Annotated in this window: 53 protein-coding genes and 1 tRNA gene (1 of these 54 cut by a window edge); 24 read left to right on the top strand and 30 right to left on the bottom strand. The window is 62.1% G+C overall.

What is annotated here, in order from left to right; all coding sequences use genetic code 11:
* On the bottom strand, positions 1-2,117 hold the 5' portion of the coding sequence (locus CVS27_RS00265; protein ID WP_103463746.1) for a Na+/H+ antiporter subunit A. 859 nt of this gene lie to the left of the window's left edge; the window shows 2,117 of its 2,976 coding nt (coding positions 1-2,117); its start codon is at positions 2,115-2,117; its stop codon lies beyond the left edge, outside the window.
* A 208-nt stretch (positions 2,118-2,325) separates the two neighbouring features.
* On the opposite strand from CVS27_RS00265, the gene CVS27_RS00260 reads away from it, so the two are divergent.
* Positions 2,326-3,651 carry an MFS transporter gene (locus tag CVS27_RS00260; protein ID WP_243399996.1) on the top strand — a complete coding sequence of 442 codons (1,326 nt, stop codon included), beginning with the start codon at positions 2,326-2,328 and terminating at the stop codon, positions 3,649-3,651.
* A 91-nt stretch (positions 3,652-3,742) separates the two neighbouring features.
* Here CVS27_RS00260 and dcd read toward each other — a convergent pair whose 3' ends face one another.
* Positions 3,743-4,318, bottom strand: coding sequence for a dCTP deaminase (dcd, locus tag CVS27_RS00255; protein WP_103463744.1), 576 nt, complete (start codon positions 4,316-4,318; stop codon positions 3,743-3,745).
* Between the two features lie 145 nt (positions 4,319-4,463).
* Between dcd and CVS27_RS00250 the strand changes: the two genes are divergently transcribed.
* From CVS27_RS00250 to CVS27_RS00235, 5 genes are all read left to right on the top strand, one after another.
* The gene (locus tag CVS27_RS00250) at positions 4,464-4,949 is read left to right on the top strand and encodes a cation:proton antiporter regulatory subunit (protein WP_103463743.1); all 486 of its coding nucleotides are present in this window, start codon (positions 4,464-4,466) and stop codon (positions 4,947-4,949) included.
* Between the two features lie 6 nt (positions 4,950-4,955).
* The gene (locus tag CVS27_RS00245; protein ID WP_103463742.1) at positions 4,956-6,134 is read left to right on the top strand and encodes a cation:proton antiporter; all 1,179 of its coding nucleotides are present in this window, start codon (positions 4,956-4,958) and stop codon (positions 6,132-6,134) included.
* Positions 6,135-6,252: 118 nt separating this feature from the next.
* Positions 6,253-6,414: a hypothetical protein gene (locus CVS27_RS20995; protein WP_207767415.1), complete on the top strand. Its 162-nt coding sequence runs from the start codon at positions 6,253-6,255 to the stop codon at positions 6,412-6,414.
* A gap of 44 nt (positions 6,415-6,458) precedes the next feature.
* Positions 6,459-6,529 (top strand) — tRNA-Gly (locus CVS27_RS00240).
* A 137-nt stretch (positions 6,530-6,666) separates the two neighbouring features.
* The gene (locus tag CVS27_RS00235) at positions 6,667-7,851 is read left to right on the top strand and encodes a N(5)-(carboxyethyl)ornithine synthase (RefSeq protein WP_103463741.1); all 1,185 of its coding nucleotides are present in this window, start codon (positions 6,667-6,669) and stop codon (positions 7,849-7,851) included.
* Positions 7,852-7,874: 23 nt separating this feature from the next.
* Here CVS27_RS00235 and CVS27_RS00230 read toward each other — a convergent pair whose 3' ends face one another.
* Positions 7,875-8,969 carry a fatty acid desaturase family protein gene (locus CVS27_RS00230; protein WP_103463740.1) on the bottom strand — a complete coding sequence of 365 codons (1,095 nt, stop codon included), beginning with the start codon at positions 8,967-8,969 and terminating at the stop codon, positions 7,875-7,877.
* A 163-nt stretch (positions 8,970-9,132) separates the two neighbouring features.
* Between CVS27_RS00230 and CVS27_RS00225 the strand changes: the two genes are divergently transcribed.
* Positions 9,133-9,561: a very short patch repair endonuclease gene (locus tag CVS27_RS00225; RefSeq protein WP_103463739.1), complete on the top strand. Its 429-nt coding sequence runs from the start codon at positions 9,133-9,135 to the stop codon at positions 9,559-9,561.
* A gap of 45 nt (positions 9,562-9,606) precedes the next feature.
* Here CVS27_RS00225 and CVS27_RS00220 read toward each other — a convergent pair whose 3' ends face one another.
* The gene (locus CVS27_RS00220; protein WP_103463738.1) at positions 9,607-10,938 is read right to left on the bottom strand and encodes an MFS transporter; all 1,332 of its coding nucleotides are present in this window, start codon (positions 10,936-10,938) and stop codon (positions 9,607-9,609) included.
* A gap of 148 nt (positions 10,939-11,086) precedes the next feature.
* Between CVS27_RS00220 and CVS27_RS00215 the strand changes: the two genes are divergently transcribed.
* The 5 genes from CVS27_RS00215 to CVS27_RS00195 all read left to right on the top strand — a co-directional run bounded on the left by CVS27_RS00215 (position 11,087) and on the right by CVS27_RS00195 (position 16,267).
* Positions 11,087-11,962 carry a LysR family transcriptional regulator gene (locus CVS27_RS00215; RefSeq protein ID WP_103463737.1) on the top strand — a complete coding sequence of 292 codons (876 nt, stop codon included), beginning with the start codon at positions 11,087-11,089 and terminating at the stop codon, positions 11,960-11,962.
* Between the two features lie 81 nt (positions 11,963-12,043).
* Positions 12,044-12,460 carry an aspartate 1-decarboxylase gene (gene panD / locus CVS27_RS00210; protein ID WP_103463736.1) on the top strand — a complete coding sequence of 139 codons (417 nt, stop codon included), beginning with the start codon at positions 12,044-12,046 and terminating at the stop codon, positions 12,458-12,460.
* A gap of 165 nt (positions 12,461-12,625) precedes the next feature.
* On the top strand, positions 12,626-13,552 hold the full coding sequence (locus tag CVS27_RS00205; RefSeq protein ID WP_103463735.1) for an AEC family transporter: 927 nt from the start codon (positions 12,626-12,628) through the stop codon (positions 13,550-13,552).
* 81 nt (positions 13,553-13,633) lie between these two features.
* Complete coding sequence (locus CVS27_RS00200; RefSeq protein ID WP_103463734.1) at positions 13,634-15,226, top strand: helicase HerA-like domain-containing protein; 1,593 nt, start codon at positions 13,634-13,636, stop codon at positions 15,224-15,226.
* Positions 15,227-15,280: 54 nt separating this feature from the next.
* Entirely contained in the window at positions 15,281-16,267 is a 987-nt protein-coding gene (locus CVS27_RS00195) for a M48 family metallopeptidase (RefSeq protein WP_103463733.1), read from the top strand.
* Here CVS27_RS00195 and CVS27_RS00190 read toward each other — a convergent pair.
* The 10 genes from CVS27_RS00190 to CVS27_RS00145 all read right to left on the bottom strand — a co-directional run bounded on the left by CVS27_RS00190 (position 16,264) and on the right by CVS27_RS00145 (position 26,076).
* Positions 16,264-16,755: an SRPBCC family protein gene (locus CVS27_RS00190; protein WP_103463732.1), complete on the bottom strand. Its 492-nt coding sequence runs from the start codon at positions 16,753-16,755 to the stop codon at positions 16,264-16,266. The two genes, CVS27_RS00195 and CVS27_RS00190, sit on opposite strands and share 4 nt — an antisense overlap.
* Positions 16,752-17,114 carry an ArsR/SmtB family transcription factor gene (locus tag CVS27_RS00185; RefSeq protein ID WP_103463731.1) on the bottom strand — a complete coding sequence of 121 codons (363 nt, stop codon included), beginning with the start codon at positions 17,112-17,114 and terminating at the stop codon, positions 16,752-16,754. The genes CVS27_RS00190 and CVS27_RS00185 overlap by 4 nt, the downstream gene beginning before the upstream one ends.
* A gap of 103 nt (positions 17,115-17,217) precedes the next feature.
* The gene (locus CVS27_RS00180) at positions 17,218-19,143 is read right to left on the bottom strand and encodes an NHL domain-containing thioredoxin family protein (RefSeq protein ID WP_103463730.1); all 1,926 of its coding nucleotides are present in this window, start codon (positions 19,141-19,143) and stop codon (positions 17,218-17,220) included.
* Complete coding sequence (locus CVS27_RS00175; RefSeq protein WP_103463729.1) at positions 19,143-21,401, bottom strand: bifunctional copper resistance protein CopD/cytochrome c oxidase assembly protein; 2,259 nt, start codon at positions 21,399-21,401, stop codon at positions 19,143-19,145. Before CVS27_RS00175 ends, CVS27_RS00180 begins: the two co-directional genes overlap by 1 nt.
* 232 nt (positions 21,402-21,633) lie before the next feature.
* Positions 21,634-21,915: an HU family DNA-binding protein gene (locus CVS27_RS00170; RefSeq protein WP_062007871.1), complete on the bottom strand. Its 282-nt coding sequence runs from the start codon at positions 21,913-21,915 to the stop codon at positions 21,634-21,636.
* A 283-nt stretch (positions 21,916-22,198) separates the two neighbouring features.
* Positions 22,199-22,504 (bottom strand): 30S ribosomal protein S14, encoded by a 306-nt coding sequence (gene rpsN, locus CVS27_RS00165; protein WP_062007872.1) that lies wholly within the window; start codon positions 22,502-22,504, stop codon positions 22,199-22,201.
* 4 nt (positions 22,505-22,508) lie between these two features.
* Positions 22,509-22,676: a 50S ribosomal protein L33 gene (gene rpmG / locus CVS27_RS00160; RefSeq protein WP_044574616.1), complete on the bottom strand. Its 168-nt coding sequence runs from the start codon at positions 22,674-22,676 to the stop codon at positions 22,509-22,511.
* Complete coding sequence (rpmB, locus tag CVS27_RS00155) at positions 22,676-22,912, bottom strand: 50S ribosomal protein L28 (protein ID WP_044574618.1); 237 nt, start codon at positions 22,910-22,912, stop codon at positions 22,676-22,678. The genes rpmG and rpmB overlap by 1 nt, the downstream gene beginning before the upstream one ends.
* Positions 22,913-23,263: 351 nt before the next feature.
* Entirely contained in the window at positions 23,264-24,043 is a 780-nt protein-coding gene (locus tag CVS27_RS00150; RefSeq protein ID WP_103463728.1) for an SGNH/GDSL hydrolase family protein, read from the bottom strand.
* 134 nt (positions 24,044-24,177) lie between these two features.
* Entirely contained in the window at positions 24,178-26,076 is a 1,899-nt protein-coding gene (locus CVS27_RS00145) for an ABC transporter ATP-binding protein (RefSeq protein ID WP_103463727.1), read from the bottom strand.
* 102 nt (positions 26,077-26,178) lie between these two features.
* Between CVS27_RS00145 and CVS27_RS00140 the strand changes: the two genes are divergently transcribed.
* Positions 26,179-26,652, top strand: coding sequence for a MarR family winged helix-turn-helix transcriptional regulator (locus tag CVS27_RS00140; protein WP_103464093.1), 474 nt, complete (start codon positions 26,179-26,181; stop codon positions 26,650-26,652).
* 194 nt (positions 26,653-26,846) lie between these two features.
* On the opposite strand, the gene CVS27_RS00135 is transcribed toward CVS27_RS00140, so the two are convergent.
* The 7 genes from CVS27_RS00135 to CVS27_RS00105 all read right to left on the bottom strand — a co-directional run bounded on the left by CVS27_RS00135 (position 26,847) and on the right by CVS27_RS00105 (position 33,036).
* On the bottom strand, positions 26,847-27,260 hold the full coding sequence (locus CVS27_RS00135; RefSeq protein ID WP_103463726.1) for a VOC family protein: 414 nt from the start codon (positions 27,258-27,260) through the stop codon (positions 26,847-26,849).
* A 101-nt stretch (positions 27,261-27,361) separates the two neighbouring features.
* Positions 27,362-28,339: a siderophore-interacting protein gene (locus CVS27_RS00130; protein WP_103463725.1), complete on the bottom strand. Its 978-nt coding sequence runs from the start codon at positions 28,337-28,339 to the stop codon at positions 27,362-27,364.
* Entirely contained in the window at positions 28,336-29,211 is an 876-nt protein-coding gene (locus CVS27_RS00125; RefSeq protein WP_103463724.1) for an ABC transporter ATP-binding protein, read from the bottom strand. Before CVS27_RS00125 ends, CVS27_RS00130 begins: the two co-directional genes overlap by 4 nt.
* A 1-nt stretch (position 29,212) precedes the next feature.
* On the bottom strand, positions 29,213-30,253 hold the full coding sequence (locus tag CVS27_RS00120; protein ID WP_103463723.1) for a FecCD family ABC transporter permease: 1,041 nt from the start codon (positions 30,251-30,253) through the stop codon (positions 29,213-29,215).
* Positions 30,250-31,347 carry a FecCD family ABC transporter permease gene (locus tag CVS27_RS00115; protein ID WP_103463722.1) on the bottom strand — a complete coding sequence of 366 codons (1,098 nt, stop codon included), beginning with the start codon at positions 31,345-31,347 and terminating at the stop codon, positions 30,250-30,252. The genes CVS27_RS00120 and CVS27_RS00115 overlap by 4 nt, the downstream gene beginning before the upstream one ends.
* 11 nt (positions 31,348-31,358) lie before the next feature.
* A complete protein-coding gene (locus tag CVS27_RS00110; protein ID WP_103463721.1) occupies positions 31,359-32,414 on the bottom strand; it encodes an ABC transporter substrate-binding protein in 1,056 nt (351 codons plus the stop codon).
* A 130-nt stretch (positions 32,415-32,544) separates the two neighbouring features.
* Positions 32,545-33,036, bottom strand: a complete 492-nt coding sequence (locus CVS27_RS00105; protein WP_103463720.1) for a MarR family winged helix-turn-helix transcriptional regulator — start codon at positions 33,034-33,036, stop codon at positions 32,545-32,547.
* 139 nt (positions 33,037-33,175) lie between these two features.
* Here CVS27_RS00105 and CVS27_RS00100 point away from each other — a divergent pair, with 139 nt between their 5' ends.
* Complete coding sequence (locus CVS27_RS00100; protein ID WP_103463719.1) at positions 33,176-33,811, top strand: NADPH-dependent F420 reductase; 636 nt, start codon at positions 33,176-33,178, stop codon at positions 33,809-33,811.
* Between the two features lie 36 nt (positions 33,812-33,847).
* On the opposite strand, the gene CVS27_RS00095 is transcribed toward CVS27_RS00100, so the two are convergent.
* Positions 33,848-34,861 (bottom strand): glutathione S-transferase family protein, encoded by a 1,014-nt coding sequence (locus CVS27_RS00095; RefSeq protein WP_103463718.1) that lies wholly within the window; start codon positions 34,859-34,861, stop codon positions 33,848-33,850.
* Between the two features lie 206 nt (positions 34,862-35,067).
* Here CVS27_RS00095 and CVS27_RS00090 point away from each other — a divergent pair, with 206 nt between their 5' ends.
* Genes CVS27_RS00090 through CVS27_RS00070 form a run of 5 tightly spaced genes read left to right on the top strand, consistent with a single transcriptional unit; the run spans position 35,068 to position 40,050 of the window.
* Complete coding sequence (locus CVS27_RS00090) at positions 35,068-36,201, top strand: ABC transporter ATP-binding protein (RefSeq protein ID WP_103464092.1); 1,134 nt, start codon at positions 35,068-35,070, stop codon at positions 36,199-36,201.
* Positions 36,201-36,887, top strand: a complete 687-nt coding sequence (locus tag CVS27_RS00085) for an ABC transporter permease (protein WP_103463717.1) — start codon at positions 36,201-36,203, stop codon at positions 36,885-36,887. Before CVS27_RS00090 ends, CVS27_RS00085 begins: the two co-directional genes overlap by 1 nt.
* Positions 36,884-37,681, top strand: coding sequence for an ABC transporter permease (locus tag CVS27_RS00080; protein WP_103463716.1), 798 nt, complete (start codon positions 36,884-36,886; stop codon positions 37,679-37,681). Before CVS27_RS00085 ends, CVS27_RS00080 begins: the two co-directional genes overlap by 4 nt.
* On the top strand, positions 37,678-38,622 hold the full coding sequence (locus CVS27_RS00075) for an ABC transporter substrate-binding protein (protein ID WP_103463715.1): 945 nt from the start codon (positions 37,678-37,680) through the stop codon (positions 38,620-38,622). The genes CVS27_RS00080 and CVS27_RS00075 overlap by 4 nt, the downstream gene beginning before the upstream one ends.
* A 9-nt stretch (positions 38,623-38,631) precedes the next feature.
* Positions 38,632-40,050, top strand: a complete 1,419-nt coding sequence (locus CVS27_RS00070) for a dihydrolipoyl dehydrogenase family protein (protein WP_103463714.1) — start codon at positions 38,632-38,634, stop codon at positions 40,048-40,050.
* 49 nt (positions 40,051-40,099) lie between these two features.
* Here CVS27_RS00070 and CVS27_RS00065 read toward each other — a convergent pair whose 3' ends face one another.
* Positions 40,100-41,233, bottom strand: a complete 1,134-nt coding sequence (locus CVS27_RS00065) for a serine hydrolase domain-containing protein (protein WP_103463713.1) — start codon at positions 41,231-41,233, stop codon at positions 40,100-40,102.
* Positions 41,234-41,296: 63 nt separating this feature from the next.
* The gene (locus tag CVS27_RS00060) at positions 41,297-42,628 is read right to left on the bottom strand and encodes a glycoside hydrolase family 125 protein (RefSeq protein ID WP_103463712.1); all 1,332 of its coding nucleotides are present in this window, start codon (positions 42,626-42,628) and stop codon (positions 41,297-41,299) included.
* Positions 42,629-42,739: 111 nt separating this feature from the next.
* Between CVS27_RS00060 and CVS27_RS00055 the strand changes: the two genes are divergently transcribed.
* From CVS27_RS00055 to CVS27_RS00045, 3 genes are all read left to right on the top strand, one after another.
* On the top strand, positions 42,740-45,898 hold the full coding sequence (locus CVS27_RS00055; RefSeq protein WP_103463711.1) for an alpha-mannosidase: 3,159 nt from the start codon (positions 42,740-42,742) through the stop codon (positions 45,896-45,898).
* Complete coding sequence (locus CVS27_RS00050) at positions 45,895-47,157, top strand: glycoside hydrolase 5 family protein (protein WP_103463710.1); 1,263 nt, start codon at positions 45,895-45,897, stop codon at positions 47,155-47,157. Before CVS27_RS00055 ends, CVS27_RS00050 begins: the two co-directional genes overlap by 4 nt.
* Positions 47,158-47,321: 164 nt before the next feature.
* Entirely contained in the window at positions 47,322-49,274 is a 1,953-nt protein-coding gene (locus tag CVS27_RS00045) for an acyl-CoA dehydrogenase family protein (protein ID WP_103463709.1), read from the top strand.
* A gap of 101 nt (positions 49,275-49,375) precedes the next feature.
* Here the strand turns inward: CVS27_RS00045 and CVS27_RS00040 are convergent, their stop codons facing one another.
* Both CVS27_RS00040 and CVS27_RS00035 read right to left on the bottom strand, forming a co-directional pair.
* Entirely contained in the window at positions 49,376-49,801 is a 426-nt protein-coding gene (locus tag CVS27_RS00040) for a universal stress protein (RefSeq protein WP_103463708.1), read from the bottom strand.
* A gap of 157 nt (positions 49,802-49,958) precedes the next feature.
* Entirely contained in the window at positions 49,959-52,838 is a 2,880-nt protein-coding gene (locus tag CVS27_RS00035; protein WP_103463707.1) for an FAD-binding and (Fe-S)-binding domain-containing protein, read from the bottom strand.
* A 177-nt stretch (positions 52,839-53,015) separates the two neighbouring features.
* Between CVS27_RS00035 and rraA the strand changes: the two genes are divergently transcribed.
* The gene (rraA, locus tag CVS27_RS00030; RefSeq protein ID WP_103463706.1) at positions 53,016-53,489 is read left to right on the top strand and encodes a ribonuclease E activity regulator RraA; all 474 of its coding nucleotides are present in this window, start codon (positions 53,016-53,018) and stop codon (positions 53,487-53,489) included.
* Positions 53,490-53,521: 32 nt separating this feature from the next.
* On the opposite strand, the gene CVS27_RS00025 is transcribed toward rraA, so the two are convergent.
* From CVS27_RS00025 to CVS27_RS00015, 3 genes are all read right to left on the bottom strand, one after another.
* Entirely contained in the window at positions 53,522-53,977 is a 456-nt protein-coding gene (locus CVS27_RS00025) for a hypothetical protein (protein ID WP_133162839.1), read from the bottom strand.
* Between the two features lie 91 nt (positions 53,978-54,068).
* Complete coding sequence (locus CVS27_RS00020; protein ID WP_103463704.1) at positions 54,069-54,560, bottom strand: acyl-CoA thioesterase; 492 nt, start codon at positions 54,558-54,560, stop codon at positions 54,069-54,071.
* Positions 54,561-55,148 carry a GNAT family N-acetyltransferase gene (locus CVS27_RS00015; RefSeq protein ID WP_103463703.1) on the bottom strand — a complete coding sequence of 196 codons (588 nt, stop codon included), beginning with the start codon at positions 55,146-55,148 and terminating at the stop codon, positions 54,561-54,563.
* Between the two features lie 205 nt (positions 55,149-55,353).
* On the opposite strand from CVS27_RS00015, the gene CVS27_RS00010 reads away from it, so the two are divergent.
* Positions 55,354-55,812 carry a hypothetical protein gene (locus tag CVS27_RS00010; RefSeq protein ID WP_133159014.1) on the top strand — a complete coding sequence of 153 codons (459 nt, stop codon included), beginning with the start codon at positions 55,354-55,356 and terminating at the stop codon, positions 55,810-55,812.
* Between the two features lie 47 nt (positions 55,813-55,859).
* Here the strand turns inward: CVS27_RS00010 and CVS27_RS00005 are convergent, their stop codons facing one another.
* Positions 55,860-56,360: a DUF456 domain-containing protein gene (locus CVS27_RS00005; protein ID WP_103463701.1), complete on the bottom strand. Its 501-nt coding sequence runs from the start codon at positions 56,358-56,360 to the stop codon at positions 55,860-55,862.
* Between the last annotated feature and the right edge of the window lie 173 nt (positions 56,361-56,533).

The raw sequence follows: 56,533 nt of genomic DNA, 5'->3' as shown, positions 1-56,533 counted from the left end.
CCAAAGGCGATGCCAATAATCAGCCGGGCAGCCTTGTGGCTGCCTGCCGTGCGTTCCAAAAGGCTTGCCGGCAGGGAGCGCATGGCGAGGACAAAGGCCACAAGAATAATGGTTTCAACCAACATCTGGGTCAGGGCAAGGTCCGGGGCGCCCTGCAGGGCAAAGATCAACGCAATGCCATAACCGGTCACCGAGACCATCAGGACAGCCATGAACCGTTTGCTGGCCCTGGCCGCGGCAATGGCGCCAATGACGATCACCGCACCAGCAATGAGCTGGAAGGGTGAACCTGGATCCACAAAGTAAAGGTCGTGGCTCCAGTGCTGATCGGTCAGGAAAAGGACCGCCAATACCGAGGCTATGGACGTGGACAAAATGACCGCCAGGTAGAAGAACAAGGAACCACGCTGGGTGCGTCCCGTAACCCAAATGGCCACCCTGTCCAGAACAACAATGGATTGGCGGTAGCCGCGCTCAAAATCGACAGTGGCAGGGATCCTGCCTTGGAATGCTTCAACCTTGTTGCGCAGCAGGAACAGGGCCGTGCCGGCGGTCACCACTAGGGCACTGAGCCCCAGGGCAGGGGTAAATCCATGCCACAGCAACAGGTGCATGCCGTGGGGGTCATAGGCCGGGAATTGGTCGCTGTAGGGCTTGACCCAGCTCTCCACGAGTTGCGGGAAGAAACCGTAGGCCACCGTGAGCAGGCTCAGCAGCGCGGGCGCCGCCAGGAAGAGCCAACTAACGGGTTTGAACACTGTGGCCATGCCCTTGGCCTTGGGCGCAAAACCACCCCACATGAACCTGGCACTGTAGGCGAACGTCAGCACGGAGCCAAGCACTATGCCCACCAAGACTGTCCAGCCAATGACCGGGCCCGCCGGGCCGTGGTTTGCTGAAGCGATGAAGGCTTGGAAGATGCCCTCCTTGGCGATGAAACCTGCCAAGGGCGGCAGCCCCGCCATGGAGGCTACGCCAATGAGCGCCACAACGCCCAGCATGGGGGCCGATTTAAAGACCCCCGATAATTCGCGGATGTCGCGGGTGCCGCTTTGGTGGTCAATAATGCCCACCACCAAAAAGAGTGCCGCCTTGAACAAACCGTGCGCCAAAACCATGGCCATGCCTGCCATGGCGGCCTCCTGGCCGCCCAAGCCAACCACCAGGGTCAGGAAGCCCAGCTGGCTGACAGTGCCGTAGGCCAAAATGAGTTTCAGATCGTACTGGCGCAACGCACGCCAGCCACCCAGAAGCATGGTGCCCAGGCCCAGCACCACAATCATGGCCTGCCAATATTCGGTCTGTGCAAAACCTGGCGCGAGGCGGGCAATGAGGTAAATTCCGGCCTTAACCATCGCGGCGGCGTGCAGGTAGGCGCTGACGGGGGTGGGTGCAGCCATGGCGCCCGGGAGCCAGAAGTGGAACGGCAGGAGCGCCGATTTTGTTACGGCACCCACCAAAATCAAGGCGATACCAATATCCAGGAGCACCTGTGCGGTGCCGTCCATTGACAGCAACTCCGGGGCCTTAGCCAGGACGGCCGAAATGCTGTAGGTGCCAGCACTTTCGCCCACCATGATCAGGCCCACCAGCATGGCGAGCCCACCAAAGGTTGTCACGATCAGGGCCTGCAGGGCGGCGCGCCGGGCCGCAATGCGGGTGCGTGCATAGCCAATAAGGAGGTAGGAAAGAACTGTTGTCAGTTCCCAGAAAACAAACAAAAGAATGAGGTTGTCGGCCGTGACCAGCCCAAACATGACCCCCGCGAAGGCCAGCAGCTGGGCACCAAAGCCGCCCAGGCCGGCGTCGTCCGTCTTGAAGTATCTGGCGCAATAGGCCAGAACCAAAGCTCCCACACCTAAAACCAGCAGCGACATCAGCCACGACAGCTGGTCCATGCGGAAGGTGAGGTTCAGGTCCAGGACAGGAATCCAGGGAATGTCCACGGTGGGGCTGGGCGCCGTGTCCGAGTAGACGTTTTGGTACTGCACCAGGAGCCACACAAAGCTGGCGGCGGGAACGGCGGCGAGGACATAGAAGGCTGCTCTGCCCCAGCGGGCGAACAAAATGGGCGCGATAATGGCCACAATGAAATGCGCACAGAGGACAAACAACACTAAGGGCTCCGCATGTTTCGGGCTGGAAATGAGCGAATCACGGGGGTAACAGTCGGTTCCCGACCCCTCAACCCTATCAAGACCAGCGCACCGTCCACGCCCACAAAGCCGCGGGACGACTCACTGGCGGATCACCGACGGAGGGCACACGCTTAATGTTCTTGATGCATATGCTCCCCGGACCACTGCGGCAGATAGCATGTGGCGTATGACGAACCCTCCCCCAGCTGCCGTGTTGCCGCCCGCAGCGAACGCCAAGACCCCTGGCACCACATGGCAGGTCGTGGCATGGTCCCTGTGGGACTGGGGCGGGGCAGCCTTTAACGCTGTCATGACCACCTTCATTTTCACCGCCCTCTACCTGACGGGCGACGATTTTGGCGGAGCCGACAAGGCCACGGCAACACTCGCCTTTGCCTTGTCCATCTCCGGTTTTGCCATTGCGCTGCTGGCCCCGGTGGCCGGGCAACGCTCCGACCACAGTGGGCGGCGCAAGCTTTGGCTGGGCATCAACACACTCATTGTGGTGGTGCTGACGGGGGCATGCTTCTTTGTCCAACCCCACGAGTCCTACTTGCTGTTTGGCTGCCTGCTCATTGCCGCCGGTCACGTGTTCTTTGAACTTGCCGGCGTGAACTACAACGCCATGCTGCTGCAGATCTCCACCAAGAAGACGATTGGCCGGATCAGCGGTTATGGCTGGGCGGCTGGCTACCTGGGCGGCATCGTGGCCTTGCTGGTTGTCTACTACGGCTTGATCAAGCCCGAGGTTGGGCTGTTTGGCATCACCAGCGCCGACGGCATGACGTACCGCGCGGTGGCCGTTTTCTCGGCACTGTGGATGCTGATTTTCTCCATCCCGGTGTTCCTCGCCATCCCCGAATCCAAGCCCGACCCCAATATGCCGCACGTGGGATTCTTCCAGTCCTACAGGGAGCTTTTCCGCACTGTCGTACGGTTGGGCCGAACAGCACCGCACACCCTGTACTTCCTGATTTCAAGCGCCATCTTCCGCGACGGACTGGCAGCCATCTTCACCTTTGGCGCCGTCCTTGCCGTGGGTTCCTTTGGTTTCAAGACCGGTGACGTCCTCATCTTTGCCATTGCCGGAAACGTGGTTGCCGCCGCGGGCGCCCTGTCCGCCGGCTTCCTGGACGACAAATTTGGTCCCAAGGCGGTCATTGTCACGTCCCTGATCGGCATGCTGATCTCCGGCACGGCCCTGCTGTTCCTTGACGGCAAGAACGCATTTTGGGTCTTCGGCCTGATTCTGTGCTTGTTTGTGGGCCCGGCCCAGTCGTCGGCGCGAACGTTCATGGGACGGCTGGCCCCCGAGGGGCAGGAAGGTGAAATGTTTGGCCTCTACGCCACCACGGGGCGAGCCGTTTCCTTCCTGGCGCCGCAACTTTTTGGGCTCTCCATTGTGATCTTTGGGGCCCAGCGTTGGGGCATTATTGGCATCCTGGTGGTGCTGCTGCTGGGCCTGCTGTTGCTGCTGCCCGTCAAGGCCCCGCCGCACGGCGCAGCTGCTTAGCAGCACACAGTTAAAGTTCGACGGCGGGTACGTCACCTTCAGCCTGAAGGTGACGTACCCGCCGTCGAAATTAAGTGATGAGTTCCGTACGCTAGATCTTGGTGCGGTGGAAGTTCTGGAACGACCGTGACGCGGTGGGGCCGCGCTGTCCCTGGTAGCGGTTCATGTGCGGGCCCGTGCCGTAGGGGTTCTCGGCCGGGGAGCTCAGCTGGAAGAAGCACAGCTGGCCAATCTTCATGCCGGGCCACAGCTTAATGGGCAGGGTCGCCACATTGGAGAGTTCCAAGGTGATGTGACCGGAGAAGCCCGGATCAATAAAGCCGGCGGTGGAGTGCGTGAGCAGGCCCAGACGGCCCAGCGAGGACTTGCCTTCAAGCCGTGCTGCGACGTCGTCGGGTAAAGTCACGGTTTCGTAGGTGGAGCTCAGGACGAACTCTCCGGGATGCAGGATGAAGGGTTCGTCCGGAGCAACCTCCACCAAGCGGGTCAGATCCGGCTGCTCCTCGGCCGGGTCAATGTGGGCATAACGGTGGTTGTCAAAGAGCCTAAAGAACCGGTCCATGCGCACATCAACACTTGATGGCTGCACCATGGCAGGGTCATAGGGGTCCAAGACAATGCGTTTGGCAGCAATTTCGGCACGTATATCGCGGTCAGAGATCAGCACCCTCTAAAAATAGCGCATTTTGCCGTAATCCCTCCGCCGCAAAGTCGTCATTGAGTGTGCACCCACTGCGTACCGGGACTAATTCCGCACCTCTGCTTGTTTTAACGTGGGGTATTCACACAACGGCACAGCTAAGGTAAGAGTCATGAATATTGAAGAGACACCTCTTCCAGGAATTGGTGTTCGCAGGGAGCTGCGTCTTTCAAGCGGGCGGCGCGTGGGTGTTGTGACCCACCGCGACGGCCAAACCGAGCTGATTCTCTCCCGCGTGGATGATCCCGATGCGTGTGCAGCATCCATTCCGCTCAGCGCCGAGGAAGCCGCCGGCTTGGGTTCCCTGCTGGGTTCTGCCCAGCTCATTGCCCAGCTCACCGCCGAACACGAGAATATTTCGGGCGTGACAACCCACCAGATCCTCATTCGCAAGGGCTCGGCCTTTGCTGGCCGGCCGCTGGGCGACACCCACATGCGCACCCGGACAGGAACGTCCATTGTGGCCTTGCTGCGTGACGGCAAGGTGATTGGTTCGCCGCGACCGGATGAGGTCCTGCATGTGGATGACATGGTCGTCATTGTAGGCACCGACCAGGGACTGGCGGACGCTGCACAGATCCTGCAGTCCCGCTTGTAGTCCTCCATGGACGGGACGGCTCTTTCACTTATTCAGCTCGGCGTAGTTTTTTTCGGGCTCGGTTTCCTAGGTCGTCTCGCCGGTCGCATTGGCATGTCACCGGTCCCGCTTTACCTGTTGGGCGGCCTGGCCTTTGGTGAAGGCGGTTTCATCACGTTTGCCGGCATCGAGGACTTCGCCCACATAGCCAGTGAAATTGGCGTGATCCTGCTGCTGCTTATGCTTGGACTGGAATATACGGCCAAGGAACTCGTCACGGGTCTAAAGCAGTCATGGATGGCCGGACTGGTGGACCTGGTCCTGAACATGCTGCCCGGCATTGCTGTGGCCCTGATTCTTGGCTGGGGTCCGGTGGGGGCACTGGTCATGGCTGGCGTCACCTACAGCTCATCCTCCGGCATCATTGCCAAAGTCTTGGGCGATCTGGGCCGCCTGGGCAACCGCGAGACCCCGGTGGTGCTTTCCATCTTGGTCTTTGAAGATTTGGCCATGGCCGCCTACCTGCCCATTTTGACGACCGTCCTGGCCGGGGTGTCCTTCATGGGCGGGCTGACAGCCTTGGGGATTTCCTTGGCAGTCATCACTGTCGTTTTAGTGGGGGCTCTGCGCTACGGCCATCTGGTCTCCAACCTTTTGGACAGCCCCGACAGGGAATCCTTTCTGCTCAAGCTGCTTGGTGCTGCTCTGCTGGTGGCTGGCTTGGCGTCTGCCCTGCATGTTTCGGCCGCGGTGGGCGCATTCCTCTTGGGAATCGCCATTTCAGGCGGTACGGCAGAGAACGCCACACGCGTCCTTGAGCCCTTGCGCGACCTCTTCGCCGCCATGTTCTTTGTGCTCTTTGGCCTCAACACCGATCCCCGCACCATCCCGCCCGTGCTGGGCGTTGCCTTGCTGCTGGCCCTCGTCACAACCATCACCAAGGTAGCCACTGGCTGGTGGGCTGCCGGGCGTCAGGGAATTGGCGTACCCGGCCGTGCCCGTGCCGGGGCAGCCTTGATTGCGCGTGGCGAGTTTTCCATCGTGATTGCCGGACTGGCCGTCGCCTCAGGTGTAGTGCCGGTGGAGTTGGCAGCACTCTCCACCACCTATGTGCTCATCATGGCTGTGAGTGGCCCGGTCGCCGCCAGATATGTGGAACCCGTGGTGGCGCTGTTTCAGGGCAAAAAACCGGAGCCGGTTTTCTAGGCTCGCACTTGCTTTGCGTCACGGAAGTAGCACCTGAGGCAATGTCTTGCGGCACGGCCGTATGATGAGAGCAACCGCCGGCCAGTGGCCGCACAGGTACTACTTCAAGGAGAACGCCATGGCTTTTGGCCGACGTAACCGCCCCTCCCTTTTGGGCACAGCTGCACGCACGGCTGTTATTGCCGGAACAGCTACGGCTGCCAGTAACGCAGTCAACGCAAAGGCTGCCGGGCCGGTTGGTGCGTGTCAATGGTCCAAAGCACCCTTGCACACGGGCTAGAATCAATACCGGAACAAAGCAGCTGCGGCTGATGGTGTTCCAATGCGGGCGTAGCTCAATGGTAGAGCGCTAGCTTCCCAAGCTCGATACGCGGGTTCGATTCCCGTCGCCCGCTCAGATTTTCTTGATGCTGCCCTCAACTCTTGAGTTGAGGGCAGCATTTTTTGTTGCGGACCAGCTGTGCTCCAAGTCATTGCGTGTAGGGTCGACAGAATAGGGCCCAGCAGGGTTCCTGCATAGAGGAGCGCAACGATGTCCGAAGATTTGCAGCCAAGCACGCCCATTTCGACCGGGCTGCGCCTGGGCGTTTTGGGAGTTTCCCTCAAGCCCGATGAACGCCGCGCCCCCATCCATCCGGAACATTTCTCCCGCATCGAGGAGAGCATCCGCGCACGCATGGTTGTCGAAGTGGGTTATGGTGTGCCTTTTGGTGTCTCCGACGCCGTACTGGCCACCCTGGTGGGCACGGTGGCGCCGCGCGCGGAAGTCATCCAGGGTTCCGATGTGGTCCTGCTGCCCAAGCCCCAAGCCCAGGACCTGGCCGAGCTCAAGGACGGTCAAACCCTGTGGGGCTGGCCGCACTGCGTGCAGGACCGGGCCATCACGCAGCTGGCCATTGACAAGAAGTTGACATTGATTGCCTTCGAGGCCATGAACCATTGGGCTTCCGACGGCGGTTTCGGGCTGCACGTTTTCCACAAGAACAACGAGCTGGCTGGCTACGCATCAGTGCTGCACTCGCTGTCGTTGACGGGCTCCACCGGTGATTACGGACGCCGACTCAAGGCCATCGTCATTGGTTTCGGAGCCACAGCCCGCGGCGCCGTGACAGCCTTGAAGGCCCTGGGCATCCACGACGTGCAGGTCCTGACCAGCCGCAGCGTGGCAGCCGTGGCAGCGCCCATCCATTCAGCGGAAATGGTGCAATTTGATTTTGCACCGGAGGCACCACACAAGGGATTTGTGATGCTCGAGGACGGCGACGCACCGCTGAGCGAGTTCCTGGCCGAGGCGGATGTTGTGGTCAATTGCACCTTGCAGGACCCCAACGACCCCATGACTTACTTGACCGAAGCCGATCTGGACGCGTTCCGGCCGGGCAGTTTGATTGTTGATGTCTCCTGCGATGAGGGCATGGGCTTTAGTTGGGCCCGCAGCACAAGCTTCACGGATCCGATGTTTACCGTGGGCAACAACATCAACTACTACGCTGTGGACCACACCCCCAGCTACTTGTGGAACTCGGCCACCTGGGAGATCAGTGAAGCGCTGATGCCCTTCATTGAGCCCGTTCTGGCTGGCCCCGGCGAATGGCCGAACCATGACACCATTTCACGTGCCGTTGAAATTGCCGACGGCGTGATCATCAACCCGGCGATCCTGGAGTTCCAGCGGCGGCAAAAAGAGTACCCGCACCTGCCGCTGGCTGAAGCGTAAGTTCCGGTTTCTTTACGGGGGCGTCACCTGTAGCGCCGCACGAGCGGGCATTCAAAAGGGTCCACCGCTGACAGGCCCACCCGGTTCAGGTAGGCCACCACCATGGCGTAGGACTGCAGCAATCCGGTCTCGGTAAAGGGGATGTTGTTCTCCTGGCACACCTGCAACACCAGGGCATTGGCTCGGCGCAGTTCCGGCCGGGCCATGTCGGGGAACAGGTGGTGCTCCACCTGCCGGTTCAGCCCGCCCATGAGCGTGTCCATGAAGAAGCCGCCCCGAATGTTGCGGCTGGTTACCACTTGGCGGGTCAAAAAATCCGTCCGGCTGCCAGCAGCCAAGACAGGCATGCCCTTGTGGTTGGGTGCGAACGACGCTCCCATGTACAAGCCAAACACACCCATTTGTACGCCTACAAAGGCCAGCGCCATGCCCCACGGGAGCATCACGAACAACGCCGCCAGGTAGAGCCCAAAATGCAGCACCAGCAGCCCAATCTCCACATACCTGAAGCGGACCCCGCGCCTGCCAAACAAGGTCTTGGCCGAGTCAAGAATCAGGCTGAAACCCAAAAACAGGATCAGCGGAAACAGCAGGTAGCCCTGGTGGCGGGTGACTACGGCAGCAAAGCCGCTTTTAGTGGCGGCACCCTCCTCGTAGAACGCCACCACACCCGTCTCAATGTCGGGGTCCTTGCCCACCACGTTGGGGAACTGATGGTGGGCCGTGTGTTTTTTGACCCACATGGCGTAGCTCATGCCCACCAGCAGCGGCCCCAGGATCCGGGCCGTCCAGTCATTGGCCCAACCCGAGGCAAACACCTGGTGGTGGGCGGCCTCATGGGCCAGAAAGGCGAACTGGGTGAACAAGATTCCCAAGACGGCAGCAATCAAGAGTTGAAACCATGTGTCACCCAGCAGCACAAAGCCAGTGCCGGCCGCGGCAAGAACCAGCAATAGGGCTGCAAACACCACGGCATAGAATGTTCGACGCCGGCGCATGAGTCCCGCGGCACGCACCCTTCTCAGCAGCACGGCATATGACGCGACGACGGCGTTGGTGTGCGCTGCCCGCCGGGGCAGCGCCCCGGTTGGAGCTGTGGGACTGTTGGGGGTTTGCATGGTGTCACCGGCAGGTCAGGGTCGACCGCGTCAAAGCCGGCAAAGGAAACCGAAAAAGGATTTTCGTACACCTATTTTAGTCCCGTTTGCGTCGAAAAGCTCCGTCACGGCCCTTCGAACATTGTTCCGCGCCATGCACAGGATCCGCGCGTAGCATTGATCCATGGTTGATTCTTTGACCACCGAACAGCGCCACCGGATCATGTCGCACATCCGCAGCAAGGACACCAAACCCGAAATGCTGGTCCGCCGGCTCCTGTACGCCGAGGGTTACCGCTACCGGCTCCACGCGCCGGACCTGCCAGGCACGCCGGATCTGGTCTTTCGCGGTCGGCATCGGGTCGTCTTTGTGAACGGCTGCTTTTGGCACTCACACAGCTGCTCCAACGGAACGCACAACCCTGCAACGAACGCCGACTTTTGGGCTGCCAAACGGACAAGAACAGTGGAGCGGGACAGCCAGGCGCTGGCCGGGCTGGCCCCCAGCGGATGGGCGGCCATGACGGTGTGGGAATGCGAGCTGCGCGACTTGACGGCCGTGGCGGATTCACTCCACCGCTTTTTGGGCCCCCCGGCCGGCGCCACCAAGTAGCAGCCAGGCGGGCCGGCTCACGCCCGCCTGCCCCGGAGCAACGGTTCAGCCTGCCTTGGGCACGATGAACACCAGCTGCCGTGGACTGCGCAGATTCACTTTGAGGGCCAGCTGCCCGCGCTTGGCCAGAACCAGCGCAATCACCGCGGCAGCCAGCACAGTCACGCCGCCGGCAAGCAGCATGGCCCACTGCACGCCCCAATGCTCGGCCAGCCATCCCATCAGCGGCCCGCCCAGGGCTTGTCCGCCAATGAGCACCATGATGTACAGGCTCATGACGCGTCCGCGAATAAGCACGTTGGTGGACATTTGAACCAACTGGTTGGCACTTGTCAAAAACAGCAGTGAAGCGAATCCTGCCACCACCATGACCGCACCAAACGTGGCCATGCTGGGCGCAAAGGCGGCCAGCATCAACACCACACCATAGGCGCCGGCGGCGGACATGACCCCGCGCAGACGCAAGGTGGCAAAGCGGGTGGAGGCGAGCGCTCCGCCCAGCGCACCCAGCGCAACCAAGGTGTTGAGCAGGCCGTAGCCCCCGGCCCCGGCGTCGAACACTGTATTGGCATAGGCGGCCATCAACACGGCCAAGCTCAAGCCAAACACGGCAAACACGGCTGCCATGGCGGCTGGGAAGACAATGGTGGGTTTGCGCAGGGCGTAGCGGACACCTTCCATGAGCTGGCCCTTGCCGCGTTTGACCGGCGGCATTTTCACCAGTTCGTGCGTGCGGATCATGGTCAGCGAGATCACCGTGACGGCGCACGCCAACGCATTGACGGCAAAGGCCCACCCGCCGCCCACGGCCATGATGAGGACACCACTGACGGCCGGGCCAATCATGCCGCCCATCTGGAAAATGGAAGAGTTCAAGCTGATGGCGTTGCGGAGTTGGCGCGGGCCCACTAGTTCGTTGACAAACACCTGGCGGGCGGGCTGGTCGGCCACCACCACCAAGCCCAAAACAAAGGCAATGACGTAAATGTGCCACACCTCAAGGCGGCCCGTCAGTGCCAGGACAGCCATGAGGGTGGCCAGTATGCCCGCGGCGCTTTGGCTGATGATCAGGATCAGGCGTTTGGAATACCTGTCGGCCAGGATCCCGCCCAGCGGCATGAGCAGGAGTGAGGGGATGAATTGCATAAAGACTGTGATGCCAACGGCTGTCACCGAGCCAGAGAGCTCCAGCACCATCCAGTCCTGGGCCACGCGCTGCATCCATACGGCAATGACTGCCAAAAGGTTGGCGGATGCAAAAATACGGTAATTGCGAATTTTCAGCGATGAAAATGTTTGACTCCACGGCGGGCGGGTAGTCACGAGGTTGATGGGGGCGGTCAGGGCAGCATTCTGATGTGCTGATGGGGGCGTCAAGGCTTGGGTCCTGGGACTTGGGGTTTACGGGGATTTACCTTTTAACCCTAGGCCGCTCCCACATATGCTGAAAGTATATGATGACTATAAATACCATTGAGTTTTGTAATAGTTCTGATTTTTGTAATAGTTCCTTGGGAGTTCCACCATGGCCGATGCCCCCACCTTTGACCCCATTCAACTCAAGAGTTTTCTGGCCGTTGCGGAAACACGGAATTTCACTAGGGCCGCGGAACGCCTGGGGATCAGCCAACCCACCGTGAGCCAGCACGTGCGCAAGCTGGAACTGGCCGCGGGCAGGGTTCTTGTGTCACGGGATACCCGCGAAGTGCGCCTGACGGACAATGGTGACGCCATGACTGGCTTTGCCCGCACCATCTTGGCTGCCCATGATGTTGCCGCCGGCTATTTCTCCGGCGCCGCCATGCGCGGGAAGTTGCGCTTTGGCATGGCCGACGACCTGGCCATCACGGGCCTGCCCCGCATTTTGCGTGAGTTCCGCCAGCTGTACCCGCACATCAATTTGGAGCTCACGGTGAGCCAGAGCGACCAGCTGCACCGCAGGCTGAAAGCCGGTGCCCTTGATTTAGTGTTTGTGAAGTGGGTGTCCGGGGCGCAGGAGGGTGATGTGGTCAAACAAGACACCTTTGCCTGGGTGGGCTTGGAGCAAACCGTGCTGGAACCGGGGGCACCGGTACCCGTGATTGTTTACCCGGCACCAAGCCTGAGCCGGAAGCTCGCCCTGGACGCCCTGGAAAATGTGGGCCGCACCTGGCAGGTCAGCTGCACCACCAAGCAAATCAGCGGAGTCCTCGCAGCGCTGCGCGCGGGCATCGGCGTTGCTGTCATGCCGACGTCGTTGGTCCCGGAAGATCTCAAGGTCATCACCAAACGCTTTGACCTGCCTCCTGTGGGGGACGTGGATTTCACGCTGATCCGCAATCCGCTGGCCAATACAGAGGTGGTGGACGCCCTCACCCAGGCCATCATGGGCCGCAAGCTCACACCCGTGGGGCGGCGCTAGCTTGTTCTGCTGACGGGACCAGGTCATCGGTAAGCAAACTCACAGCGAACAAGAGCCCAACAGCGGTAGACTTGTGCCGTTATGATGCGAACCATGTTTAAGTCCAAGATTCATCGCGCCACAGTCACCCACGCCGATCTGCACTACGTCGGCTCCGTGACGGTTGATGCTGATCTTCTCGACGCTGCTGACATTCTGCCCGGCGAGATGGTCTCCATTGTGGATATCACCAACGGCTCCCGGCTGGAAACGTACACCATTGCCGGTGTTCGCGGCTCCGGCGTCATTGGCATCAACGGTGCGGCGGCCCACCTGGTGGGCGTTGGCGACCTTGTCATTTTGATGACCTATGCGCAGATGTCCACGGCAGAGGCCCGGGACTTTTTGCCGTCAGTGGTGCACGTCGATGCGCAGAACAAGATCGTCCATCTGGGCAGTGACCCCGCCGAGGCCGTCACCGAGGGCCTGCTGCGCCCCGCCATGGCCCAAGCCAGATAGCACTTTCCTCGCTTTTGTGCGCTTTAACGGCTTGTGGGCGGTTCTGAAACCGCCCACAAGCCGTTAAAGCGCAATTGTGACGATATGACATGGTTTCCGTCAATTCGTGTTCCCTGCATAGGCTGATGAGGTGCCAACACTAACCAGTCTCAGCCCAGGGCCGCCGTGCTAGCCGTCATCGAGGGCTTTTCAGTGGTCTGGCTGGTGATCCTGGTGGGCTGGTTTGTGGGCCGGCGAAAGATTCTGGGCGAGAACGCGCAGCTGGTCCTGAGCAGGCTGTCATTCTTTGTGGCGAGCCCTGCCTTGCTGGTTGAAACCCTGGGCCGGGCCGAGCTGGCAACGGTATTTTCCGAACCTCTCTTGGTGGCGGCGCTCAGCGCGGTGATTACCGGTGGCGCGTTCATGATCATCGTCAAGTTTTTGTTGAAACGCTCGCTGGCCGAATCGCTGCTGGCGGCCATGTCCTCCTCCACTGCCAATGCGGCCAACCTTGGCATCCCCATTGCGGCCTACGTCCTGGGTGACGCGGCCTTGATAGCGCCCGTGTTGGTGTTTCAACTGGCCTTCTACACTCCCTTTTATTTGTTGCTGCTGGACAGCCTCACCAGTGGGCACCGTGCCACGCCGGGACGCGTGGTACTGCAGATTTTCCGCAATCCCATGATCGTGGGAACTGTTGTGGGACTTGTTCTAGCGGCTACAGGCTGGCGGCTTCCCAATCTTGTGGCCGAACCCATCCACCTCATTGGGGGCGCAGCCATTCCGGCCATCTTGATTGCCTTCGGCATGTCCCTGGGCGCCAGCAAACCCCTGGCGGCCAGCGATGGACGGAGGACAGACATCTTGCTGGCCACAGGCTTCAAGCTTGTCATCCACCCGTGCGTCGCCTTCCTCCTGGCGTATTTTGCCTTAGGCATGAGTGGTCCGGCACTGTTCGCAGTAGTGGTGGCCGCGGCGCTTCCCGCGGCACAGAACGTCTACGTCACTGCCCAGCGCTATCAGGTGGGCGTCACTGTCGCCAAGGACACGGTGCTGGTCACAACAGTTCTGGCCATTCCGGCCATGTTCGCCGTGGCGTTCCTGCTGGGCTGAGCCAGGCGGCTCGGTGAACGCCACCGGCAACATTTAGCGCATTTACGGCCCACGGAATGAGAGCCACGGTACGCTTTCGCTATGGCTACCAAGACACCCGCAGAGTTGATTGCCCAGCTTCAGACTGGCTACACGTTTACCGGCTCATCCATTGCACTCGGTGCCGCCATGGTGGGCGGCGAGATCCACCCCGAGGCGCAGATCAGTTTGCCGCTGGCCATGATGAACAGGCACGGCCTGGTGGCCGGAGCCACGGGTACCGGCAAGACAGTCACCTTGCACATGATCGCCGAACAACTCTCCACGGCGGGCGTGCCGGTGTTTATGGCTGACATCAAGGGCGATCTGACAGGGCTGGCCACCGCCGCCGTTGGCAGCGAAAAGCTCACCACCCGCACGCAGGCCCTGGGCCAGCAATGGGAGTCCAAGGCGTTCCCCGTGGAATTCTTGGCGTTGGGAGGCAACGGCAACGGTGTTCCGGTGCGCGCCACCATCACCTCCTTTGGCCCCATCCTGCTGTCCCGTGTGCTGGATTTGAACGAAACGCAGGAATCCAGCCTGCAATTGGTGTTCCACTACGCCGACACCAAGGGCCTTGAGCTGTATGACTTGAAGGACCTGCGCGCCGTCATCCAATTCCTGAGCTCCGATGAGGGCAAGGCCGATCTTGAAGAGTTGGGCGGCTTGTCCAAGGCCACAGCTGGCGTCATTTTGCGCAACTTGATCACCTTGGATGCCCAAGGCATGGGCGAATTTTTCGGCATGCCGGAGTTCGACACCGCCGAGCTTTTGCGCACCGCCCCCGACGGCCGCGGCGTCATCACCTGCCTGGAACTGCCCAGCATCCAGGACAAGCCGCTGTTGTTCTCCACCTTCCTCATGTGGATGCTGGCGGATCTGTTCCGCGACCTGCCGGAAGTGGGCGATCTGGACAAACCCAAGCTGGTGTTCTTCTTCGATGAAGCCCATCTGCTGTTCAACGGCGCCAGCAAGGCGTTCCTGAACGCCATCACCCAGACGGTGCGCCTGATTCGCTCCAAGGGCGTGGGCATCTTCTTTGTCACCCAGACGCCCAAGGATGTTCCGGCCGATGTCCTGGCGCAGTTGGCCAACCGAGTCCAGCACGCCCTGCGCGCCTTCACCCCGGAGGATGCCAAGGCACTCAAGGCAACAGTCTCCACCTTCCCCATCAACAGTTACGACCTCGAGGAAGTGCTCACCAACGCAGGCATTGGCGAGGCAGTGGTGACGGTCATGAATGAAAATGGTGCGCCCACGCCTGTGGCGCTGACCCGCCTGCGCGCGCCCGGTTCAGTCATGGGCCCCAGCTCCCCGGACACCGTCACGGCTGTCATTGCTGCCTCGGCACTGCTGCCCACCTATGGGACAGCCGTTGATCCGGTCTCCGCCTTCGAAAAGTTGCAGGCCCCCGCCACCGCTGCGGCCCCGCCCGCCACAGGCCCGGCAGTGGGGACGCCCCTTCCGCCGCCTCCCCCAGTCCAGCTTCCGGCTCCCACCAACGACGGCGGCGACATCGCCTCAGGCGTGATCGGCGCCTTGGGCGGGGCCCTCGGCGGCGGGCTCAAGAGCATGGTCCGATCCATGGGCTCATCCCTGGGCCGGAACCTCATGCGCGACATTTTCGGCACGGCACCGCGCAAACGCCGCCGCTGATACCCAAGTCACCCGATTCCGGTCCGCGTACCCGTTGCCGGTACAGTTGACCGCGTGAAGGACGGGACAAAGCTCATCAAGATAGCGGCGGCATGGCTGCTGATGCTGATGCTTGCCATCGCCGCATCGATCGTGACCATTTCCATCGTCAACAGCCGCGAATTCGGTCCGGAAAAGACGGTTGCCCATTACTTGGACGCCCTCAAGGACGGCGACGGCGCCAAAGCGTTGGGTCTTCTGCAGGCCAAGGTTCCCAGCGCGGACGCTGCGGCGCTCGACGGCGAAGCGCTGGCGAAATCCCAGGCCGGCCTGAAAAGCGTGAGCATTGGAGAGGCAGTTCCCGGCCCTGACAATCAAAAAATTGTCACCGTGAACTACACCCTGGGCAATTCCCCGTTCAGGACTGATTTCACACTGACTCAGGGGCCCAAACATTGGCTGTTCTTTGACAGCTGGACCATGCTTCCGGGGACACTGCCCACCATTGACGTCTCGGTGGTCAATGCCAACCAAGCGAGCATCAACGGCGCTGCGGCCAACATGCCTGACGGTAAGAACTCTTTTGCCGTGTTTTATCCCGGCAGCTACGAACTGGAGTACAGGTCCGCGCTCTTTGCCGCCGCGCCAGTGACGCGGAAGGTGAGCGGCCCGGGGCAGGAGATTCCCGCCGTCGGACTTTCCACCGGCCCCACCACTGATCTGTTGGCCCAAGTGGATGGCACCATCCGAAAGTACTTGGACGCCTGCGCCAAACAAGCAGTTCTCATGCCCACGGGGTGCCCCATGACAGCAGCCACCAACAACCGGGTGGTCTCGGCCGTGGAATGGTCCATCCTGGAATACCCAGCCATTACCATTTCACCTTACGGCGGCCAATGGATCATGGCCCCCCTCAACGTGAAGGCCCAAGTGGAATACACCGAACAGGACTTGTTTAGCGGCCTGGTGGCCCCCGCTAAGGTTGCCGATGACTTTGCCTTCGCGGCCAAGCTCTCCATATCCGGGACCACAGTGACGGTCACCCCGCAGCTAAGCGATTAGGAAATGGTGGGGCGGACCCCCAGCAGTTCCTCCAGGCGCTCATAGCCTTCACGGACTCCGCGTTCCATCCCGGAAGCCACCATGCCGTCCCGATCCTCCTGCGATTGGAAGACGGAGTGCGTGCGGATCAGGGTGCGGTCACCCAAATCTTCCAGATTGACCCGCTCCAGGCTGACGTGGCCGGGGTAGCCGTCAAACTCGAAGGTCTGCACAATTTGTTCGTTGGGCAGCACCTGATGGAACACGCCCCGGAAGCCGTACACGTTTCCCTCCTCGTCCGTGTGGGTGAAGGCCCAGCGTCCGCCAACCCTCATTTCGTGTTCGGTGACATCCATTGCCATCCCTCGCGGCCCCATCCACTGCACCAGCAGCGCCGGTTCCGTGTAGGCGCGGTACACCTGGGCAACTGTGGCATCGATCTCCCGCTCCATCATCACAAACGGGACATCCGGAGCGGCCGTGACAACCAGGTCATGGTGTGTGGTCATGATGGTTCTTCTTTCTGCACGTTGTTGGACATGTTATCCAGCAGGGAGTCGAGGCGGCGAAACTGTGCCTCGGCCACCAGCCGGTATGAGTCAATCCATGCAGTCAGTTCTTCCAACGCCCCCGGTGCCAGATGGCAGGGGCGCCGTTGCCCGTCCCGGCTTCGGGTGATGAGGCCTGCGTGTTCCAAAACCTGAATGTGCCTGGACACGGCCTGCTTCGTCATCTCGAACGGTTCCGCCAACTCATTGACGGTGGCCGAGCCCCGGGACAGCCGGGCAATAATTCTGCGCCGCACCGGATCGGCCAAAGCAAGAAACGCCTTATCCAGGGCGTCGTCCCGCTCGTCAAACTCCCGCATAATCAACCTTTATGTTTATCAACCATTTAGTTGACTATATAAACGTAGAACTGAAACCCCTACGTTGTCAAGGCTTTTTTAGTGGCGCTGGGAACTGCTGGGGTTAGAGCCCGCGCAGATCCAAGGCCAACTCGGATGAGCCGTCGGCGCTCATCACCACGGGGATGCCCCAGTCCTGCTGGTACAGGTGGCAGGCGGCATGGTCGGGGATCTCACCGTTGGCATCCTCGGGGCCGTCGCACGCTGCGGCGCGGGCCGTAAGGTGCAAAATTCCCTCGGGCACATCGGCTGACAACACCAACGTCCGCGCCAGGCCCACGGAGGTTCCCTCGCCGCTGATCAAGAGCTCCGGCGGCGTGGAGGAGACCTTCAGCTGGGTGGGGTCGCCCCACCGGTCATCAAGCTTCTGTCCTGTTGGTGCGGAGAAGCGGATGGTCAGCGCCAGCTCGCCGGGCGCAAGGGGTGTCTTGGGGCGGTGCGTTTGGACTGCCCCTTCATCCACCTGGAGCGCATTCTTGGGCAGCGGCAAGCGGATGAGCTGGTGCTTGTTGGCCTCGACCACAATGAGCAGCGGCACCTCACCGCTCTCATCGAGCAGCACATCGCTGGGCTCGGCCAGGCCGCGGGCCAGCGTGCTGACCTGCTTCGTGGCGGGGTCGTAGCGGCGCACAGCGCCGTTGTAGGTGTCGGCAATGGCCACCGAACCGTCGGGCAGCACAGCCACGCCAAGGGGATGCTGGAGGCGGGCCTGGCCGGCGTCGCCGTCACGGAAGCCAAAGTCGAAGAGCCCCTCACCAATGGCCGTTTCCACTGTCACGGAGCCGTCAGCGGCGAATTTCAGCACCCGCAGGGAAGAAGTTTCGGAGTCAGCTACCCAAATGTTGCCCTGCGCGTCCTCGGTGATGCCTGAAGACTGGGCAAACCAGGCCTGCTCCCCCGGACCATCCAACAAGCCTTCCAGACCGTTGCCGGCAACAATGCTGACGGCGCCTGTAGACGGGTCAAAGCCGAAAATCTGGTGCGTGCCGGCCATGGCAATGACAACTGTCTTCAAAGCCGATGAATAGGCCACATCCCACGGTGAGGACAATGCCACCTCAAGCGGCGTGGTGCCAAGATCCGCCGCGGAAGTGCTGGCGCCGTCGTCATTCACGCGGGCCGGGCCAGCCTCCAGGAGCCGCTGCACACCGTTGCCGGCAACGGTGCGGACCTCGCCGGTGGCTAGGGTGATTGCGCGCAGGCGGTGGTTTACCGAGTCAGCCACGACGACGTCGTACCCCACTGCCGCTGCCAGCTCGCCCGGCAGGAGCGTCAGGCCCTGAGGTTCATTAAACTGTGCGTCAACGGCCGATCCGTCAAGGAAACCCTTGGTGCCGGAGCCGATGGTGCGCAGCACAGTGGTCAGGTCAGCGGCCATTTCCACCAGCCGGTGGTGGCCGGTGTCGGAGACCAGGAAGGTGCCCCCGCCCAGGGGCAGCACCTTTCCGGGGAAGCGCAGGTCACGGGAAACAGGTTCGGGGGCAACATAGGGTCCGTCGCCGCGGTGCAGCGTGCCCTTGGCCTCGTGCTCGGCAATGAGTTCCGGGATCAGTGATTCCAAGCCTGCCGCGTGGCCCTCGCCGGACAGGTGGGCCACGATGTAGCCCTCGGGGTCCACCACAACCAGTGTGGGCCAGGCACGGGCCGAGTATGCCTGCCAGGTCACCAGCTCGGGATCATCCAGCACGGGGTGGTGGATGTCGTAGCGCTCCACGGCCGCGGCCAGCGCCACGGGGTCCGCTTCATGCTCAAACTTGGGCGAATGCACGCCTACGGTGACCAGCACGTCCTTGTACTGCTCCTCCAGGGGGCGCAGCTCGTCCAGCACGTGCAGGCAGTTGATGCAGCAGAACGTCCAGAAATCCAGGATGACGATTTTGCCGCGCAGCTTTTCCAGGTTCAGCTCTGCGCCGCCGGTATTCAACCAGCCGCGGCCTTCGAGTTCAGATGCCCGTACCCGGACTGTGCTGGTTTTCGTTGCGGAATCCACTAGGGCGTTTCTCCTTGCGTACCGGCCGGGGTCTCCGGCTCACTCGTTGACACTGGGGTGCTGCTGGGGGTGCTGCTGTTGGAACTGTTCTTGGGCACACGCTGTGTCCGGCCAGGTCCCTGGGTGGATGCGCCCATGGCGTCATCGCGTGCCGCCAATTGTGCAAACATGTCATTGTAAGCGCCCAGCTCGGCGTCCTTATTCCTGTCGGCCGCCCTGTCCTTGCGCTTTGTTTCCCGCGCGTCAGAGCGGGACCACATATACGCCACTCCCATGGCGATGGCCAGCGTGGGCACTTCCCCCACACCCCAGGCAATGCCGCCAGCTGTTTGCTGGTCCGTTAGGGCGTCGTCACCCCAGGGCCGGCCCATGTTGCCAAAGTACTCCCCAGAAAGCAGTGAGGTGGCCATCATCAAGGACACACCGAAGAAAGCATGGAAAGCCATGGTGGCCAACAGCAGTAAGAGTCTAAAGGGGTACGGGGCGCGGGTGGGCAGCGGGTCCGCACCAATCATGCTCTGCACGAAGATGTAGCCCGTGAGCGTGAAGTGCACAATCATGAGCTCATGGCCCACGTGGTAGCGCATAGCCAAGTTGAACGCTGGCGAGTAGTAAAACAACACCAAACTGCCGGAGAAGTTAGCCGCAGCAAACAAAGGGTGCGTGACCACCTTGGAGAACGTGGAATGCACCAGCACCAAAATCCATTCACGGATGCCGCGCGAACCGTCCCGGCGCGGCGTCAGAGCCTGCAGTGCCAGAGATACGGGTGAACCCAGGGCCAGGAAGAGCGGGGCAATGACCATCAAGGCCATGTGCTCCACCATGTGGGCGCTGAAGAGCACTGCACCGTACACGGCCGGGCCGCCGGAGGTGATGTAGACAAGCGCCAGCAATCCCACAAACCAGGAGATGCTGCGCAGCACTGACCATTTGTCGCCGCGACGGCGCAACTTCACAATCCCCGACAGGTAGGCGGCGCCCGCCAGAACGGCGAACCCAACCCACAGCCAGTCCAGCCGCCACTCGGTGAACCAGCGGGAAAACTCAAGTTCCGGCGGCAGCGGGTAGCCGGTGAGAATCTGGGCCGGGGTGAGTGCCTCCTGGGCCAATTCCCGTGACTGCGGCGGGGCCGAACGGCTCAAACCAACGGCGATGCCGCTGACGGCACCCATGATCAAAAGTTCGCCAAAGATCAACTGCCAGAGCAGGCGGCGGGTGCTTGCCGCCGTCGTACTCTTCTCCCCGCCCTGCAGCCGCGGGATGATCCATGAACGGTGCATGTACCCAATCACGCCCAGCACAATGGTGCCGGCGGATTTGGCGAGGACCAGTTGCCCGTAGGAGGAGTAAAAGAGGTCGTGCCAGCTGGTGATGCGGATGGAGGCGTTGATGACGCCGGAGCCGGCCACGGCCACGAAGGCGAAAATGGCCAGGGCGGAGAAACGCTGCAGGGTTTGGGCGGTGATTTTTCCCAGCACGCCCGAAACCACCACCAGGACAATGATGCCGCCCACCCAGAGTGAGGCGCCGGTGATGTGCAGGAACAGCGAGTTCACTGCGCCCTTGTGATCGGCGCTGGAGGCGGAGTGGCCAATCAAAGCCTGCGGGACAAAGGCGAGCAGCGACAGAACCAGCGGCACGGCCAGGGCGCTGATGGTGCGCAGGCCAATGACCAGTGTGGTGACAACGGCGGCAAGGATGGTGATCATGAGCCAGGCCTGGCCCACGGGAAGTTCTGTCATGAAGAACACCAGCATCTTGCTGTATTCCTCGGTGCCGGCCAGGGGCAGACCGGAAATGCTTGAGTACGTCAGGACCAGGACGGCTATCGCGGACACGGTCCACACCCCGCCAGCCACCATGGCCAGTTTCATGGCGCGGGTGAATGCCGGGTGCTCGGGAGCATGCGCACGCTTGGCTGCGTCTTCTTTTTGCTGGCCCGAGCGTGGCTTGTGCGGTGTCCGGTCCTTAGGCAGGATCACCACGGCGAACACCAGGGCACCAATGACCGTGGACAACGCCAAGTTGTGGATGGTGGTAATCAGCGGCAGGCCCCAGCGGGTAAACGCGCCGGGATCGGCCAGCTGCTGCACTGCGGTGGCGCCTGTCCATAGCAATGAACCCACGACGCCGGCCACTGCGGCGGCCAGCCCCAACCACCACCAGCGGCTGCGTACGCCGTTGGCAAAAGTACCCTCGTTGAGCGGGGGTAGGGGGCGGGCTGCGGTGACTGGGGAAGAATCTACAGGTGGCACGCTTCCATTGTCCGCCACCGAGTGAACTTAGGGCGAATCAGGGAGCTCACAGGAAAGGACTGGCCGCCGGACCGCGTTCGTTTGAGGGCTGCGTTCGTTTGAGGGCTGCGGGCCGTGGTGGGCATTCGCCGCAGGTGCACCACGGGCGAATGTCCACAACGGCCACCTGAGCTTTAAATGCGTGAAGGCGGCCAACAAATGTTGGCCGCCTTCACGTGGTGTGTCGAAGAAACTAGTTCTTGACAGCTGCCTTCAGCTTGGAACCGGCGGACAGCTTGACGCTGTGGCCTGCTGCGATCTGAATGGTCTCACCGGTCTGCGGGTTGCGGCCGGTGCGAGCTGCACGGTCGGTGCGCTCGATGGAGAGCCAGCCCGGGATGGTGATCTTTTCGCCAGCAGCAACTGAGCTCTCGAATACCGAGAAGAGTGCGTCCAGAACGCCGTTTACTGCAGTCTGGCTGGTCTCAGCCTTTGCGGCAACTTCAGCTACCAGTTCGCTACGATTCTTAGCCATGTTTGTCCTCCTGGACGATCAAGTAAATCCAATTCCACGCGGTTGCGTGTCAACCACTGCTAGCGAACTTACCAGTTATTCCGCGAGATTCCGGTAAATTTCGCCAATCTTCAGCGATTTGTCAGTCAAATTCCCCGGAATCTAGGGTTTTTTCGCTCTCAGCCAACAACTTTTGCTTGGCGAAGGGCGTAACGGAGCCTCGGGGGAGGCCCGGAACGCCTTGAAAAAGGGCAGCAAAAAGGGCGGCGACCGTAAGGTCACCGCCCTTTTTTACAACTGGATGTTACCAGCTGGACTTCTTGATACCAGGCAGTTCGCCAGCGTGCGCCATCTTGCGGAAGCGTACACGGGAGATGCCGAACTTCTGGAGCGTTCCACGCGGACGGCCATCGATGGCGTCGCGGTTACGAACGCGTACCGGTGAGGCGTTGCGGGGGAGCTTCTGCAGACCCAAACGGGCTGCTTCTTTCTCTTCCGGAGTGGAGGCCGGGTTAACGAGGGCCTTCTTCAGGGCGAGACGCTTTTCGGCGTAACGCTCCACGATGACCTTGCGCTGCTCGTTCTTCGCGATCATGGACTTCTTAGCCATAGTCTTAGCGCTCCTCTCGGAATTCGACGTGCTGACGGATCTTGGGATCGTACTTCTTCAGAACCAAACGGTCCGGAGTGTTACGACGGTTCTTGCGGGTTACGTACGTGAAACCGGTACCCGCGGTGCTCTTCAGCTTGATGATCGGACGTACGTCCTTGTCTTTTGCCACTAGAGCTTCACCCCACGAGCGAGAATGTCGGCGACGACGGAGTCAATACCGCGAACGTCGATGGTCTTGATGCCCTTGACGGAAAGCTGCAACGTAACGTTGCGGCGCAAGGACGGTACCCAGTAGCGCTTCTTCTGGATATTCGGATCGAACCGACGCTTGTTGCGGCGGTGCGAGTGCGAAATGCTATGTCCGAAGCCCGGCTCGGCTCCAGTCACCTGGCAATGAGCTGCCATGATCACTCCTAAAAAATGAATGGGAACGGTTCACTGGTGTAAACCGTGCGAGTAGGCAGCGTCCGCCCTCGGACAGCATGATTCCCAACCGTCATTTACATGATGATGAGGAGGTGACCGTCCGGCGAATACCCGAATGCACGCAACTTGAGCCCCTAACTACCGGCCAACGGGAGGGTAATCACCGCAAACCGGAGCAATTGCACACGCTCCGCGCTACCTAGCGCCTACCCAGTCTAGTTCCTTAGAGGCGATTAAGGCTAATTGGCATACCATACCCGCCCCGGAACTTGGAAGCCAGCACGGAAATGATTTCCGCGCCGTGCCTAAATTATGGCGTGGTTGCTGAATTTAGTCTTGTGCCAGCGGCGAATGCAGGGTTGGCCAACGAGCGTTGAGATTGTCACCCGAGGACACTCCGCGCAGGCGGCGGCTGACCCATGGGCCCACGTATTCCTTGGTCCAGGCGGCATTGTCCCTGATCATCTCGGCTGTGGTCTTCATCGGAATGGGCGCCATTTCAGGCAGGGGAATATTGGCTGTTTCACCCAATTGCGCCAGCACCCGGTTGGCCATGTTTATATGCCCCGGCGTGGACATGTGCATCCTGTCGATTCCCCACAGGCGCCAGTCGTTGTACTCCCGGAAACGCCAGTAATCAACCAGTTCCGCCCCGTTGTTCTCAGCCACTTCGCGCACCAACTCGTTGTAAATGGCTGTGCGTCCGCGAATGCTGGCAAATACTTTGGAGGAACTGGCGTCGTAACCGGTAAAGATCAGGACCCTTGCCCCGGTAGCGGCCAGCTTGGCAATACCCTCCGAGTAGTTGGCGATCATGGCATCAATGTCCACTTTGGGGCGCAGGATGTCATTGACTCCTGAATAGATGGTGACGAGTGTGGGGTTCAACGCCACGGCGGCATCAATTTGCTCGGCGAGGATCTGGCGCATCTTCTTGCCGCGAATGGCGAGGTTGGCATAGCCGTAGTGTTCCGCCGGATGGGCCAGCGCCAACTGTTCGGCGACCCGGTCGGCCCAGCCGCGAACTTGGTTGGGCAGCGCCGGATCGGTGTCGCCGAGGCCTTCTGTGAATGAGTCGCCCACTGCCACATACCGTGCCGTGAATTCCACGCTTGCTCCTTGTTGCCGAGTCCCACGCCGGCGTGCAGCGAAGCCTGTGGGCAACGGACAGGGCGCAGGGTTGATTACGCTAATCCTATGTCCGGCTGCCCATGATGAATGCTGCGGGGCTACTGAAGCGGCGCTTAGGCAACCGTTTCCAGCGCCTCGCTGTCCCGGTCCGCATCGCCGGCCGCAAGGAGCGCAGTGTAGGCTCCGCCTGCGTTGCGGAGGCTCGACGGCGTACCCACCTCCACGAGTGAGCCGCCCGAGAGCACCGCCAGCTGATCGGCATCCTCCACCGTGGAGAGCCTGTGGGCAATGGTCAGCGTGGTCCGGCCCACGGCCAGATGGTCCAGTGCCACTTGCACGGCAGCCTCGGTGGTGTTGTCCAAGGCGGAGGTGGCTTCATCAAGGATCAAGACACGCGGGTTGCGCAAAATGGTTCGTGCGATGGCTAGGCGCTGCTGCTCGCCGCCGGAGAAGCGGTAGCCGCGGGCACCCACCAGGGTGTCCATGCCCTCGGGGAGACCAGCCACCAAATCGGCAATCTGCGCCGAGGCCAGCGCCTGCCACAGGGTGGCGTCACTGGCCGCGGGTGCGGCGAGCTGCAAATTCTCGCGGATGGAGGCGTGGACCAGGTACGTTTCCTGAGACACCACGCCCACGATGTGGGCCAGCGTATCCGGGGCAATCTGGCGCACATCAACCCCATCGATCGTGACCCGGCCCGTTGTGACATCATGCAGCCGCGGCACCAGCGCACCCAGCGTTGACTTGCCCGAACCCGTGGGCCCCACCACGGCCGTTGCGGTGCCAGCTGGCAGCAAAAGATCGATTCCGCGCAGAACATCCGGGCCGCCGTCGTACGCGAAATGCACGTTTTCAAAGCGGACCTCGCCACGGACCAGGGCAAGATCCAGGGTCACTGGTGTTGCGGGGGCGGCAATTTCCGGTTCCAAGTCAAGGTATTCAAAGATGCGGCTGAACAGGGCCATGGCGCTCACCCATTGCACGCCCAGGTTGAGCAGGCCCATGATGGGGCGGAAGATGGTGGCTTGCAGTGCCGTGAACGCCACAATGGTGCCGATGCTCATGGTGTTCCCCGGCAGGCCGCCGGCAAAGTAAATCAACGCCGGAATGGCGGAGAAGATGATGCCCATGGTGGCCATCCGCCAGCGCCCGGCCAGCTGCGAGCGCAGCTCCAGGTCAATGAGCCGCTCAGAGCTGCCGGCGTAGCGGGCCGCATCGCGATCCGAGGTGCCGAGCGTTTTTGCCAGGCGCACGCCGGAGATACTCAGCCCTTCCTCCACATAGGTGTTCATGGTGGCGAGCTCAGCCTGCAAGGTGGAGGTGATGTCGCGCCGCATCAGGGCCACCCGGCGGGAGAACCACACAGCGGGCGGGATGACGATCAGGGACAGCAGCGAGAGCTGCGGGGACAAAACAATCATGGCGGCCGCGGTGGCAACAGCCGTTGTCACGTTGGAGGCAATGCCGGTTGCCGTGGAGGTGATGACCGACTGCATGCCCGAGATGTCGTTGTTGAGCCGGGACTGCACTTCACCGCTGCGGGTCCGGGTGAAGAACGCCAGCGACTGTTTTTGCAGATGCGCAAACAGCCGGGTGCGCAGGGTGTGCATGATCTTTTGCCCCATGGATGTTGTCATCCAGGTTTGCACTACGCCAATGAAGGCTGTGGCCGCGGCAATGGCAATCATGGCGCCAGCCAGCCACGCCAGCAGCGGCACATCCTTGGCGGGCAGGGCCGTGTCGATGATGCCGCGGACCAGGAACGGCTGGGCCAGGCCGATGATGCTGGATGCGCTGATCAGAAGTACGACGACGACGATTCTCGCCTTGTGCGGGGCAAACAGGGCGGCCACGCGCTTCAGGCTCACGGGGTGGCGCTTGATTTGCTGTTTGTCGGCAGGATTGATGCGGGCCGGGCCGCGGCCTCTAAAGTCTGCGGAGCCGTTGAAATCTGCGGGGCCGGATCCGTCACGGCTGATGCTGGTTTTTTGCTTGAGGATGTTCTCCGTCATGCGCGCCACCTCCAATGGTGTGCGGGGTGCGGGACTCGCACCAACTAATACCGAGGTTACCTCACTATGTGGTTAGTCGTCAAGTTTAGTATGCTGGTGGGCATGGCATCCCTTGACAACGCATCAGACCTTGGCGAACTCTTCCACGGCGCGTTTCGCGGGCTGCGGCGCACCTGGGCCGAACAATTGGCGCCCTGGGAGCTGACCCCGCACCAGTGGCGGGCCCTGATGACATTGCTGCGCCGCCGCCCGGACATGCCTGCCCCTGCGGCCGTTTCCGGCGAGGCTGGCTGCGCTTCCGGAGACATCCGACTCAAGGATCTGGCCGAGCGCCTGCACATCGCCCCGCGATCGGCCACCGAGGTGGTGGATCAGCTCGAAGCCAAGGGCCTGGTCCGCCGCGATCCGGACCCCACGGACAGGCGTGCCACGCTCATCGTGGCAACCGATGCGGGGAAAGAGCTTTTTGCCAGCATTCAGGCCGAACGCCGCGACAAGTCAATGGAGTATTTTGCCAAGCTCAGCGCAGCTGACCGCGCCGAGCTGGCCCGGATCCTGACCCAGCTCCGCGACTAATCCCCAGCAACGCTCGCTCAGATCTGGGGCACTTTTAGCTAACGCTCGCTCAGTTACTGACTGAGCGAGCGTTGGCGTTAGGAGCCCCATACGTGAGCGAGCGTTGGCGTTAGGAGCCCCATACGTGAGCGAGCGTCGGGATCAGGGCGTCACGCGGCCGCGTTGGTTGACGGTGCTGGATGACCGTAGGCGGACTAGCCCTGCGGGGCGCCTTCGATGTTGACCAGCCACGGCACATCGAACTTGTCGGTCAACATGCCAAAGGTGTCGCCCCAGGGCGCCTGGGTGAGCGGCTCGGCAATCGTGGCGCCGTCGGCAAGCTTGTCCCACCAGCCGCGCAGCACAGCTTCCTCGTCGCCGGAGAGGGAAACACTGGAATTGGGGCTGAACTCAAGGTATGAGGGAACGTCGGCGCCCATGAGGATCACGTCATTGTCCCCCGTCAGCATGCCGTGCATGATCTTGTCCTTCTCCGCCGGGTCCTCGGTGGCCTGGTAGTCACCAAAGGTGCTCAATGCCAGCGTCCCGCCAAAGACCGTCTGGTAAAATTCCATGGCATCCTTGGCGGTGTTCTGGAAGTTCAAGTACGGGTTAAGTCGTGTGGTCATGATGCTGCTCCTTGATGAAACCGTGGAGAGGGGACCCGGTCGGGATGAGTGAAATTATGCCCCGATTCGCGGCCCCTGTCAGTAGTTGACCGCAACGAATTCTAAGAAAGCGCCTGGCCCTGGCGCCAGTAGCCCATGAAGGCCACCGCGTTCCTGTCCATGCCAACATCACGCACCAGATAGCGGCGCAGCCCCCGGATGGTGGCGGCCTCCCCGGCAATCCACGCATACAAGCCGTGCCCGGTAGTGGAGGCAGGGGTTTCCCAGAGGATGGTGGCGTCGACGTCCACATCCTCGGGTTCCTCGCCGAGCTCGCACGCCGCTGGCGCAACAAGGGCCCGGACCTGTTGGGACATGGCCTCGCCGTGTGGGTTCCCGCCCCGGGCCAGCCATCTCACTTCCACACCGGAGGGGGTGGAAATGTCCAGGAAGTCACCGGCGGTGGGCACCTCAAGAACCGCATGGCCGCTCACATGGGAGGGCAGGGCTTCCAGAATGGCGGCGATGGCCGGCACAGCCGTCTCGTCACCCACGAGCAGCAGGCGTTCGGCCGCACCGGGCGCAAACTCAATGCCCAGGCAGTCGCCCCACCGCGCGCACGGGCCCACCAGCAGCAACGGGTCTCCCGGCTGCGCCGCCGCGGCCCATTCGGCCGCCGGGCCGGATCCGCCGTGCAGGTGCAGCACAAAGTCAATGTCCAGCTCGGCCGGAACGGCTGGCTGCACACCCGACGCAGGAACCGCCGGACGCAGGGCGCGCACGGTATACGTGCGCATCACACCGCGGCGCGACTCGTCCACGGCGAGCCAACGTTGGTACCAGTCATCCTGCAACGAGCCGCGGATGTTGCTCAATTCCGGCAGCGCATGGCCGGGCGAGGGAATCATGACCTTCACACGCAGGTCCAAGGTGGCGCCGTCGGCGTTGGAGCCAAAGAGGGCAAGGTCCTCCCCCACAAAGGTGATGCGGCGGAAATGTTCACTCAACCGCTGCACGGCACTGACCTGCAGCTCGAAGGACCGCATGGGCTTGATGGGATCCACCTCGATAGTTTCCTTGTCCAAGATTGCCGAACTCATGCGCGCACGCCTTCCGTCTCACTGATGGTTGATAACTTGCTGGCTGCGGCGTCAGCTAGTAGCGCCGCCCGCCTGCCGATGGGGACCACCATGGGGGTGCCCACCACGGGGTCCGGGACCACCACGGATTCCAGCCCAAAAACGTGGTGCACCAGCCCGGCCGTCAACACCTGGGCCGGTGTCCCTTGCGCCACAATGGCGCCATCTTTCATGGCGATCAGGTGATCTGCGTAGCGGGCAGCCAGGTTTAGGTCATGCAGCACAATCGCCACCGTGATGCCGCGGCGGGCATTGAGCTCGGAGACCACATCCAACACCTCCACCTGATGGGCCAAATCCAGGTACGTGGTGGGCTCATCGAGCAGTAACACGTCGGTCTCCTGCGCCAGAGCCATGGCGATCCAGACACGCTGGCGCTGCCCGCCGGAAAGTTCGTCAACGCTCCGATCGGCAAGATCTGCCGTGCCCGTCACGTTCAGCGCGGCCGCCACGGCGTCGTCGTCGGCCGGGGTCCACTGCCTGAACCAGCCCTGGTGCGGGCTGCGTCCGCGACCCACCAGATCCGCCACACTGATGCCGTCCGGCGCCGTAGGCGTTTGCGGCAAGATGCCCAGCTCCCTGGCCAATTCCCGGGCACGGACCTTGTGGATGTCCGTCCCGTTCAGATGCACGACGCCGGCACTTGGCTTGAGCAGTCTGGCCAGACCTCGCAGCAAGGTGGATTTCCCGCAGGCGTTGGCACCCACAATGATGCTCACCTTGCCAGCCGGCAGCTCCACCGAAAGGTTCTCCACGATGGACCGCTCACCGTACCCCAATGACAGTTCGCTGGCGGACAGGGTTGCGTCGGTTTTTGCGAAATGATGGCTCATCTCAGCCTCCTTGGTTGGCACGGTTGGATGAGATGAGCAGCCACAGCAGGAAGGGCGCACCCAAAGCTCCGGTAACCACTCCCACGGGCAGGGAGACACCCGGGATGGCGTTAACACCCACAAAATTTGCGGCCAAGACAATGGCAGCACCCACCAAAGCGGACAGGGGCATACTGGCCGCTCCCCCGTTGAGTCGTTTGGCGATGGGGCCGGACAGGAATGCCACGAATGCTATGGGCCCGGCGGCAGCCGTGGGGAAGGCGGCCAGCAGCACTCCCACAATGGTGAGTAGCAGGCGGGCGCGCGGGACGTTGAAGCCAAGACCTGACGCCGTGTCATCGCCCAAGGCCAGGCCGTGCAACTCACGCGAGCCCGCGGCGGCGAACGGCAGCACCAGCAGCAGCGCCACGGCCAAGATGGCGACCCGTTCCCAGGTGGCCGAGTTCAGCGACCCTGTCAGCCACACCATGATTTCCTGGGCATTGTTGATGTCCGCCCGGGACAGCAGGAACGTGACGGCCGACTGCATGAAAGCCGCCGCACCAATGCCAATGAGAATCAACCCGGATCCGCCACGCCCGCGCGCCAAGGCCGTAATGAGCATGGCCACAGCCAGGGCCCCGACGATGGCCGCCACCGAAACACCTGCCCCGCGCACACCAAAGATGACGACGGCGGCCACAGCTGTGGCGCTGGCACCGTAGCTGATGCCGATGATGTCCGGGCTGGCCAGCGGATTGCGCAGCATGGACTGGAAAATTGCGCCGGCCACACCAAAGGAGGCGCCAACCAGCAAGCCAAGGACTGCCTGCGGGAATTTGTTCTCCATGACGATGAAGCTTGCGCCGGGTATGGTTTTTCCACCCAGCATGGCCAAGAAATCGGGGATGGTGACCGTGTAGCTGCCCAACACAATGTTCACGGCCAGCAGGGCGAAGACCAGCAGGCTCAAGGATGCCGTGAGGATTGTTTTGCGCCGGCGCGGGGCTTTGCGCTGTTGGCGCACCCAGGCACCCGTGGTTTGTTGTTGGAGGACGCTCATAGTTCCGCCTGCTTTCCGCGTCGCACCACGGCAATGAACACCGGGGCTCCGAGCATGGCGGCCAGGATGCCGGCGGGGACTTCACCGGGAAGCAAAATGACGCGGCCAATGACGTCTGCCAACAACAGGATGGCCGGTGCGGCAATCAATGACAGTGGCAGCAGCCAGCGGTAGTCTGGCCCCACGAGCCCGCGCAACAGGTGCGGGACCACCAGACCGATAAAGGCTATGGGTCCGGCCAGCGCCGTGGCGGAGCCACACAATAGGACAATGCCGAGGGCAGAGATTGCGCGGCCCATCCCGGGGCGCTGGCCCAGGCCGCGGGCCATGTCGTCACCCAGGGCAAGGGTGTTCAGGAGCTTCCCGGTGCCCAACAGTACGAGGGCACCAACCACCACAAATGGCAGCACTGCCACGATGGCGTCCCACGACTTGCCGGCCAGCGCCCCCACCTGCCAACGGCGAAACAACTCCAAAGAATCCTGGCTACTGACCAGCATGGCGCTCATCAGCGAACCCATGCCAGCGGCCATCGCTGCACCGGCCAAGGCGAGCTTGACGGGTGTGGCACCGCTGCGCCCCAGACTGGCCACAGCATAAACCACGACGGCGGCAATGGCGCTGCCCAGGAAAGCGAACCACAGGTAGTTGGAGACGCTCGTTGCCCCAAAAAGGAAAATCCCAGCCACTACGGCCAGTGAGGCGCCAGCGTTCACACCCAGAATGCCCGGATCAGCGAGAGGGTTGCGTGCCACACCTTGCATCGAGGTGCCAGCCAAGCCCAGTGACAACCCAACCAGAAGTCCGGCGACTGTACGCACTATGCGGGACCGGACCACGGCATGATCTCCATTGCTGGGGTCAAAATTCAGCAACGCATCAGCCACCGTGGGCAGGTTAATGCTGCGCGCACCCACCGCCAGAGACAGCAAGGAAACCAGAATCAGGGCGGCGAGCAGGACCGTCAACCACAGGAGGCGGCGGCGATTACTGAGCCTAATATTCCCGCCTCGCACACCAGCAGCCGCGAGGGAAGGAACGACGGCGAGGACCGGCGTCGAACTTTCTCTCGCGACAGCTGACGTACTTCTCACAGGCTGTTTCCTTAGACCTTGTCCGCGGCAGCGCCGAGCAGGGGCAGGAACTTGTCCAGCGTCCACGGCAGGCTCAGCGGCGACGAGGCGGAGATGGACAGTGTGAGCGTGTTGTCAGAGTCAGTCACAAAAGCACCCTTTTTGACGGCGGGGATCTGGCCCAGCAGGGGATCCTTCACGATCGCGTCCTTTGCCTTCTCATCAGCCACCCAGCTGACAAACACCTGCGAATCGAGATCATTAGCCTTCTCAGCAGACCAAGGGAGGTAGAAGCCTTCAGCACTCTTTTCCGCCTCAACCACCACCGGCGCCAGCACCATGCCTATGCTGCTCAGGAACTTGGGCCGGTTGTCGCCGGAGGTGAAGACGCTGACGGCTTCGGCGGCACCGGGGTCCAGGTTGCCGTAGATGAAGGTCTTACCCTCGATCTGCGGGTACTTTGCCGCCTGCTCCGCGATGGTCTTCTCCGTGGCGGCGATGAGTTCCTTGGCGGCTGCGGACTTACCCAGCGCAGCACCGATCATGGTGGTGGAATCCTGCCAGGACGTGCCGTACGCGGTCTCCGGGAAGGCGATGACGGGTGCGATCTTGCTGAGCTTCTCGTAATCTTCCTGCTTCAGGCCCGAGTAGGCGGCAAGGATGATGTCCGGGGTGGTCTTGGCGATCTCGGTGAAGTTGATGCCATCAGTTTCCGAATACTGCACGGGGGCCTTCTCCGTGCCGATGGCCGCGCCGGCCTTTTCCAAGGCAGCGTCCTTCCACGGAGTGGAGCCTTGCTCGTTGCCGCCCCAATCGTTCTTGGGCATACCAACAGGGATCACGCCGAGCGCAATGGCAACGTCGTCATTAACCCAGGAAATCGTGGCTACGCGAACCGGGGCAGCCTTGATGACTGTCTCACCGTAAATATGCTTGACCGTCACGGGGAAGGTGTCAGCTGAGGCCTGCGAATTTTGCGAACCAGAGTCATTGGCAGCACCCGTTGAGCAGCCGGCTAGACCCACACCCAATGCAGCCACTGAGGCAAAGAGGCCCAGCTTCAAACCCTGACGACGCGAAAATTCCATTGCATTTCCTAACGGTGAGCCCAACTCAAGACTTGCCACTCTTAGGCAAGCCTTAGCTACATTACGGCATTAAAATCCATTAGGGAACATTTTGCTGCCCTATTAGTGTGGTGGGCAATCTCACATTTGACTAGGGTGCCGGCGTGCGCAGCGTCCAGTGCGATTCATCCAGGCCACGCACCAGCTTGGCGCCAATGCGGGCCAAATCGGCCACGTCCTTCGCATCCAACTGGTCAAAGACCATGGTTCGCACGGATTCCACATGCATGGGGGCGAGCTCACGAATGAGATCAAGGCCCACGTCGGTAATGGCCACCTCGGTGACGCGAGCATCGTCCACATGGACGGATCGCTCCACATACCCGCGCCCCTGCAGCTTCTTGACTACGTGCGAAAGTCGTGACAAGGAGGCGCTGGTCCGCGCGGCAAGTTCACTCATGGGCAGAGTTGCCCCTGCCTCTTCGGAGAGCATGGCCAGGACGTTGTACTCAAAGAGGGATAATTTGGCCGCCTGCTGGAGCGGAGATTCGAGCACCCCGGGCAGCAGTGTGGTGGTGGATAGCAGCGCCAACCATGCAACTCGTTCTTCGGCGCTCAACCAGCGCGGTTCCAGCTCAGTCATGGCGCCATCTTTTCATAATTCCGACAACTGGCGGGCCCTCCAAAATTTTTACTTGACACTTCAACTAAGTAGAGTTACGATTTAGTTGTAGCTTCAAGTAAAAGACTTCCAGCAGTTCTCTGAGAAAGCAAGGACCATCATGAACGCCATCACCATCATCGGTACCGGAAACATGGCACGCGGCATTGCCACCCGGGCCCTCGCTGCTGGACGCAACGTAGAACTTCTCAACCGCGACTCGGAAAAGGCCGCCGCAGTGGCCGCCGAATTGGGCACCAACGTCACTTCCGGCACCGTGGGCCAGGCTCCGGCCGGCGACATCGTTGTTCTGGCAGTCCCGTTTGACGCCGCCAAGGAGATTGTTTCCTCCTACGGTGACGCCCTCGCCGGCAAGACGGTTGTTGACATCACCAACCCCGTGAACTTCGAGACCTTCGATTCCCTTGTTGTTGCTCCCGGCACCTCCGCTGCCGAGGAAATCGCGGCGCTGACCCCCGGGAACGTGGTCAAGGCCTTCAACACCACGTTTGCTGGCGCCTTGGTTGCAGGTGAAACGGAAGGCCAGATTCTGGACGGCTTCATCGCCGGCGACAACGAAGAGGCAACAGCTGCCGTGGCCTCCCTCGTGGCCGACGGCGGAATGCGCCCCATCGTGGTTGGCACCCTGAAGCGTTCACGTGAGCTGGAAGGCTTCCAGTTCCTGGTCATGACCCTTCAGGCCAACCCCGCCTTCGAGACATTCAACTGGAACACCGGGCTGAAGATCGTTGGCTAATCACTGATCTCGAGGGGCCCAGCCGGCCAACGGTCCTCAGTCGTCCGCTGGACGGGTGGGGGCCGTTCCGCTTCCAAACGGGCGGCCACCTAGTGACTCCCGGCCGTGCGCCGTCGACCATCCCGAGGTGTCCGGGCCCGTCGGGATGATCCGGGTGGGGTTCAGGTCCTCATGCACCACGTAATAATGTTCCTTGATTTGCTCAAAGTTCACGGTGTCACCAAAGCCGGGAGTCTGAAAGAGGTCGCGCGCGTAGGCCCATAGGACCGGCATCTCGCTGAGCTTGTTGCGGTTGCATTTGAAGTGCCCGTGGTAGACGGCGTCGAAACGCACCAGCGTGGTGAAGAGCCGGACGTCGGCCTCGGTGATGGTGTCACCCATGAGGAAGCGCTGGGTGGCCAGCCGCTCGTCCAGCCAGTCAAGGGCTGTAAACAAGCGCTCGTACGCCGCGTCGTAGGATTCCTGGCTGCCGGCAAATCCACACCGGTAAACACCGTTGTTGACCTCTGTGAATACGCGCTTGTTCACAATTGCCATTTCCTCGCGCAGCGCCTCGGGGTAGAGGTCCGGTGCTCCCTCGCGATGAAATTCGGTCCACTCGGTGGAAAAGTCAAGGGTAATTTGCGGGAAATTGTTTGTCACCACGGCGCCGCTGGGCACGTCAACCATGGCCGGGACGGTGATGCCTCGCGGGTAGTTGGGGGTGCGCTTGAAGTAGGCGTCCTGCAGGCGCGCAATCCCCAGCACAGGGTCCACGCCGCCCTCATCCAGGTCAAAGGTCCAGGAGCGCACATCATGCGTGGGGCCGCACACGCCAATGGAAATGGCGTCTTCGAGGCCCAGCAGGCGGCGAACAATGGTTGACCGGTGCGCCCACGGGCAGGCCCGTGCCACCACCAGGCGGTACCGGCCGGCTTCCACGGGGTAGCCGTCGGCAGCGTCGCCGGTGATGCGGGACTCAATATAGTTGGTGTCCCGGGTGTATTCGTCACCAGTGACGTAGATGCCCTGGGTGCCAAAGTCAGTCTGTGCATCGGAGTTTGTGTCCATGGAGTCAGCCTAAGACACCCGACTCACCCTCCGAGGCACTTTACGCAGCAAATGCAGCCTGCCTATGATCAACAGGCACCAGGTGAACGATCCACAAGAACGCCGCCCACAGTCAGGACCAACCCATGACGGCCCAAGAATCCACCGTCGCAGCACAGGCCAGCAGCACGTCCGCGCAGAAATCCGCCGGGCTGAACGGCCGCGCCATGGTTGAATTTCGGGGCGTCAGCAAGGTCTACCAAACAGGCCATCCAGCAGTTGACAATCTCAACCTCAGCATTGAAACCGGCAAGATTACCGTCTTTGTTGGGCCGTCAGGTTGCGGCAAGACCACGTCTCTGCGCATGATCAACCGCATGGTGGAGCCCACGTCCGGCATCATTACTGTTGGCGGGCGCGATGTGAGTTCCATCCCAGCCCCCGAACTGCGCCGCTCCATGGGCTATGTGATGCAGCAGGCAGGGTTGTTGCCGCACCGCACAGTCCTGGACAACGTCTCCACAGTGCTCCGGCTCAACAAGGTCCCGCGCGCCCAGGCCAGGAAACGTTCCTTGGAACTTCTGGAAACAGTGGGCTTGTCAGCGTCCATGGCAAGGCGCTACCCCAACCAGCTCTCCGGCGGGCAGCAACAGCGTGTAGGCGTGGCCCGGGCGCTGGCCGCCGATCCGCCAGTCTTGCTCATGGACGAACCCTTTTCAGCTGTGGATCCGGTGGTCCGGGCTGAACTGCAGCAGGAGCTGTTGCGGCTGCAGCGGGAACTGGCCAAAACCATTATCTTCGTCACCCATGACATCGACGAGGCCACCGTCCTGGGCGACACACTGGCAGTCTTTGCCAGTGGTGGCCGTGTGGCCCAATACGCGCCTCCGGAGGAAATTCTCCGGGCCCCCATTGATGACTTTGTGGCCGGCTTTGTGGGCCGTGACCGCGGTTTCCGGCGCTTGTCGTTCAGCCCCGGTGATTCCTTGCCCATCCACCCCGTTCCCACTGTCCTGTGGGGCGCGACCCTGCCGAACACGGCTGCCAACCCGGACGACGCCGAAGCTGGCGCCACCCCGGCTGCCACCGCTGGCTCCGAGTGGGTTCTGGCTGTGGACGCCCACAACCGTCCGCAAGGCTGGCTGCTCCGTGGTTCGCACGCAGCATCAACACCGCTCGAGCTGATCCCGGGCGGCTCGCTGTTCCGTGACGGCGACCCCTTGCGCAACGCCTTGGACGCGGCACTCTCCTCCCCCTCCGGATGGGGTGTTGCCGTGGATGCCGAGGGCAAGGTGACGGGTGTAGTCAAGGCTGCGCAGGTTTTAGCCGCGATTGATGCCGCGCGGGAAAGCCGGTACTGATGCAGTGGTTTCTGGCCAACTTGGAGCAAGTGCTCAACCTCACGGGCTACCACCTGATCCAGGCCGTGGTGCCGCTGGTGCTCAGCGTCTTGATCGCCATCCCCCTGGCCCAGCTTGCCCGGCTGAACAAAGTGGCCGGTGGCATCATTTTGTCACTGGGCTCCCTGCTGTACACCATCCCGTCGTTGGCCTTGTTTGTGATTCTGCCGAGCATCCTGGGCACCAAGATCCTGGACTTTTCCAACATCATTGTGGCGTTGACCATCTACGCTGTTGCGTTGCTGGTCAGATCCACCTTGGATGCCCTCAATTCCGTGGACGACACCATCCGCCAGGCGGCCACGGCCATGGGATACAAACCGTTGCAACGGTTCCTGGGCGTTGACCTGCCACTGTCCATCCCGGTCCTTTTTGCCGGGCTGCGTGTCATTTCAGTCAGCAATATTTCACTGGTCACAGTGGGGTCCCTGTTGGGGATTCCCAGTTTGGGCTTCTTCTTCACCGACGGCCTGCAAAGAAATTTCCCCACCGAAATCGTGGTGGGGATTGTGGGCACCTTGGTCCTGGCGCTGTTGATGGACGTGGTGCTCGTGTTAGTGCAAAAACTGCTCACCCCATGGCTGCGAACAGCCAAACCAATGCCGGCCCTTGCCAGTGACCTGCACACCGCGGCGGTGGAGGCATGATCGTAGTGACGGCGGCACTGCCAGCCACCAAGTACACGGGCACCGATCCGTTCAGCCAGGGCTGGGAATGGCTCAGCGATCCACTGAATTGGCAGGGCCCGCTGGGCATACCCACACGGCTCGTGGAGCATTTGGGCTACTCGGCCCTGACGCTTCTGGTGTCGCTTGCCATCGCGATTCCACTGGGACTTTACGTGGGCCACACCGGCCGGGGACGTGGCTCGGTCATTGCCCTGGCCGGCATGCTGCGCGCCCTGCCAACGCTGGGCGTCATGACGTTGTTTGCCCTCATCGCCACCTCATCACTGTCCCTCATGCCAGCCATCTGGGCACTGGTGTTACTGGCCGTGCCACCCATTTTGACGGCCACGTATGCGGCCATTGCTGCCGTTGACAGGGGGCTGGTTGATGCCGCCCGCAGCATGGGCATGACAGAACGGCAGATCTTGTTTGGCGTAGAGGTCCCCAACGGACTCACCGTGATGTTGGGCGGATTCCGCTCAGCCGTGCTCCAGGTAATATCCACTGTAGCTGTGGTGGCTTTCATCAGTCTTGGCGGGCTGGGGCGGTACATTATTGACGGCTTGGCGGTACAGGATTACGGTCAGGTACTGGGTGGCGCGGTAGTTATTGCCGCGCTGGCCATTGCCCTTGACGGTTTGCTGGCACTGGTGCAGCGGGCAGTGCTTTCACCGGGCCTGAAGGAAGCCAAGACAGTACCTGATCAGCCAGTCGCGGCCCAGGAACCCACAATTTCACAAGCAACAGCCGGTCTTACAGGAGAAAAATCATGACAAAGAATTCCTTGCCCACCCGCCGCGCACTCATGGGCGCGGCAGCTGGTCTCTCCATTGCTTTTGCCGTAACAGCCTGCGGCGGCGGCAATCCCTTGGGTGCGGCCAGCAGCGGCTCGGCCGGATCGGGCGGATCAGTGGTGGTGGGTTCAGCCAACTTCCCCGAAAACGCCATCCTTGCCGAGATCTATGCCGGCGCATTGAACGCAGCGGGCGTCACGGCCACCACCAAGCTGAACATCGGCGCCCGCGAGGTCTACTTGACGGCTCTCCAAGACGGTTCCATCGATGTGGTCCCCGAATACACCGGCAATCTGCTGGGCTACCTTGACACCAGCAACACTGTCATTGATGGTGCGGGAATTTTGGCTGCCCTGCCCGCTAAACTTCCCACGGGTTTGAGCATTTTGACGGCCGCTTCGGCTGAGGACAAGGATGCAATTGTTGTTACGGCGGAGACGGCCGCCAAGTACAACCTCAAGTCCATTGCGGACCTGGCACCGGTGTGCAAGGATCTGATCCTGGCCGCGCCGTCGGAATTTTCAACGCGCCCTTATGGCCTGCCCGGCCTGGCCAAGCTCTATGACTGCGTGCCGAAGAGCTTTGTGCCCTTCAGTGCCAGTTCCGAAGCCTTGAACCTTAAGGCACTGCTGAACAATGAAGTTCAAATTGCTGACATCTTCACCACTTCCCCGGAAATCACGGCCAACAAGCTGGTTGTGCTGGATGACCCCAAGGGCCTAATCGGCGCCCAGCAGGTTGTCCCCCTGGTCAAGACTGAGAAGGTCAATGACGCGGCAAAGACTGCTCTGGACGCTGTTTCCAAGCAGCTGACAACGGCGGATTTGATCGCCTTGCGCACCCAGGTTGAGGGCGCTTCAAAGATGGATCCCAAGGCCGCGGCTGCGCAGTGGCTCAAGGACAAGGGCATCACCAAGTAAGGAGCCGTCATGGCCACCACTGAGAAAACTGCGGTTGTTGATGTTGTTGTCGTGGGGATGGGCCCGGGCGGCGAGTCGGTGGCCGGGGAACTGGCCGCCGCCGGACTGAAAGTAGTGGGCGTGGAGTCCGGCCTGGTGGGCGGAGAGTGCCCCTACTATGGCTGCGTCCCCTCCAAAATGATGATCCGGGCCGGCAATGCCGTGGCTGAGGGACTGCGCATTCCCGGCTTGGCCGGCCAGGCGCAGATCACGGCCGACTTTTCCGTGGTGGCCAAGCGCATCCGTGCCGAGGCCACCGATGATTGGGACGACGCCGTCGCGGCCAAGCGTTTCACCGACAAGGGCGGGCACCTGATTCGCGGCACCGGCCGGCTGGCTGGCCCCCGTGAGGTCACGGTATCAATGCCCGACGGCGGTGAGCGCACCTTCCGTGCACGGCTGGCTGTGGTGCTCAACCCGGGCACGAATCCGGCCTTGCCCTCCGATCCCAGCTTGTCCGGGACACCGTTCTGGACCAATCGGGAAGCTGTTCAAGCCACCGAGGCGCCCGCCTCGCTGGTGGTTTGGGGTGCCGGGCCCATTGCAGTGGAACTGGCGCAGGCTTTTGCCCGCTTTGGCTCAAAGGTAACTGTTGTTGCTCGTGGGCCGGGGCTGCTTTCGCGCGAGGAACCCCAGGCAGCCAAACTTCTGGCTGAGGTGTTCCACAGCGAGGGCATCAAGATCCTGAACAACACCAACATCACTGCCGTGCGGCACTCGGCGGGTGGTTTCCGCATTGAAGCCACGGATTCCGCGGGAAAGGTCAAGCGCCTCCGCGCCGAAAAGTTCCTGGTGGCCACCGGGCGCACCATGGCGTTGGCTCCCCTGAACCTGTCCGGGGCAGGCATCGAGTGGGACGGCAAAACGGCCCCCAGCGTGGACCCCCACCTGCAACTGGCCGAAGGGCTGTACCTGATTGGCGACGCCGCTGGGGCCGGGGCCTTCACCCACATGTCCATGTATCAGGGCAACATTGTGTCCGGCCACATCCTCGCCAAGCATGCAAAGCAGGCGGACAGGGGTTCCGCCGAATCCCATGCCGTGCCTCGCGTGACGTTTACGGATCCTGAGATTGGCGCCGTCGGACTCAGCGAAAAGCAGGCACGGGAGGCGGGCCTGTCCATCCGGGTGGGGCTTACTGAGGTGAGTGCGTCCACGCGAGGTTGGATTCACAAATCCGGCAACCAAGGCTTCATTAAGGTCATCGAGGACACCCAAACGGGCGTTTTGGTGGGGGCCACCTCCATGGGCCCGCATGGCGGGGAGGTACTTTCGGCGCTGGTCCTGGCGGTCCATGCCCGCATCCCGGTGGCAACACTGAAAACCATGATTTACGCCTACCCCACGTTCCACCGGGCCATCGCCCAGGCCCTTGCTGATTTGAAGTGAGCAGACCCCGCAGCCTGAGATTGCGCCTACCGGCACATCTGTGAGGTGGTTAGCCGAGGATGGCCTTGCGCACGGCTGCGCTGAGTTGCATGGCGCGCCCGCTCGTTGTCCCTTCCTCATTCCAGGCTGGAACGTAGCCGAAGCCAACGCCATACAGCGGATCCGCGTAACCCAGAGAGGCATTGGCACCCTCGTGTCCGAAGGCCTGCGCGCTGCCAAAGTCCATGCGCGGGTGGGATTTCATGAAGGTAATGGCAAAGGCACTGGTGTCGCAAAAGACCCTGTCCAGGCCCCACACCTGTTCCTGGCTCATGAGGGCAACAGTCTCCGGTGTGAGGTACGCGGGCAGGCCGTCGATCCCTGTGATGGCGCCGGCATACACACGGGCCAGCCCGTCGGCGGAGCCCACGCCGGCACCACTGGTGCTGCCTTCGGCGCGAATACTGCGGAGATTGGGCATGCCCAGCAAGTTGCCGGCTTGAACGTTGCCGGACACCCCTGCCATGGAATGCGGGTCAAAGAATGCCGGGCCTGGTTCCTGCGTGAACAGCACGGGACGGAACCGCGACTCTTCGGACTCCGGCACGCCAAGGAACATGCTGGCCGCATAGGGCTCACGGATACGGCGGTTGTACACATCCTGCAGGCGTTCGCCGGTGACGCGGCGGCACAGTTCCTCCAGGAAAACGCCCATGGTGAGCGCGTGGTAGCCAAAGATGCCGCTGCCGGGGCGCCACATGGGCGCCAGCGCGGCCAGCCGGTCCGCCACGGCCGGCAAATCGTTGTACTCCTCCATGGCGAAGCCGCCCTGCACACCCACCAGTCCCGCTTGGTGTGACAAAAGCTGGCGCACTGTGATGGTCGCCTTGCCGTTGCGGGCGAACTCGGGCCAGTATGTGGCCACCGTGGCGTCCAGATTGATCAGGCCGTCTTGAACCAGCAGGCTGAAGGCGAGCGCGGCAACGCCCTTGGAACAGGAAAAGACGCCAGTGATCGAATCAGCCGCGGAGTCGGGGCCGCCCACCAGGCCAACCACCTGGCTCCCATTGAGGTAGACGGACAGCTGCGCACTGTAGCCGGGATCGGCACTGAGCATGGAATCAAAAAGCTCCCGGACGGGGGCAAATTGTTCGCTGGCAAGTCCGTGGGACGCAGTGGTGGTCGACTGCTCTAATGACGTCATGAACCCACTCTAGAGAATGTGCGTCCCGCAATGCACAAAGCCATCGCTGCGGACGCGTTGGTTTCAATTGCCAAGGTCACAATAGTCCAGCAGCAATTCGGCAAACATGGAGTTGGCCCACGAGAACCAGGGCCGGGTGAACCGTGCGGGATTGTCCACATCGAATCCCTCGTGCATGGCGCCCGTGCCGCCTGTTGTGTCACGCAGCAGCTGCAGCAGCCGCAACTTCTCGGTTTTCTCCGGGGTGGTGAGCCCCTGCACGGCCAATCCGATGGGCCAGATGTAGCCCGACGGCGTGTGGGGGCTGCCGATTCCGGCTGCGTGCGAGCCCCGGTAGTAATAAGGGTTTTCCCCGCTCAAAATAAACGCCCGGGTGGCCAGGTACAGCGGGTCGTCCTGGTCAATGCCTCCGGTCAGGGGCAGTGAGAGCAGGCTTGGCATGTTGGCGTCATCCATCAACAAGGTGTTGCCCAGCCCGTCCACCTCGTAGGCGTACATGTCCCCGTGCAGGGGGTGGTGAATCACGCCAAATTCCGCCACTCCGGCGGCAATCTCCGCCGCCAGCGAGGCGGCGTCTGAGGCGAGCTGGCCGTCGTCGTAAATTTCGGCGGCTATCTCCGCCAGCTGCCGCAGCGCCTGGGCGGCGAACAGGTTTACGGGCACGTTGAAGCTGTAAACGCAGGCGTCGTCGCTGGGACGGAATCCGGCCCAGGTCATGCCGGTGATGCCCAGCGCTGGGCCCTTTCCACCCCGCTGCAACGTTTCGCTGGGCAAATCAGTGTTGCGCACAAAGCTGTACGGCGAGTTCTTCTCATGGTCTTGTTCGAGCCGCAGCTGATTCACAATGGTGCGCAGGACACCGTGGACCGCTTCGTCAAAGACGTCGGTGCGCGTGGTGCGCCGCCACACGGTGTGGGCCAGCCAGAGGGGGAACGCCAAGGAGTCCACTTCATATTTGCGTTCCCAGACCCACGGATCATCGCAGCAGTCTTCCGGGTCGTAGGAGGCGCCGTTGGCTTCCTGATTGAAGGCGTTGGCGTAGGAATCCTGGGCCACATACTGAAATTGGCGCTTGCTCAGGCCCGCTAGAAGCTCGTAGAGCGCCGGGCCGTCCGAGGAGTCCAAAAACCTCAGAAACGGCAGCATTTGGGCGCTGGAGTCGCGCAGCCACATGGCGGGGATGTCGCCGGTGATGACAAAGGTGGTGCCGTCGGCTTCCCGGCTGAGAGTGGTCTCAAGTGTGTTGCGCATGCCCTCGTGGAAGATGCTGGCAAGTTCAGGGTCGCCGGTGATGGTTTCTATCAGCTCGGCACACTCGAGCAAGGGCCCCTTGAGGAACTCCCGCCCGTCCCATGCCGCCACTATTTCTTTCGACGCGGGGCCTTCATTGCCCATGTTTTCTCCTTAGCTGATGGAACACAACAGCTTATGTGCGCCCGGAGAGACTCGCCACACTAGACTGTCATTTCAGCCGCTCTGCTGCCCGTTATTGGAAGGTATCCGCACATGCATGACAAACACGGCCTGATCCAAAACCGGCTCAAGCGAGTCCTCACCGAACGCATCCTCCCGGCCATCCATACCCCGGTCGCCCCCTTGGAGCTGACGGCGTGGCATGTGGAAGGTGGCCAGGGCGAACCAGTCGATCCCGCACTTGCCCTGCCCCACTCCGGCGTTTCCGGCGAAGTGGACTACCAGCCTTTCGCAGTGGGCCAGCAGTGGGGTCCGGCGTGGGGCACCAGCTGGATCCATGTCACCGGCACGGTGCCCCCGCAGGCGCGCGGCCACCAGGTGGAGCTTGTGGTGGATCTGGGCTTCAGCCAGTCCTGGCCAGGATTTCAGGCCGAAGGTTTGGCCTACCGCCCGGACGGCACCACCATCAAGGCGCTGAACCCGCTGAACACCTGGCTCCCGGTGTCATCGGCGGCGCAGGGCGGGGAACCCATTGACCTCTTCGTTGAGGCCGCCGCGAACCCCTTCGTCTTCACCGACAACCCCTTCATCCCCACTGCGCTGGGGGAAAAATTCACCGCCGGGAGCGCCCCGCGCTACACCATGGCCCGGGCGGACATCAACATTTTCAACTCCGAAGTGTGGGAGCTGGCACAAGACCTCGAGGTGCTGGACCAGCTGGCCACCGAGCTGGATCTGGGCAACCCGCGCCGCTGGGACATCTTGTATGCGCTGGAACGCGCGCTCGACGCCGTTTCCCTCTCAGACATACCCGGCACAGCTGCCGCGGCCCGCGCCCAGCTGGCCGAGGTCTTGGCCCAACCGGCCAATGCCAGCGCCCACCAGATCACGGCCATTGGGCACGCACACATTGACTCGGCGTGGCTGTGGCCTGTGCGTGAGACGGTGCGCAAAGTGGCCCGCACGGCCTCCAATGTGGTGAACCTGCTCTCCGAGTATCCCGAGCTGCAATTCGCCATGTCCTCCGCCCAGCAGTACGAATGGCTCAAGGAGCACCGGCCGGAGGTGTTCGCCAAGGTCAAAGACGCCGTGGCACAGGGACGCTTTATCCCGGTGGGCGGCATGTGGGTGGAATCGGACACCAACATGGTGGGTTCGGAGGCCATGGCCCGCCAGTTCAGCTACGGCCAGAGCTTCTTCCAAGAGAACTTCGGCATCGAGTGCCAGGAGGTGTGGCTGCCGGACTCCTTTGGCTACTCTGCAGCGCTGCCACAGATTGTGAAGCAGGCAGGCGCCCAGTGGTTCCTGACACAAAAGATTTCCTGGAACACCGTCAACAAGTTCCCACACCACACCTTTAACTGGGAGGGCATCGACGGCACCCGCGTGTTCACACATTTCCCGCCCGTCGACACGTACAACTCCCAGCTGTCCGGCGCTGAACTGGCGCACGCTGTGAACAACTTCCGAGACAAGGGCGCCGCGAAGAACTCCCTGGTCCCGTTTGGCTGGGGCGACGGCGGAGGCGGGCCCACGCGTGAAATGCTGGCTCGGGCGAGGCGCACCAAAAACCTGGAAGGCTCACCCCGGGTCACCATCGCTTCGCCGGCCGAGTTTTTCACCGCCGCGCAGGCCGAATACCCCAACGCGCCGGTATGGAAGGGCGAGCTGTACCTTGAGCTGCACCGCGGCACCTACACCTCCCAGGCCTTGACGAAACAGGGGAACCGCCGCAGCGAACACCTGCTGCGTGAGGCCGAGCTATGGAGCGCAACGGCGGCCATGCGCGGACTCATCGACTACCCGTACGAGGAGCTCGACCGGATCTGGAAGCTGGTGCTGCTGAACCAGTTCCACGACATACTGCCCGGCTCCTCCATCGCCTGGGTGCACCGCGAAGCTGCCGAAAGCTATGCCCGGATTGCCAGCGATCTCGAAGAGATCATCAGCCCGGCGCTGCTTGCGCTGGCGCCGTTTGTCGATCCCCAGCCGCTCCCCACCCTCGCAAGCTCGGCCGGGGACCCCTCGCGGCCGTGGCCCCGTGTCGAGACCTCGGAGCGGGATTTCGCGAACACCACGCTCTTCAACGCTTCCCCCTACCCGCGCGGCGGCGTTGCCCCACTCAGCGCAGGTGTCGCGGGGCAACCCACAACGAAGGTGGCGGTGGAGCGCGACGGGAGTGACGTCGTCGTACACAACGGGCTCATCACCGTCCGCTTCGGCGCGGACGGCGTCATCAGCTCGATCCTGGACGTGGCCGCAAACCGCGAATTGGTGCCGGCCGGGCAGGGCGCCAACCTGTTGCAGCTGCACACGGATTTCCCCAACATGTGGGACGCCTGGGACATTGACGAGTTTTACAAAAACACCGTCACGGACATTCGAGAACTGGATTCGATGGAGGTCACGATGCTGGGCAACCAGCCCGAGATCACCATCAAGCGCAGTTTTCGGAAGTCGCACATCAGCCAGCGTGTGCGCATCTCACCGGATTCCAAGGTCATCACGGTCTACACCGACGTCGATTGGCACGAGCAGGAGACACTGCTGAAGGCAGCCTTCCCGCTCGACGTGCACGCCGACCACGCCCGCTTCGAGACGCAGTACGGGCACATTCAGCGCGCCACGCATGAGAACACCTCGTGGGACAACGCCCGTTTTGAGGTGTGCGCACACCGCTGGGTCCATGTGGGCGAGCCCGGTTTTGGCGCGGCCGTCATCAACGATTCCACCTACGGGCACGACGTTTCCCGCCACCCCGGGCGCAACGGGTCCAGTTTCACCACGGTGCGGCTTTCATTGCTGCGTGGGCCGCGTTTCCCCGATCCGGAGACTGACCAGGGCCAGCATTCCTTTAGTTACGGGCTCGTGGTGGGCGCCGAGGTACAGGACGCTGTGGCTGCCGGCTATGCGCTGAACCTGCCGTGGCGCGGTGTTCCAGCCGATGGCGCCGCCGTCGAGCCCCTCGTCAGCACGGACTCGCAGGCAGCCCTGATTGAGGCCGTGAAGCTGGCAGATGACCGCAGTGGCGATGTGATTGTGCGCCTGTACGAGCCGCTTGGCGCCCGGGCGTCGGTGACGCTGAGCGCATCCTTCCCCGTGGCTGCCGTGGCGGAAAACAACCTCCTTGAACGGCCGTACGACGCCGGTTCACTCACGGTTTCCGCGGCGGACGACGGCACATCCACGATTCACCTGGCCTTGCGTCCCTTCCAAATCCTGACTCTGCGTTTGCGGAAAGGCAATAAATGAACCTCCCCTCCCCCGCTGCGGGCCGCCCGAATCCCTTGCGATGGGGCGTGAACTACACTCCCAGTGAGGGCTGGTTCCACTCCTGGCAGGACTTTGACGTGGACGCGGTGCGGGCTGACTTTGAGTCGATTGCCGCCCTGGGTCTGGACCACGTGCGCATCTTCCCGCTGTGGCCACTGCTCCAGCCCAACCGCGCCCTGATCCGGCCCGCCGGCATTGCCGATGTGGGCCGGGTGGTAGACGCCGCCGGCGAGTTCGGCCTTGACGTCTCGGTGGACGGTTTGCAGGGGCACCTCTCCAGCTTTGACTTCCTGCCGGCCTGGGTGACCAGCTGGCACCGCCGCAACATTTACACGGACCCGGAAGTGGTTGAGGCGGAGGCTGCGCTCATCACAGCCCTGGCCGCCGAGGTCACTTCCCGTCCCAACGTGCTGGGCATTACTGTGGGCAATGAGACCAACCAGTTCGCGGTGGAACGGCACCCGGACCAGCAGGTCACCTCCCCGGATGAAATGCGGGAATGGTTCAACACCCTGCTTGCTGCGGCCCGCAAGGCCTGGCCCACGGGCATGCACCAGCACAGTTTTGATGACAACGCCTGGTTTGTGGACAGCTGCCCCGTCACGCCGGCGCACGCAGCAACCCTGGGCGATGCCACCACGGTGCACTCCTGGGTCTTCGTGGCCGTGGCGCACCTCTTCCCGCAGGGCCACCCGGCCCGGACACTGTTTGCCGACTACCTGATCCAGCTGGCGGATGCTTACTCCAACGACCCCGCCCGGCCCATCTGGCTGCAGGAAATTGGCGCCCCATACCCTGCCGTTCCGTTCGACGGCGCGGCCGACTTCCTCGAGCAGAGCCTGCGTCCCGTGCTGGACACGCCGAATCTCTGGGGCGTCACCTGGTGGTGCTCGCACGATGTCAGCCGCAAGCTGGCGGACTTCCCGGAACTGGAATACACCCTGGGTCTGCTGGATTCGGACCGCCGCCCCAAGCCAGCCGGGCTGCGCCTGGCCGAACTGATCGCCGCCGAGAAGGCCAATCCCACTCCGGTCCGCCAACGCAGCACGGCCCAGTCCTTTGATCCGGGCAACGAAGCAACGGGCGTTGGCCGCTCGGTGGCCGATCCCTCCGGAGAGTTGTTCAAAGCCTGGCTGGAACTGGCTGCGGCCGGGCAGAAGCCTGCCTTGGTCCGTTCTTCCAAGACGTCCGACGCCGGATACCTCGCCGCCCGCGGCATCACCGACGTGCGCAACTAGTATTTGACCGATTCAAAAAAGCCCCGGCCCACGCCGGGGCTTTTTTGCACCTCCGCTGACCTCTAGCCGCCGAGTGTACCGGGGAGTAGGCTCGCATCAATCGATGCGATGTACCGGATCCACAAGCCTGCAGTGTTCACGCCGCTGGCGGAAATGAGGAAGCCATGAGCGCTGATGTTGATGCTGGCGGAGTGCGTGTCACCGCCGAGGATGCCAGAAACGCTGCGGAAGCGGCCCGGGAAACTGCGTGGGAACGCCCCAGTTTTGCCAAGGGCCTGTATCTTGGCGCCCTTAACGTTGATCTCATCCATCCCCACCCGCTCCCCTTGGCCGAGGATACCGAGCGCGGGGAGGCATTCTTGGAAAAGGTAACGGCCTACGCCAAGACCATCGACGGTGCGCGGATTGAACGGGAGGCAAAAATTCCCGACGAGTACCTGGCCGGCTTGGCAGAACTGGGTGTATTCGGCATGAAAATCCCGATTGAGTATGGCGGGCTTGGTCTGAACCTGACGTACTACGGCAGGGCGCTGGCCATCTTGGGCAGCGTCCACCCGGCGTTTGGCGCCCTCGTATCCGCCCATCAATCCATCGGCGTGCCGGAGCCCGTGAAAGTATTTGGCACAGCTGAGCAAAAACAAAAGTACCTGCCCCGCTGTGCCGCCGGGGCTGTCACGGCGTTTCTGCTCACTGAGCCGGATGTGGGTTCCGATCCGGCCCGCATGGGCGCTCTTGCCGTTCCGTCGGAGGACGGCAGCGAGTACCTGCTGGACGGCGTGAAACTCTGGACCACCAACGGTGTCATTGCCGAGCTTGTGGTGGTCATGGCGCTGGTCCCCTCTCGCGGGCTTGACGCGGCAGGGCGTAAGACCGGCGGCATCACGGCCTTTGTGGTTGAGGCCGACTCCCCCGGCATCACTGTTGAAAACCGCAATGCGTTCATGGGTTTGCGCGGCATTGAAAATGGTGTGACCCGCTTCCATCAGGTGCGGGTCCCGGCCGAGAATCGTTTGGGCCGTGAGGGCCAAGGCCTGAAGATCGCCCTGACAACTTTGAACACGGGGCGCCTGTCCATTCCGGCGATGGCGGCCGGCGCGGCGAAGTGGTCCCTGAAGATCGCCAGGGAATGGTCCGGTGCCCGCATTCAGTGGGGAATGCCCGTGGGGCAGCACGAGGCCGTTGGCAAGAAGCTGGCTTTCATGGCCGCCACTGCCTTCGCCCTGGAGGCCGTCTTTGAACTGTCGGCGGCATTGGCCGACGCCGGTATGAAGGACGTGCGCATCGAAGCCGCCTTGGCGAAGCTCTGGTCCTCCGAGTTTTCCTACAAGTGCGCCGATGAGCTGGTCCAGATTCGCGGCGGGCGCGGTTATGAGACGGCGGCGTCCCTTGAGGCCCGCGGCGAACGCGCGGTGCCTGCCGAACAATTGTTGCGGGATCTGCGGATCAACAGGATCTTTGAGGGCTCCACGGAGATCATGCACCTGCTCATTGCCCGAGAGGCGGTTGATGCGCATCTGGCTGCGGCCGGCGATTTGGCGTCCACCACGGCAACGCTGGCGGAAAAAGGGAAGGCGGCCATGGGTGCCAGCGGTTTCTATGCCAAGTGGCTGCCGCAGCTGGTGGTGGGCAAGGGGATGGATCCGCGCTCCTACAACGACTTTGGCCTACTCGCCAAGCATGTGCGCTTTGTGGAGCGGGAGTCCAGGAGGCTGGCACGGCAAACCTTTTATGCCATGGGCCGCTGGCAGGGAAAGCTTGAGTACAAGCAGGCGTTCCTGGGGCGGATAGTTGATATTGGGGCGGAGCTTTTCGCCATTTCAGCCTGCTGTTCACGTGCGGAGATGCTCCGGCTCAAGGACCCCCATCAGGGCCGCTCGGCAGCAACACTGGCCGACGCCTTCGCTTGGCAGTCGCGGCTGCGTGTGGAGGCGTTGTTCAGCGAGCTTTGGCACAACACGGACGACTCGGACAAGTCCCTGAGCGAGGAACTGCTTGCCGGGCAGTTCACCTGGCTGGAAGAGGGCGTCCTTGACCCCTCGGAAGGCACTGGCCCGTGGATTGCCAGCGCGGACCCCGGTCCGTCCACCCACGAGAACCAGCACCGCAAATATCGCTGACACATGAGCCGGCGGTACCGGAACATCCTGTTCGTCCGGTGCACAGAAAGCACAAAACCCCCGCAGCGGTGAACGCTGCGGGGGTTTTGAAAAGAAGAGTTTTAGCCGTCGGTCTTGACGATGTAGACGTCGCACGGGGCGTTGTGTGACACGGCGTTGGCTACGGAGCCAAGAACGCGGGCCAGGCCCTGCATGCGGACGTTACCCACAACAATCAGTTCGGCGTTGAGCTTGGTGGCCTCTTCGAGCAGAACATCTGCCGGCTTGCCCAGGGCCGAGGAGTACTCAGTCTTGACGCCGGAGATCTTCAGTTCTTCAGCAACACGCTGAGCAACACGCTCGGCCTCATCGGCGGTGGACAGGAACCACTCGTCGTTGCCAATGGCTACCTTTTCGGTCTTGTCTTCGCCGAATGCGGTAACAACGCGCAGGGTGCGGCCGGTGGCCTTGGCCAGTTCAGCGGCTACGCGGGCAGCCTTCATGGACGTTGAGTTGCCGTCTACGCCGACAATGATGATTCCAGCCATTTTTCATCCTTATGTTTAGTCTCCACAGCACCGGCACTTTGCGCGCCGGCGCCAATCTTGAACCCTACTTTAGCCACAAAAGCTTTCATTTAGGCCGGAACGTGGGCGAACTTACCCGCCTATTACTTGAAAACGTGGCAAATGACGCCCGATCGCCCTATTTCCGCCCCGCGTGCACAGCCACGGCGTCTGCCAAGATCTCCACCACGTGGCGGTAGTTCTCGCCCGTGGCACGGCTCATCCCCAGCTCGCACGTCCTATTGCAAGAGGCATGCGCGGTTGCGTCCATCGCCACAACATCGGCGGCCTGCGCCGCCGTGGCGGACGCCGTCAGCTCCGGATGCAGCATTCCGCGGTCCCCGGCAAAACCGCAACAGCCCCAGCCATCCGGGACCTGGACCGACTCAGCCACAGCCCCCGCCACCTGCGTTAGCGCCGCATTCAAGCCCAACCGTACGGAGGAACACGTGGGGTGCAGGGCCAATGAGTCCAGCCGGGCCCACCCCTCACCCAACAGCGGCAGCAGCCGTTCGGCGGTAAACGCCACAGCATCAACCACCCGCAGCGGCTTCTGCCCGGGAGCCAACACCTCGCTTTCAAGGGTGTGCAGCAGCCCCTCGGTACAACTGGAAGCATCACAAATGATCTCCAATTCCCCGTCCCGTGTGGCCGCACGCAGCAGCTTCAACGTCCGCTGGTGCATGCCCGTCAGACCCGCGGCCATGCCCTTGGACGACCACGGCGTACCGCAGCACGCACTGTCAATTCCCTCGGGAACCAGCAGCTCAACTCCGGCGGCGGCACACAGCTGCTCAAAACTTGCTTGCACACCGGCCGTTCCCGCCTCAGCAGGCCCAAACATGACGTTGACGCAGGCGGGGAAATACACGGCCGCCGCTCCCCCTGCTGGCGCGGGCCGGCGTCGCGCCTTCCCTCCGGCGGGCAGTTCGGCCGAATACAGCGGCAGCGTGTCCTCACCCAGCACCTTGCGCCCCAACTTGTTCACGGGGAGCACGACGGCGGCTGGCACCTTCGCGGCCACGCCCAGTGCCAGCCCGGCTCCCTGGGTGACGGAGCCCCAATGCTTGGCGGCGGCGCCCCAGACCGCGTTTTCCACGGTACCGGCAGCCTCCGTCCGCAAATGCTTGACCAGTGTGCCGGTGTTGATGTCCACGGGGCAGGCTGTTTGGCACATGCCATCCACCGCGCAGGTATCCACGCCGGCGTAGTCGTAGTCCGCGGCTAGGGCGTCGGCGAGCGCCACGTCCCCGTCGCGCCGGGCCGCGGCCATGTCGCGTAGCGTGACAATGCGCTGGCGCGGGGTCAAGGTGAGGTTCTTGCTGGGACATACGGGTTCGCAGTAGCCGCAGGAAACGCAGCGATCCACCTCGGGATCCACCTCCGGCGGCGCCATTTTTATGTGGCGCAAGTGTGCTTTCACGTCGTCGTCGAGGATGACGCCAGGATTGAGCATCCCCGCAGGGTCACAAAGTGCCTTGATCCGGCGCATCACCTCATACAGTTCATCCCCATACTGCCGGCGCACAAACGGGGCCATGACCCGGCCCGTGCCGTGTTCTGCCTTGAGCGAGCCACCCTCAGCCAGCACCACATCCACCATGTCTTCGGTGAACGCCTCGTAGCGGTCAAGCTCATCCTGGCTGGCGAACCTATCCGTCAGCATGAAGTGAATGTTGCCGTCCTTGGCGTGCCCAAAGATGACCGAATTCTCATACCTGTATTTGGTAAACAAGGTGTTCAGTTCCAGGCAGGTGCGGGCCAGTGCGGGAACGGGGACCACCACATCCTCCAGCAGTGCCGTAGTGCCCGGCGGCCGGGCCCCCGCCACGGAGGTGTACAGGCCCTTGCGCAGATGCCAGAGTTCGGCCCGGACAGTCGAGTCGGAACTGAACTCAGCGGGGCTCTGCAGCCCCAGCGTGCCCGCCAGGACTACCGCAGCAGCGTTAAGGTCAGCCAGCTCGGCCGCATTGCCGCTTTGGTATTCCACCAATAGCGCCGCGTGGTTGTGCACCTTCAAATCCCGTACGACGCCGGGCACCTGACTGAGCCCCTGGCCCACCCGCAGTGCAAGTGCGTCCATGAGTTCCACGGTGGCGGCGCCACTGTCCACCAACGCAGGCAATGCCGTATTGGCGGCTTGGAGGTCTTTGAAAACCAGCAGACCCGAGGTGGCATGGGCCAGCCGGGGCACTGTCCTAAAGACTGCCTCGGCCACGAATCCCAAAGTGCCTTCGCTGCCCACCAGAAGGTGCGCCAAAATGTCCACGGGATCCTCAAAATCAAGCAAGGAGTTCAGTCCGTAGCCCATGGTGTTCTTCATGGCGAATTGGCGTTCAATGGCGGCTCGGGAAGCCGGGTTGTTGCGGACCCTCTCAGCAAGCTCGCCAAGACCGGCAAACAGTTCAGGCTCCAGCGAGCGCAGCCGGGCCGAGGCATCCGGGGCTGCCGTGTCAATGACGGTGCCGCTGGGCAGTACAAGAGTCAGCGACTCCAGTGTTCTGTAAGCGTTGTCGGTGGTCCCGCAGGCCATGCCCGAGGAGTTATTGGCGACAACCCCGCCGATGGTGCAGGCAGCCTCGCTGGCCGGGTCCGGCCCAAACTTGCGTCCGTACCGCAACAGCCGGGCATTGAGATCACGCACGGTCACGCCAGGTTGCACCCTGACGCGGGCACCGCCGTCGAGCACGTCAATGGCGCGGAAGTTCTTGCGCACATCCACCAGCAGACCGCCGCTGACGGCCTGGCCACTGAGGCTGGTGCCACCGGAACGCAGCGTCAGCGGCAGCCCACGAGCGGCACTGACCACCATCAGCTTCGCCACTTCGGCGGCGTTTTCCGGGACCGCAACGGCTTGGGGAATCAAGAGGAAATGGGAGGCGTCGTGGGCGTTGGCGTGGCGGTCAAGTGCCCTGGTTCGGGTCTGCTCCGGGGCGCGCATGGCGCCCGTGATGTCTTGGAGCAACTGCCCAGACAAGGCCCGCGTGTCCCCCACAGTTTGACCGGTCCGCTCCGACATATGTGCCCCTTAGTCCTCAAAAGTTGGTTCGTGCAGCTGCGCTGTGCGCCGGTGTGGCGGCACGTTCATGACCAGTCTTATGGGCGCTCCTGTGTGACGCAACATCGGCAGGCTCTCGCTTTGGGAGTGTTCGGCGCTTTATGCTGAGCGAATACTAACATCGACGTTGGGAGCCCCATGACTATCTCCACAGCAGATCTCTATGACGAACGAGGGCCGGAGTTGGCCTCCGTGTCAGTGCAATTTCGGGATTTTGGTGCTGTCACCACTTTTAGCGGCCCGGCACGAACCATCCGGTGCTCTGCGGACAACGCACTCATAAAGACCCTGTTGGCAACCCCCGGTCGGGGCGCCGTCCTGGTGGTCGACGGCGGCGGCTCCTTGGAGAATGCCCTCATGGGGGACATGATTGCCCAGTCAGCTGTGGACCATGGCTGGTCCGGGGTGATCATTTACGGTGCCATCCGTGACAGCGAAGCGATCCGGACCCTCCCCTTGGGAGTGAAAGCGTTAGGGACGAACCCTGCCAAGAGCGCCAAGGACGGCGTTGGACGCCAAGATGTCCCCGTGCACCTGGGCCGAGTGACCATCACGCCGGGCGACATGGTTTACGCCGATCCCGACGGAATACTTGTCACGCAGGCTTCCTGAGGGACGTTAAGTCTGCCGCGGGCACCTGGTATTCAGGCACCGTCCCCCTCCGCTGCCATCTCGAGCACCACATCAGCCTCATCACGCAGTTCCGTGCCGTCTTGGGCAACTGCAGTGGCAGCCATGGCGCTGATGAGCGGGCCTCCGCTGGCAACATCCCGGTGGGTCACCTTGTAGTGGCTTTCCCACTTCACGTAGCTGTTGGCGGCCAGGGCGCCCACCGTCAGTTCATCGAGGGAGGGCAGCTTTATGTAGCGCAGTTGTGTCATGTCAGCGTTACTCAGGGACATGGGCACCAAGCGCCCGCGCGCAAGCGGCTCCGTACCTTCGTTGATGACGTAGCTGGTGAAGGTGACCAATCGTCCCGGGCCGGCCGCGGTGCACCGTGTTGTGTGCAGCAGCGTCAGCCCTCTGCGCGGCATGTCTGCGTGCTGCAGCACAACACTTGCGCGAAGCGTCTGTTGCTCCATATTATTCTTCGGCTCCATGCAATCGCTCCCTGTAGATTTCACGCCTACTTTAAAGGAGTGCAAAGCGAAGCGATTCTGACGCGGTTTCCAAATAATCCTTGCACAAGTCCTAGGAGCGAAAATTCTTGGGCCCCAGAAGTGGCTGCAGCTGGGCCTTCTTCGCCGCGGAAATCCGCACCAGCCTGCCATTGGATTCGTCAAGAAAAGCCAGGACGGTTTCAGCAACAACACACTTGGCTTGCGTGATGGGATCGAAAATCGCATAGGCCACAGTGAAACTGGCGCCCTTGATGGAGCTGATCCACACATCCACCACGGCAGGAATGTTGCGATAGTTCAGCGGCGTCAGGTACTTGACCCTATGTTCCACCACCAAAGCCTGGGTGTTCCTCGGCAGATCCGCAAACACGGGACGGGCAACGGCAACGCCGGGAAGGCCCGTGCCGGCGGGTGGGCCAAAGGCATGCACCCGCGCTTCCTCCAGGATTCGCAGAACTTCCACGTTGTTGATGTGCCCATAGGCGTCCATGTCTCCCCAGCGCATGGGCACAGCCAGCGTAAGCCGGCTGTCGCCGTCGAACGTCTCCTGGAAATCCGCCATCTATCGCACCGGCCATTCTCGGTTCAGGATGGCGTAGTGGCGCAGCGTGACCCACTCGCCCTTGCACCAATCGGCTTCCACAAATGTGGCCTCCTGACGCATCCCCAACCTAGTCATCAACGCGGCTGATTTTTCATTTCGGTGATCGCAGATGCCTTCCACCCGGTGCCAGCCAAAGTGGCCGAAAGCGATCTCCAGTGCGGCTGTGCAGGCAGCAAAGGCAATGCCAAGGCCTTGCACCGCGGGGCTGAAAACAAAACCAATCTCGCCCCGGAGCGGATTTGCTGCGTCCCACTTCAGCAGAACTTCCCCGACTGCCTCATTGGTGGGTCCATGCTCCACAGCCAAGTCCAGCCACTGGCCGGGGGTTTGCAGCTCTTTTTGGGTCACCATTGCGGCCAATGTCAGTTCGGTGTCGGCCACGGTTTGCGGCGGGTGCGGCAGGTAGCGGGCCACCTGCGCCAAGGACCTGTACTCGTTGACTGCCAGCACATCCGCCATGGTGACCGGACGCAGGCGCACGCCCTGGGCCTGGTAGGGGTAGGGCGGCTGCACCGGGGCCGGGACAGTGTGAGCAACTGAAGACATGTTCAGATCCTAGTGGGGAATTCACATTGCCACGCCCGATCACGTGGCCTCACCCGCCCCGCATGGGCCAAAGACTCAACGCGCCAGGATCCACAGCCTCGCCACAATCCGCCAGCGCGGGCCCTGGCTCAGGCCCTGACCGAAGCCCGGGATTGTCTGGGCACTTTCGCGGGAAACAGTCAGGGTCCTTGGATACCATGAGCCCATGCCTGTTGTTTCAAATACTCGACGCCGCGTGGAACTTGTTCTGGTTCCACTCGTGGCTGCCTTTTGCATGGCCTTGATTATTGGTGCCATAGTGCTTGATCGCGATGGCCGCCCCTGTTCCTCACCCAATTGGGACAACCACTTGACACTTACCTTGAGCGATTCCTCCAGGGCCGCAAGTGTCACGGCATGTTCGGGCAACGAATGTGTCCCCATGGCTCCCACGTTCGCCAAAAGCGCTAAGGGAAACACACAATTGCTGGCCCACCAAAAGGACGGATCGTGGCTGCTCAATGTAGGAGCGCAGCCGCCCACTGCCATGAGTTTCAAGGTCTTCGATCAGGCCGGAAATGTTCTGGCCGCGAAGTCGACGGATTTAAATTGGACGCGAGTCTCAGGCAATGAACGCTGCGGCGGCCGCATGGCTGACATCAAAGTGGGCCTGGCTGTTCCTTAAGCGGCCAACCGCCGACTTGCGAGCGGCTCAGTACTAGCGGCTCAGTATTAGCGGTTCAGGAAGTGAATCAGCACACCGGCGGCCCAGGTGCCGGCTGCCAACGAGGCAAAGCCAAACTCCACCAAGATGCCCAGCCCCGTGGCCTTGAGAGCAGCAACAGAGGAAGTTACGGCCGGGCGAAACTCCTTCTGGCGGGCAAATTCTGACAGGAACAAGCCCACGGCGAATCCCACCAGCAAACCCACCACCGGGATCACAAAGAACCCCACTACTCCCAGCACCAAGCCTATGACCACAGATCTCCCGGGAATGGCGCGCTGCTTCATGACCCGCCCCGTCAGCACGGCGCTGGAAACCATGCCCGCCGCAACAAATAGCACAGCAATGCTAAAAACTATCCAGCCCAGCGGGGAGCCCAGCACCAACGCCCATACCAGCAAGCTCACGCCGATCAGCAAGCTTCCGGGGAGAACTGGCACAATGACCCCCGTGGCGCCCACGGCAATGGCCAGGCCGCAAACAATTGTCCAAATGATCTGTGCATCCATCCTGCAATAGTGTCACCCATTCGTGCCGCCGGGCACCATGGACAACAAGATCGGTAGAATATTTGTTCGTGAGACTATTGCATTGTGGTAACGGTGGGCGTATTCTGAGGGTATGAGTATTCCGGTGATTGTCCCCGGAGATCGGGGCGGTGAGGCCACGCAGGATGTGGCCC

This window comes from Arthrobacter glacialis, assembly GCF_002909445.1.
Lineage (GTDB): Bacteria > Actinomycetota > Actinomycetes > Actinomycetales > Micrococcaceae > Specibacter > Specibacter glacialis.
Note: the sequence above shows the minus strand (reverse complement) of the source record. Positions and strands in the feature narration are given on the sequence as shown.

What these genes read in the sequence shown, in the direction of transcription:
- CVS27_RS00260 (WP_243399996.1), top strand. Translation starts at nt 2,326, where the DNA reads ATGACGAACCCTCCCCCAGCTGCCGTGTTGCCGCCCGCAGCGAACGCC.
- CVS27_RS00250 (WP_103463743.1), top strand. Translation starts at nt 4,464, where the DNA reads ATGAATATTGAAGAGACACCTCTTCCAGGAATTGGTGTTCGCAGGGAG.
- CVS27_RS00245 (WP_103463742.1), top strand. Translation starts at nt 4,956, where the DNA reads ATGGACGGGACGGCTCTTTCACTTATTCAGCTCGGCGTAGTTTTTTTC.
- CVS27_RS20995 (WP_207767415.1), top strand. Translation starts at nt 6,253, where the DNA reads ATGGCTTTTGGCCGACGTAACCGCCCCTCCCTTTTGGGCACAGCTGCA.
- CVS27_RS00235 (WP_103463741.1), top strand. Translation starts at nt 6,667, where the DNA reads ATGTCCGAAGATTTGCAGCCAAGCACGCCCATTTCGACCGGGCTGCGC.
- CVS27_RS00230 (WP_103463740.1), bottom strand. Translation starts at nt 8,969, where the DNA reads ATGCAAACCCCCAACAGTCCCACAGCTCCAACCGGGGCGCTGCCCCGG.
- CVS27_RS00225 (WP_103463739.1), top strand. Translation starts at nt 9,133, where the DNA reads ATGGTTGATTCTTTGACCACCGAACAGCGCCACCGGATCATGTCGCAC.
- CVS27_RS00215 (WP_103463737.1), top strand. Translation starts at nt 11,087, where the DNA reads ATGGCCGATGCCCCCACCTTTGACCCCATTCAACTCAAGAGTTTTCTG.
- panD (WP_103463736.1), top strand. Translation starts at nt 12,044, where the DNA reads ATGATGCGAACCATGTTTAAGTCCAAGATTCATCGCGCCACAGTCACC.
- CVS27_RS00200 (WP_103463734.1), top strand. Translation starts at nt 13,634, where the DNA reads ATGGCTACCAAGACACCCGCAGAGTTGATTGCCCAGCTTCAGACTGGC.
- CVS27_RS00190 (WP_103463732.1), bottom strand. Translation starts at nt 16,755, where the DNA reads ATGACCACACACCATGACCTGGTTGTCACGGCCGCTCCGGATGTCCCG.
- CVS27_RS00185 (WP_103463731.1), bottom strand. Translation starts at nt 17,114, where the DNA reads ATGCGGGAGTTTGACGAGCGGGACGACGCCCTGGATAAGGCGTTTCTT.
- CVS27_RS00170 (WP_062007871.1), bottom strand. Translation starts at nt 21,915, where the DNA reads ATGGCTAAGAATCGTAGCGAACTGGTAGCTGAAGTTGCCGCAAAGGCT.
- rpsN (WP_062007872.1), bottom strand. Translation starts at nt 22,504, where the DNA reads ATGGCTAAGAAGTCCATGATCGCGAAGAACGAGCAGCGCAAGGTCATC.
- rpmB (WP_044574618.1), bottom strand. Translation starts at nt 22,912, where the DNA reads ATGGCAGCTCATTGCCAGGTGACTGGAGCCGAGCCGGGCTTCGGACAT.
- CVS27_RS00145 (WP_103463727.1), bottom strand. Translation starts at nt 26,076, where the DNA reads ATGACGGAGAACATCCTCAAGCAAAAAACCAGCATCAGCCGTGACGGA.
- CVS27_RS00140 (WP_103464093.1), top strand. Translation starts at nt 26,179, where the DNA reads ATGGCATCCCTTGACAACGCATCAGACCTTGGCGAACTCTTCCACGGC.
- CVS27_RS00135 (WP_103463726.1), bottom strand. Translation starts at nt 27,260, where the DNA reads ATGACCACACGACTTAACCCGTACTTGAACTTCCAGAACACCGCCAAG.
- CVS27_RS00130 (WP_103463725.1), bottom strand. Translation starts at nt 28,339, where the DNA reads ATGAGTTCGGCAATCTTGGACAAGGAAACTATCGAGGTGGATCCCATC.
- CVS27_RS00125 (WP_103463724.1), bottom strand. Translation starts at nt 29,211, where the DNA reads ATGAGCCATCATTTCGCAAAAACCGACGCAACCCTGTCCGCCAGCGAA.
- CVS27_RS00120 (WP_103463723.1), bottom strand. Translation starts at nt 30,253, where the DNA reads ATGAGCGTCCTCCAACAACAAACCACGGGTGCCTGGGTGCGCCAACAG.
- CVS27_RS00110 (WP_103463721.1), bottom strand. Translation starts at nt 32,414, where the DNA reads ATGGAATTTTCGCGTCGTCAGGGTTTGAAGCTGGGCCTCTTTGCCTCA.
- CVS27_RS00105 (WP_103463720.1), bottom strand. Translation starts at nt 33,036, where the DNA reads ATGACTGAGCTGGAACCGCGCTGGTTGAGCGCCGAAGAACGAGTTGCA.
- CVS27_RS00100 (WP_103463719.1), top strand. Translation starts at nt 33,176, where the DNA reads ATGAACGCCATCACCATCATCGGTACCGGAAACATGGCACGCGGCATT.
- CVS27_RS00095 (WP_103463718.1), bottom strand. Translation starts at nt 34,861, where the DNA reads ATGGACACAAACTCCGATGCACAGACTGACTTTGGCACCCAGGGCATC.
- CVS27_RS00090 (WP_103464092.1), top strand. Translation starts at nt 35,068, where the DNA reads ATGGTTGAATTTCGGGGCGTCAGCAAGGTCTACCAAACAGGCCATCCA.
- CVS27_RS00085 (WP_103463717.1), top strand. Translation starts at nt 36,201, where the DNA reads ATGCAGTGGTTTCTGGCCAACTTGGAGCAAGTGCTCAACCTCACGGGC.
- CVS27_RS00080 (WP_103463716.1), top strand. Translation starts at nt 36,884, where the DNA reads ATGATCGTAGTGACGGCGGCACTGCCAGCCACCAAGTACACGGGCACC.
- CVS27_RS00075 (WP_103463715.1), top strand. Translation starts at nt 37,678, where the DNA reads ATGACAAAGAATTCCTTGCCCACCCGCCGCGCACTCATGGGCGCGGCA.
- CVS27_RS00070 (WP_103463714.1), top strand. Translation starts at nt 38,632, where the DNA reads ATGGCCACCACTGAGAAAACTGCGGTTGTTGATGTTGTTGTCGTGGGG.
- CVS27_RS00065 (WP_103463713.1), bottom strand. Translation starts at nt 41,233, where the DNA reads ATGACGTCATTAGAGCAGTCGACCACCACTGCGTCCCACGGACTTGCC.
- CVS27_RS00060 (WP_103463712.1), bottom strand. Translation starts at nt 42,628, where the DNA reads ATGGGCAATGAAGGCCCCGCGTCGAAAGAAATAGTGGCGGCATGGGAC.
- CVS27_RS00055 (WP_103463711.1), top strand. Translation starts at nt 42,740, where the DNA reads ATGCATGACAAACACGGCCTGATCCAAAACCGGCTCAAGCGAGTCCTC.
- CVS27_RS00050 (WP_103463710.1), top strand. Translation starts at nt 45,895, where the DNA reads ATGAACCTCCCCTCCCCCGCTGCGGGCCGCCCGAATCCCTTGCGATGG.
- CVS27_RS00045 (WP_103463709.1), top strand. Translation starts at nt 47,322, where the DNA reads ATGAGCGCTGATGTTGATGCTGGCGGAGTGCGTGTCACCGCCGAGGAT.
- CVS27_RS00040 (WP_103463708.1), bottom strand. Translation starts at nt 49,801, where the DNA reads ATGGCTGGAATCATCATTGTCGGCGTAGACGGCAACTCAACGTCCATG.
- CVS27_RS00035 (WP_103463707.1), bottom strand. Translation starts at nt 52,838, where the DNA reads ATGTCGGAGCGGACCGGTCAAACTGTGGGGGACACGCGGGCCTTGTCT.
- rraA (WP_103463706.1), top strand. Translation starts at nt 53,016, where the DNA reads ATGACTATCTCCACAGCAGATCTCTATGACGAACGAGGGCCGGAGTTG.
- CVS27_RS00025 (WP_133162839.1), bottom strand. Translation starts at nt 53,977, where the DNA reads ATGGAGCCGAAGAATAATATGGAGCAACAGACGCTTCGCGCAAGTGTT.
- CVS27_RS00020 (WP_103463704.1), bottom strand. Translation starts at nt 54,560, where the DNA reads ATGGCGGATTTCCAGGAGACGTTCGACGGCGACAGCCGGCTTACGCTG.
- CVS27_RS00015 (WP_103463703.1), bottom strand. Translation starts at nt 55,148, where the DNA reads ATGTCTTCAGTTGCTCACACTGTCCCGGCCCCGGTGCAGCCGCCCTAC.
- CVS27_RS00010 (WP_133159014.1), top strand. Translation starts at nt 55,354, where the DNA reads ATGCCTGTTGTTTCAAATACTCGACGCCGCGTGGAACTTGTTCTGGTT.
- CVS27_RS00005 (WP_103463701.1), bottom strand. Translation starts at nt 56,360, where the DNA reads ATGGATGCACAGATCATTTGGACAATTGTTTGCGGCCTGGCCATTGCC.